Here is a 57,671-nt window from a genome sequence, read left to right as displayed (position 1 = left end):
GGCCGTCCACATGGGCGCGGACGGCCCCGATGATCTGCCAGCTCTCGTCCTGGGCGGCCAGGCTGAGCAGTGCGCCCGACACGGCCTGGGCGAGCGACGGGTCCCCGCCGCGGAGCGCGGTGCGCACGATCTCGGGCCAGTGGGACGGGGACAGTGTCAGCAGGCGCGCCGGTTCCTGGCTCGCAAAGCTTTCCGCGAGTACCGCCGCCGCTGCGCCGGCTTCGCCCTCGGCGTCCGCCAGGCAGGCGCGGGCGAGAGACACCCAGGGGCCGTACCGCTGGGTGTGCGTGCCGGAGCCGGCGTCGGCGGTGCTGAGGTGGTCCTGGGCCTTGGCCAGGTCACCGCGTCTGATCTCCACCAGTGCCAGGACGGCACGGGCCTGCGGATTCGGCAGGGTGATCTCGAGTTCGTCCGCCACCACCAGGCTGGCCTCGGCCTCCACGGCCGCGTCGTCCAGCGCTCCCTGTTCGAGAAGCGCGCAGGCGCGGGCGGCGTGCCAGTGGGGCAGTGACCAGCCCAGGCCCAGCGCCTCCGCCTCGCGCTGTCCCTCCCGCAGGGTCCGCTCGGTGTCCGCGAGCCGGTCGGTGACGGTCAGCACGGTGGCCAGCCACAGTGCCGGAATCCGCGGGGGCCGCAGATAGAGCGCGGCGGGCTCGGTGCCGTCGCGCCGGGTGGCCTCCTCGGCGAGTTCGAGGGCGTGGGCCAGGTGGCCACGGTAGAAGAACGCCTGTGACTGGAACACCAGGGCGCTGACGACGACGGCCGGATCGTCGCTGCCGTAGGAGGCCTCGACCAACCCGGTCCCGGTCTGTTCGGCGGCGGCGATGTCCCCCAGGTAGAGGTGGCCCGTCGCCTTGGTCTTCAGCAGCCGGACCCGCAGGTCGGACGGCAGCCCGGGCAGGTCAAGGGCCTTCTGGAGGTGTGTCATCGCGGCGGCGTCGTCGCCCGCGGCCTGGTAAATCTCGGCGGCCACCAGGCGCAGCCTCGCCTCCTGCAGCGACTCGAGGCCTTCCGGCAGCGTGGCATCGACCAGGTCGAGCGCCTCGTGGACCCGGCGGGTACGGCCGAGGTACTCGGCAGCGTCGGTCAGCAGGGCGGTACGGCGCCGGTCGTGCGGGGGTAGCAGGCCGGCGACCCGCTGGGCCAGATCCGCAGCCGCGTCGGGGGCCGAGGACGACATGTCCCGTACGGCGGTGGTCATGGTGGTCACGGAATGGTCGTCGACCGGGCCGCCCGACATCACGACGTGCCAGGCCACCTCCGCCGGGCGTGCTCCGGTGCCGCGGAGGCTGTCGGCCGCCTCCCGGTGCAGGGCGGTCCGCACGGCCAGGGGCAGATTGTCGTGGACCGCCTGCCGGGTGAGGTCGTGGCGGAAGGCCAGTCGTGGGCCGCCGGCCGAGAGCAGGTCGGCGTTCAGGGCCGCCTCGACGCCCGACAGCAGGCTGCCCACCTGCCTGCCCATCATCCGGGCGGCCGTACCGAGGTCGAATTCGCGGCCGAGGACGGAGCCGATCTGGAGCAGGTGCACGGCGTCTTCGGGGAGCCGGTCCACCCGCGCGGCGACACTGCGGCGGAAGCTGACGGGAATGCCGTCGCGCAGCAGGCCCGTCTCGCCCGCCTCCATCTTGGCGACGTCGGTGTCGGCGAAGCCGCGTACCAGTTCGATGGCCAGAAAGGGGTTGCCCGCGACGCCGCGCAGGAGCCTGGCCAGTCCGGGTGACGGCGTCGTCCCGAGGACATCGGACGCAATGTGCTGCAGTTCCCGCTGTGGCAGGGGGCCCAGGGTGAGCCATCGGGCGCCGAGGCGTTCGAGGTCCTCCCGGACCCTGGCCACGATCGGCCGCTCGGTGTCCGACCGTACCGCCAGCACCCACAGGATCCGCGAGGCGGCCAGTCGTCCGGGCAGAGTGCGCAGTACGAAGAGCGTGGCGGGATCGGCCCACTGGGAGTCGTCCACGAGCACGGCCACCGGCGCGCGCTGAGCCCGCTCCTCCAGAGCGTCCGCGATGCTGTCCAGCAGCCAGAGCCGCTGGTCGTCGGCGGCCGCGAGGGCTCGGTGGGAGCCGTCGGAGGGCTGCAGAGTGGACTGCAGTGCGGCTCCTGCCGCGTACTGGTCGAGCTCGTCGGCCCGCACCGAGACCACGTCGAACCCGGACCGCCGTGCCATCTCGTCCAGCTCCGCGAGGAACCGGCTCTTCCCGACGCCGGCCGCGCCCTCCACGACGACGCAGGCGCCCCGTCCGCCGCGCACCACGTCCAGTGCCTCACGGGCGGCCACGACCTCGCGGTCCCGTCCCCTCAGGCGCAGCCCCGTCATGGCCCGGTTCCCACGCCCGCCGGCTTCGTCGCCGGCGGGGTCTGTGCTGTGCATGGGGCAAGCATGCCGCAGGGGCACATCCGTCCTCAACGCCGGTTCCCCGGTGACCACGGCTTTCACCCGGGTGAATGTCCCTTCCGGGCCGTCGGCTCACCCTGTCGCGACGCATGCTCCATGACATCCAGATCTCTTGTCCCCTGGAGAGGAGTACGACGTGCGTACAGGCAAGGAATACCTGGCAGCGCTGAACGACGGCCGTACGGTGTGGGTGGGTGACGAACTCGTCGACAACGTGGCCACGCACCCCAAGACCCGGGCGTATGCCCGGAGCATCGCGGCCTTCTACGACCTTCACCACCGCCCGGACCTGCAGGACGTCATGACGTTCGTGGACGAGGAGGGTGTGCGACGGTCCATGACGTGGTTGCAGCACCGCTCCAAGGAGGAGCTGCTGCGCAAGCGGCGCTACCTGGAGACGGTGCAGCGGGAACTGGGCGGCGGGGCGATCCCGCGCACCCCGGATGTCAACAACTACGTCCTGCTGACCTACGTCGATGACCCGGAGCCCTGGAGCAGCCAGTCCGTCGGAACCGACGGGAGGGACCTCACCCAGGGGATCCGCGACTTCTGGAACGAGGCGCGCGACGGTGACCTCAACGCGACGCCGGCCTTCGTCGACCCGCAGGCGGACCGTTCGCGCGATTCCGCACAGGCCGAGTCCCCCGCCCTGCGGGTAGTCGGCACCTCGGACGAGGGCATCACCGTGCGGGGTGTGAAGGCGATCAGCACCGGCGCAGCCTTCGGTGACGTGATCCACATCGGCGTCTTCTACCGCCCCGGCATCGTCGCGGAGCAGATCATCTACGGCGCGGTGAAGCCCAACACCCCCGGGATCACCATCATCTGCCGCGAGAGCAACGTCCGGGACGGCGAGGAGGTGGAGCACCCGCTCGCCTCGCAGGGTGACGAGCTGGACAGCATCATCGTGTTCGAGGATGTGCTCATCCCCTGGAACCGGGTCTTCCACATCGGTAACCCCGAGCACGCGTCGCTGTACCCGCAGCGCGTCTTCGACTGGCTGCACTACCACTCGCTGGTGCGGGCGATGGTGAAGGCCGAGCTCATGCTCGGTCTGGCCCTGCTGGTCACCGAGCACATCGGCACCTACCAGTTGCCGCCTGTCCAGGCCCGCATAGCCAGGTTCGCCGGCTTCCACCAGACGCTCAAGGCACATGTGGTCGGTTCGGAGGCCCAAGGGTTCTTCACGCCCGGCGGCATCTTCAAGCCGAACGTCCTGATGTTCGACTTCGGGCGGGCGTACTACATCGAGCACATCACCGACATGGTGCACGAGCTCATCGATCTGGCCGGCCGTGCCGCGCTCATCTATCCCACCGAGGGGCAGTGGCAACAGCCCGAACTCAGGCCGTGGCTGGAGGCGCTGCAGACCGGACCGGTCGGCAGGCCGCACGACCGGCTGAAGATCAGCCGCGTGATCCGCGACATGTTCCTATCCGACTGGGGCGACCGCATCGGCGTCTTCGAGAACTTCAACGGCACGCCCCTGCTGGCCATCCGCACGCTCACCATGAAGCGCGCCGAGATGTCCCCCAACGGCGCCATGGCGGACCTCGCGCGCAAGGTCTGCGGCATCGAGAGCGTGAGCGACGAGGAGGAGACCGCGTACCAGGCCCAGGCGAACTACGCCCGGCGCCAGGACGCCTCACGCCTGGACGCCTAGGAGCGGCGGTCAGGGCCCGGATCACAGCACACCGCACTCCCGGGCCCTGGCGACCGCTTCGCTCCTGTCGTGTGCGTCGAGCTTGCGGAAGATCGCGCGTACCTGTGTCTTGACGGTGTTGTGGGACACGTACAGCTCGGAGGCGATCTCACGTAGTGTCAGCGAGCCGCACAGCGCACGCAGCACCCGGCGCTCCCCCAGCGACAGGTCCTGGGGGCGGGGGGCGGCGGGTGTGACCGCCGTGGCCCCATCTGCTCGGCCGAGCAGGTCCGTGAGGATTCCGGGCGACTCGCATCTGGCCGCCGCCCGCTCGGCGGCCTCCCGGGCCTTGCGCGCCGCGTTAGTGTCGCGCCGCGCGCTCTCCAGCCGCGACCGCGTGAAGTGCCACAACGCACGCACATGGGGTTCGCTTTCCGTCCGGGGCGAGCCCGCCAGCGCCGCTTCCGCGTCGGCCAGCGCCTGTTCGGCCTCGTCGAGGCGTACCTCCTGGAGAAGGAGGCCGGCCCGGCCGACATAGGCGGGCACCGAGACGAAGTGCCGGTCCAGGCCCACCGTCGCGATCTCCTGGAGCGCCTCTTCGCTCAGGATGTGTGCCAGTTCGCGACGCCCGGCCAGGTGTGCGCACAGGGTCCGCAGGCCCAGCGCGCGGACGAGTGCCAGGCCGTGCCCGGCAGCGTGCGCGTCGCGGGTCGCCTCGCCGAGCAGCACCTCCGCCTCCTCGTACCGGCCCGTCCACAGCAGAGCGGCACCGCGGGCCGTACCTGCCAGGGCACGCCAGGAGGTCAGCGGCAGGGTTCCGGTGACGGCGGATTCGCCGAGCCGGTCGGCGGTCAGGACCTCCCCCTTCAGACAGCAGGCGATGGCCTGGGCGACGGCTGCCGCGTAGCAGACCGTGCCGCCCTCGCCGACGGTCTGGGCTCCCGTCTGCCTGAGCAGTGCCACGTCCAGCCATCGGCAGGCCGTCTCGGGGGCGCCGTTCGCGAGAGCCGTCATCGCCGCCACGACACACAGCCGCGCGTCGGCGGCCACCGTGCGATGCGGCAGCATGTCCAGCCACTGCGAGACCTGCACACCGCGGCCCGCCGAGACCGCCGTCTCCCATCCGTCGAGGACCGACGCGACGGCCGCGGACTCCTCTCCGCCCTGCGTCCAGTGCCGTACGGCCTCGGTCGTCCTCCCCTGCCGTGAGTACCACTGAGCCACCGACCGGTGCAGGGCCGCGACGGTGTCCGATCCTTCGGACTCGAGGACGTCGGACAGCAGTGCGGCCAGTGCCCGATGATGCCGGTACGCCGACGCCTCTGCGGCGACGGGGACCAGTAGTTGCACGGTTCGTGCAAGCTCTCGCAGCAGGACGCCCGCCCGGTCGCCGGCGAGGGCCTGGCACGGGCCAGCACTCAGTTCGTCGAGCACACTGGTAAGGAGCAGGAACCGGCGCTGTTCGGTGGTGAGCCGGTCGAGGACCTCGGTGGCCAGATACTCGGTGATCGCTTGCCTGCCCCGGGCCAAGTGCCCCTCGGTGTCGGCCGCGTTCCCGGAGCGGGCCAGGGCGCGCCCCATGATGCACAGCCCGGCAGCCCATCCCTCGGTGGCCTCGTGCAGTGCGCGCGAGCTCTCCGCGGTGGGAGCGGATCCGAGCAACCCGGTGAGCACTGCCCGTGATTCCTCTCGGGTGAAGGCCAGGTCGTGCTGGTCGAGTTCGGCGATCAGGCCCCGGGCGCGCAGGGCCGGAAGGGGGCTTCCGGGAATGTGCCGCGTCGACAGGACGATCCGGATGCCGTGCGGAAGCCTGGTCAGGAAGTCCGCCAGGGTGCGCTGTGCGTCGGCGTCCGTGACGGACTCCAGCCCGTCGAGGATCAGCGTGAGCGGTCCCGCCGCACCCAGCCCGGTCAGCAGAGTGGGCAGGGTCTCGTCGAGCCAGGTGTCGGCCGTCCACTCGCCGCCGCCAAGGCGGGCGGGCAGGTCCGGTCGTGCCTGCTGCAACGCCCGCAGGATGCCCGCCCAGAGCCGGTCCGGGGCGTTGTCGTAGGCGTCCAGGCTGAGCCAGGCGCACTCGCCGCGAGCCGCCAGGTCCCGCGACCACTCGGTCAGCAGCACCGTCTTTCCGGCACCGGCCGGTGCGGAGACCACCACCACGGGCTCGGTCGCCGCGTCGAGCCGGTGCAGCAGTCGCGGGCGGGTCAGAAGATGCGGGGGCTGGGCCGGAGGATGCAGCTTGAAGGCTGGCACGGAACTGGTCATGGCACCTTCCGTGAAGTAGTCGGGACGAGCGGGAGCCCCCGACGGCCCTGGCTCGCCTGCGAGAGCCAGACGTCGGGGGCGTCGGTGGGCCGGTCACGGGGACCGCGGTGGCCGCCGGGGCCTAGGTGTCCGGCGGATCAGGTCGGCCAAGAAACGGTGCTTCTTGGCCAACCCGAGCGGGGGCGAGGGGGTCCCCCCGCTCAAGCTTGTTCGAGCGGGGGGTGCAGCTGCCAGGCGGAGGAGCCAGTCGACGCGGTGGGGGCGCCCCCGGCCGAAGGCTGGGGGACGTCGGCGACCGACGACAACGCCGCTGGGGGTGCCCCCTCCGGGGAGCGCGTGCCAGGGCCCGCGACGCCGGCATGATCCGCCGGACACCCCCTAGTGCGAGGCCCTGAGCGCGCCGAAGCCGCCGGCGAAGTGGACCAGCGGCCGGCTGTCCACCCGGTGCGTGCAGTAGCGGACGTCACCGACGAAGATGGTGTGATCGCCGCCGGGGAGCGCCTCGGCGACATCGCAGACGACGGCCGCGATGGCGTCCTTCAGCACCGGCACGCCGTGGTCGTCGATGGTCTCGACGCCCGCGAACTTGTCCCGTTTGGAGGCTGCGAAGTTCCGCGCCAGGGACTCGCTGTCCTCGCCGAGCACGTTGACCGCGAAGCGGCCGTGCTCCGCGATCGCGGTCCGCGTGTACAGGTGGTTGCCGATGCACACGAGCAGCTGGAGCGGGGCCAGGGACAGGGCGGACACGGCGCTCGCGGTCATCCCGATGGGCGTGCTTCCGGAGCGTGTGGTGATCACGCTGACACCCGTGACGAGCCGGCCCATCGTGGCTCGGAAATCGACTGTCGTTTCGAGGGTTTCAGTCATCGGGGGGCCTCCGTGAAAGTCGGGGGAACGTCGGTGTGTGGCGCGGGCCCCGGGGTGGCTCCCGGTCCCGGTGGGTGTGTTGGGCGCACATGTCGCTCGGGCGCGGCGTGACGTGTGCGGCGCCGGCGGCAGCGAGGTCAGCCCGCGGGGCTGGGTTCGAGGACGAACGTCCGGCGCAGCAGGGTGTACGGAACGTCGGTCAGGCCACGGCAGGGACCCGAGTCGGCCTCGTACGTGTCGTAGGACTCCAGCAGTGACTGCTTGACTCCGAACACCGGATCCGTGTCGAGGTACGGGTCGTCGGAGGGGAAGAGCATGGTGGTCACGCGCTGGAATCCCGCGGCCGTGATCAGCACATGCACATGGGCGGGACGCATCAGCGACCTGCTGGTGGCACTCATGAGTTCGCCGACCGGGCCGTCACCGGGGATCGGGTAGCTGGCCGGGCGGATGGAGCGGAAACTGAAGTGCCCCGTCTCGTCGGTTCGGAACAGCGCGCGCATGGCCGTGTCGACCTGGCCGGGCACCTCCATGTCGTAGTGGCCGTCCGCGTCGCTGTGCCAGACGTCCACCCCTGCGCCGGGCACCGGCGCTCCCTCGCGGTCCACAACCCATCCCTCGAAGAACAGCGGGGTGCCGGGCAGGCCTCCGGAGATGTCGGCGGCGTCGGATTGCTCCGGCCGGTCCTCCCTGAAGTAGGGGCCCAGGACGCTGTTCTGGGTCGCTTTGACGGGGCGTTGGTTGCTCAGGGCGTCGACGAGCATGGTGACGCCCAGTACGTCGGAGAGCAGGATGAACTCCTGACGCGTCGGCGTGCACGTGTGCCCGGTACGCGTCAGGAAGTCGACTCCCGCGGCCCACTCGTCCTCCGTCAGTTCGACATCGCGAACGAAGGCGTGGAGATGGCGGACCAGTGAGTGCAGGATCTCCGCGAGGCGGGGGTCCTTGGTGTCCCGCATGGTCGAGATCACGGCCCCGGTGATGGTGTCGCTGGTCAGATCACGCATGACGTGCTCCTGTGGTGATTGAGTGATCGCTGGCGGAGTCGGTCTGTGGATGCGGATGCCCCGGCGACGTTCATGGCGTCTCGCCGGCCCAGGCGCGGGTCAGGAAGGCGCGGACCGCGCTCCGGTCCACGGGACGGGGATTCCAGTAGCCGTCCCGCACGACGAGTTCGGCCGCCTGCTCGATCCCCGATTCGGGCATGCCGAGGTCCCGCAGGGCTCTGGGTGCGCCGAGCCGCCCCGCGAGGTCGAACAGGGCGTTCGCGGGGTCGTCCCCCGGCAGTGCCCGCGCGATGCGGGCCATGGCTTCACCGACGGCCGGGGCGTTGTAGGCGATGACGTGCGGCAGGACGACCGTGTGGGTCTCGGCGTGCGGCAGCCCGAAGGTGCCGCCCAGCACATGGCACACCTTGTGGTGCAGGGCCATGCCCACCGTGCCGAGGCATGTGCCGGCCAGCCACGCGCCGTACAGCGCGTCGGCACGTGCCTCCGCGTCGTCCGGACGTCGCGCAATCAGGGGAAGGGAGCGGGCGAGGGCGTCGAGCGACTCACCGGCCATCAGGAAGGCGACCGGGTCCTGGTCCTGTGCGTAGAGGGCCTCCACGGCGTGCGCCATCGCGTTGATGCCGCTGACCACCGATACCGGCGCCGGAAGTGTGTGCGTCAGCTCGACGTCGTACACGACCGTCCTGGGCAGTACCTCCGCCAGCCGCCGGGTCGTCTTCCTGCGGCCCTCGGTCTCTCCGAGGATCGGTGTCATCTCCGAGCCGGCGTAGGTGGTGGGCAGCGCCAGCTGCGGAAGACCGGTCCGCGCGGTGATCGCCTTGCCCAGACCTATGGTCGATCCGCCGCCGACGGCGAGCACCGAGTCGGCTCCTACGGACCGGGCGTACGCGACCGCCTTCCCGGTGACCTCGACAGGGGTGTGCGGGGCGGCCTCGGCGAAGATTCCCGCGGCTGCCGCTCCCAGCAGATCACGTATCTGCGCTGCCTGGTCCACTTGGCCGGGCGTGCACAGTACGAGCACCCGCCGGCATCCGAGAGCATCGGCCTCCTCGGGAATACGGCTGCGCGTTCCGCTGCCGAAGACCACCTTGGTGATCTGTCCCCGGTGCACGAATTCCTTCATGATGATTCCCTCGGTCCTGCCGCGCCTTTTCATGGGTGGAAGGAAGCCTCGCCACGGAAATGATGTGCGTCAACGGAATCCGTGAAAGATGACGAGCAGCCCCCCGGGAATACCTTGTTCGCGCGACCCTCAGGACCCCAACGCCGAAGGGCGCGCGTGCGATATCACCTATCTGCGGGATGGTGGGCCGGGGCGAGGCGTCGGACCGTGGGTGCAGGTGCGGGCCCGCGATTCCCATCATGCTCGGAGGCTGTCGCCGAGCCCGACCCAAATCTTATGCATTGCCTTACGGAAAAACACCCGGTGGGTCCGCATTGGCGAGAGGCAGCGTGAAAAGCGATGGAAAAAGTGGTCGCCACGGCCGGGGAGGCGGTGGCCGATGTTCCGGACGGCGCGTCGCTGGCGGTGGGTGGTTTCGGGTTGAGCGGTGTGCCGGACATATTGATCCGGGCGTTGTTGGATCGAGGCATAACGGGGCTTTCGGTCGTCTCGAACAATTGCGGGGCGACGGAGTCGGGTCTTGCGGTGCTGCTCGCGGCCGGGCGGATCGCGCGGGTGACGGGTTCGTACATCGGGGCGAACAAGGAGTTCGCGCGGCAGTATCTGGCGGGTGAGCTGGAGGTGGAGCTGATTCCGCAGGGGACGCTGGCGGAGCGGCTGCGTGCGGGGGGTGCCGGGATCCCGGCGTTCTACACGCCGGCGGGGGTGGGCACGCAGGTGGCGGAGGGCGGGCTGCCGTGGCGGTATGACGGGCGGGGTGGGGTGGCGGTGGCGTCGCCGGTGAAGGAGGTGCGGGACTTCGAGGGGACCGAGTATGTGCTGGAGCGGGGTATCCGTACGGATTTCGCGCTGGTGCGGGCGGCGAAGGGGGACCGGCACGGGAATTTGGTGTTCAACAAGTCCGCCCGGAACTTCAACCCCCTCGCGGCGATGGCGGGCCGGGTGACGGTCGCGGAGGTGGAGGAGTTGGTGGAGCCGGGCGAGATCGATCCGGATGCGGTGCATGTGCCGGGGATCTTCGTGCAGCGGGTGGTGGCGTTGACTCCTGGGCAGGCCGGGGACAAGAAGATCGAGCAGCGGACGGTGAGCAGCTGATGGCCTGGACGCGCCAGGAGATGGCCGCGCGGGCGGCCGGTGAGCTTCAAGACGGGCAGTACGTCAATCTGGGGATCGGGCTGCCGACGCTGATCCCGAACTGTCTGCCGGAGGGTGTGGAGGTGGTCCTGGAGTCGGAGAACGGCATCCTGGGCACCGGCCCCTACCCCGCCGAGGACGCCGTCGACCCGGATCTGATCAACGCCGGGAAGGAGACCGTCACGGTCCTTGCGGGGGCGTCGTTCTTCGACTCGGCGCTGTCGTTCTCGATGATCCGGGGCGGGCACATCGATGTGGCGGTGCTCGGTGCGATGCAGGTCTCGGCGCAGGGTGATCTGGCGAACTGGGCGATTCCGGGGAAGCTGGTGACGGGGATCGGCGGGGCGATGGACCTGGTGCACGGGGCCCGCACGGTCATCGTGGTGATGACGCACACCGCGAAGGACGGTACGCCGAAGATCCTGGCCGAGTGCACGCTGCCGCTGACCGGCAAGGCATGCGTCGACCGCATCATCACCGACCTCGGTGTCCTGGACGTCACGGACGACGGACTCGTCCTGGTCGAGACCGCGCCCGGGGTGAGCGTCGAGGAGATCGTCGCCAAGACCGACGCGAAGCTCACTGTCCGGGAGGGTCTGCTGTGAACACGGTGTACATCGTCGACGCGGTGCGCACGCCGATCGGCCGTTACAGCGGCGCGCTGGCGGGGGTGCGCCCGGACGACCTGGCCACCCATGCCATCCGTGAACTCCTTCCCGACGCCCTCGAACGTGTCCTTCGGGTCCGACAGGTACAGCGCGACAGCGTCCGCCTTGAACTCAGCCGAATACACCGTCATCACCATGCGTGACATCTCTTCCTCTGGACCCTCAAGGTCCAGTGTCCAAGGTGTCCACGCTCAGGGGGAAAGGCCAAGGCCGGGTAGTTAGCGTTTTCGCAGGTCACGCAAGCTCGCTGAAGGATTTCCGACGCAGAACAACGGAGCTCGTTGGTACAGGCAGTCGACCAAGACAGCTTGTTCCCGAGGAGCTCCGTTGCCGTCTCATCATGTCCTGTCCGTCCCGGTGGTGACCATCACCCGTACGGTCACCATGGCCGCGGGGAGGTTCGCGCCCGGCCATCTGGGTGAGCTGACGGCCGTCGTGCCGTTCAAGCTCATCGACGCGGTCCTTCAGCAGACCCGTAGCGTGCAGAGGCGGCTGCGTGATCTTCCTTCGCGCGTCGGGGTCTACTTCCTGCTCGCGATGTGTCTCTTCCCCGAGGTCGGCTACCGGCTGGTCTGGGACAAGCTGACCGCCGGGCTGGCCGGGATGCCAGTGGTCTCTCCGACGCCGAAGGCGCTGCGTGATCTGCGCCGAAGGCTGGGCTGTGCGCCGGTGCGGGCGTTGTTCGACGTGCTCGCCGGGCCGCTGGCCCGGCCGACGACCCCAGGAGTGCGGTTCGGCCCGTACCGGACGGTGTCGTTCGACGGCTGCAGTTCGCAGAAGGTCCTCGACACGGAACGTAACCGGGCCTGGCTGGGCCGGACCTCCCACCACGGCTATCCCACGCTGGAGTTGATGACGCTGGTCGAGACCGGGACGAGGGCCCTGATCGGCGCGGTCTTCGGCCCCACCACCGAGGGCGAGACGAGTTACGCCGCCCGTCTCCTGCACCTGCTCCGGCCGGACATGCTCGTGCTGTGGGACAAGGGCTTCGACGGCAACAGCTTCCTCGCGGCCGTGACCGCGACCCGCGCCCAGTTCCTGGGCCGGCTTCGCAGCAACCGGCGCACCCCGGTTCTCGCGCGTCTGGCTGACGGCTCGTACCTGTCGGTGATCGGCACCGTGAAGGTGCGAGTCATCGATGCGCAGATCACCGTGACGTGCACCGACGGCACTGTCTTCACCGGCTCCTACCGACTGGCCACGACCCTGACCGACCCGCGTCGTTACCCCGCCGCTGTGCTGGCGAACCTCTACCACCAGCGGTGGGAACACGAATCGGCGTACTACGCGCTCCGCCACACGATCCTGGCCGGGCGTGTTCTGCGCTCCGGCGACCCGGTTGGCGTCGAGCAGGAGATGTGGTCGCTGCTGACGCTCTACCAGGCACTGCGGATCGTCATGGTCGATGCTGCCGAGTCCCTTCCGGGCACCGACCCGGACCGCTGCGGGTTCACCATCGCCTTCCAGACTGCCCGTGACCAGGTCATCCAGGCCGCCGGTATCGTCACGCACTTCGCCGCGGTGGGTCTCATCGGGCAGCGGGTCCTGGCCGACTTGCTCCCGCCCCGACGACAGCGAGTGAGCACCCGCAAGGTCAAATCACCGATCTCCCGCTACAGCGAGCGACAGGACGACGGACGGCCCGACGCCGGCCGCACCGTCACCGTCCTCGACATCACCGTCCTCGAACCCCCGGATCCGCAGCCCGTCTTGCCTACCCGTTCCCGGGACGACAGGCACACCGTCCCCACCCAGCGACGCAGGCATCGGATCCTGGCCCTACTCCAGGAAGACCCCACCCGCCTCTGGCGCCCCCGCGACATCGCCGCACACTTCGGAGACGTCACCCTGCACACGATGTATAGACAGCTCTCCCGATGGGCCGAAACCGGACTCATCCACAAGATCGGTCCCGGCCTCTACGCCGCCACCACATGGACGTCAACTCCCCTTGCGTGACCTGCGAAAACGCTAACTACCCGGCCTTGGGGGAAGCCCCGATCGAGGTACAGGCCCACCACGTCGCGGACCTTCTCGACGAACTGTGGGTCCTTGCTCAGCTTGAAGGTGTCGACCTGGTGCGGCTTGAGGCCGAAGGTGCGCCAGATCCGTGAGACCGTCGACTGGCTCAGCCCACTCTGCTTCGCCATCTCGCGCGTGGACCAGTGCGTGGCACCCTTCGGCGTCGCCTCCAGGGTCCGCACGATCACGTCCTCGACCTGCTCGTCGGTCACCGTGCGCGCCGGGCCCGGCCGCTTCTCGTCGGCCAGGCCCTCCAGCCGGTTGGCCGCGAACCGCTTCCGCCACGTGGCCACCGTGGTCGGGTGGATCCCGAGGTCCGCGCCCACCGCAGTGTTCGACAACCCGTCAGCGCACGCGAGGACGATCCGGCAGCGCAAGGCCAGAGCCTGCGCGGACGTCGCCCGCCGTGACCAGCGCAGCAACGTCTCACGCTCGTCATCCGTCAGGACCACTTCGACCGTCGGCCGACCCATGCGCGCCATGAGCCAAGCATACTTCTACAGCTTTCCTAAGACTCGGGACACTAGGCGAAGAGCCACTGGGAGAACGGCGGCTGGCCTCATGGGAACTGAGGCCAGCCCCCGCCGCGTGTATCCCCACTCTGCTTCTCCTACACGCGGATTTGGGCACGCAGTACTCGACGGCCGCCCGCCGACGCGGCAACCGCGCGCGGAACTCCCCGAGTACCGCTTCGATGCAACCGACTACGATGCCGAGATCGAGCGCGCAGAGAACGACCACTCCTGGGCCTGGCCGGCTCGAAATACCGCCCGATTGATAGCTGCCGGGCTGCGCGAGCAACCCGACCTCCTCACCCGATGGGACGGCCAGGTCGGCTGGATCGGCACCGACTTCCAGGATCAGGACTCGACCGTGGTCTCCTTCATGTACTGGCCGGGCCTTGCCACCGGGCAGCGGGACAAGGACGGCCCCTGGCTGCAGTTCATCTGGAGTCTTCCCGACGACGGCACACCTCCCGAGAATCAGGCTGCCGTGGCACTGCAGCAACTCGCCGAGCAGGACCCGAAGACCTACGCGCAGGTCAGGGGCGGCAGCCGTGAGTTCGCCAAGACACTCGGCTTCCCATGGCCCGAACCAGCAGACCCGGGAGAGAGCGCCTGACCGAAATCATCCGGCCTGCGACGCGCTCCCCGGCAGGAGAAGCGGCGCGTCTCCGGGCGCGTCGCAGGCGGTCAGATGCGGTAAGACCCTGATGGCACTACCCGGTGCACGCCTGCCCCTATACCCCGGCCCATCACTTCCCCCGCGGCAAGAACGACCCGGGCTTTCGCACGAAACTGCAGATCGCGGCCGGCCTGGCGACCCGGGCCAAGGCGGCCGGGCTGGTCTTCCGCGCGGTGGCCGCCGACTGCGCCTACGGCGACCAGGACAGCTTCCGCGCCGCCCTGCACGCCGCCGGCCTGCCGTTCGTGACGGCCCTCAAGCCCCGGCACGGAACCTGGGCCTACGGCCCCCACGCCCACACTCCCGTCGACGCCGCCCGCCTCCTGGCCTGGCAGGATCCCGAACACCCCGGGGACTGGTCACGCATCGAGCGCACGTTCCGCGACGGGCACACCGCCACCTGGTGGGCCGCCGAGGCCTCCTTGGGCTGGTGGGGCCCGGACGGGAACGTCCGCCTGGTGGTGGCCACCGCCGACCCGGCCACCCTGCCGGCCAAGGCCACCCGGTACCTGGCCACCGACCTGCCACGTCCGGGCTCCCCACGTGTCGCCGAATCGCCCCACCCGCCCGCCGCCCTCGCCGAGACCGTGCGGATCTACGGGCTGCGGCACTGGGTCGAGCAGAGCTACAAACAGGTCGAGGACGACCTCGGCCGGGCTGACTTCCAGGTCCGCTCCGACACTGCGATCCAGCGCCACCAGGCCCTCGTGAACTGCGCGTTCAGCTTCTGCTGGAACACCTGGTTCGCCCCGCCCCGCCCGCTCCGGCCACCCCGCCATCCGGACTTGACGCACTGCCAGGCCCGTTAGAGAGGGGGAGAACCGGAGTCCCAGCAGCCCCAACCGGCCTGCTGGCCCCAAGCACTCCGGGCCGTCCGTGGCTGGCTGACGCCCTGGTCCACGCTGCAACGCTACTGGCGGGCGGTATCACTGCCCGCATGATCACTGTCTGCTGCGCCACAGCCGTGACCCCCCTCGCCGTGCATGCCCCGGAAGCCGGTGGCACCCCCCAACCGTGATCGGTGCACAGGAAGGAACACCATCCCGCCGTAGCCGCCGATACGGCATGACGACCGGAACTTCAGGCAAGCTGCATGCGTACGGCATGGTGTCCGGTCTGACCGCCACATTGGATAGCGGTGCACCCACGCGAGATCCACGCAAAATTCTGCAGAGACCCATGTAATCTGCGCAAGAGGCTGGAGGCCTGGACTGGATCCCGACAGAGACTGTCGGCCAGGCAGGCTGCAGCAGGAGAAACTATGGCAACACACTCAAATGTGCTGCGCGGCCGGGACAGCGAACTCCTATCCATCAGAAACATGCTGGCGTCGGCCACCCGTGGCACTGGAAGCCATGTCATCGCCTGGGGCGGCGCCGGATCAGGGAAGTCCGCTCTGCTCAGCGCCGCAGGCTCGCTGGGACGTAACCAAGACTTCGTGGTCATGCAGGCACGTGGGACATACGCGGAACACCGGCGCCCGTTCACCATCGCTCGTCGCCTGTTCGAGTCGTGTCGGGCGCAGATCGATCCCGATCCGGTGATGCGACTGCTGGACTCACTCCCCAAGGAAGCACGCGACGCCCTCACGGCCACTGATCAGCTCCAGGATTACTCCGAGCGCTTGCACCGGGATCTCGACGTCCTGGACACTGCTCTGGCTCAGACGGCCAACCAGGGGCGGCCCCTGCTCATCGTGGTGGACAACGTCCACTGGGCGGATCACCAGTCCATGTGCTGGCTGGCGACGCTCGCCGAACGTGTGGAGTACCTGCCCGTCGCCCTGCTGACGAGCATTTGCGGTGGAATTCCGGGCACGGACCCGCATTTGCTTGACGAGTTGCGAGTTACCAGCCAACAGCAACTCCGCCTCGGCCGACTCGGTTTCAGCGACACGGCGGCCGTCCTGGAGGAGCGGCTGGAGGCCCCAGCCGTGGACGAGACGTTCGTCGCGGCCTGCCTACGGGAGACGGATGGCAACCCTCTGCTCCTCACCGAACTGGCCCGCCAAATCCGAGATTCCGCCTCAGCGCTCACTCCCGAGGCGGTCGGCCGACAGGCCGAGAGCCCCTCAGAGACGCTAGCGATGGCAATCAAAGTGCGCCTGCGCAGAATCTCCCCGAACGCGCTCAGCATGCTGCGGGCCGTCGCTGTGCTCGACGGGCAGGCCACCCACGAGCGCGTGGCGGCCCTGAGCGCCGTCACGCTCGCAGAGGCGATCACAGGCTGCCAGGCCATGACGCAACTGGGCCTGCTGGCCGCCGCACCGCCGCAGGTCAGGGTCGCCCAACCGCTGCTGCGGACGGCCATCATGCGCGAGCACGCCTACACTGCCCTGCAAGCAGTCCATGAGCAGGCCGCAAAGCTCCTGCAGGCGGACGGGGAGTCGGACGCGACTGTCGCCGAACAGCTGTTGGCGAGCGGGCCATTGAATGAGCCGTGGGTGCCGGGGATGCTGCGTTCGGCGGCCCAGTCCGCACTGGCCGAAGGCGATCCGCACACCGCTGGCCTTTACCTTCGGCGCGTCCTGACCGAGTCGCTCCCAGCCGACGAGCGCATGGCCGTACTCATCGACCTCGCAGCGGTAAGCAGCAGAACTGACCTGGCCGAGACTTCACGCAACCTGAGCCGGGCCGCAGCGCTGGCGCCGCCCGGCACCGTGCACCGGCTGATCAGACCGGACGACTTCGTCCTGCTGATCCTGTCGGGACGTACGGATCAGGCCGCGGCGATATTCGGCGAGATCTCAGCGGACCCGTCCGGCCGCTCACGCAGCCCTCTGGAGACCAGGTGGCGGCTGTTGACCGAGGCCCACTCACCCGACGCGGTACGCGGACTCCTCTCGGAACTACGCGAGGAAAGCGGCGGCGGGGCGCTGGCGTTCGGTATCGCAGCCCTGGTCGAGTCCCTCGCAGCGTGCTCGGCCGACTCCCACGGCCCCAACGAATGCCCCGATGCGCCACAGGCCGACGGCTCACATCAACGTCTCGGTGCCCGCGCCATCACCCTGCACCTGGCCCGGAAAGCCTCCGGAATTTACCCCTCCACCGCGGAGAGCGTGGCTGGGCACCTATTCGCTGCCGCCGCCCTGGCGTTGGCTGGTGAATTGGGCGGCGCCCGTGCCCTCTGCCAGTCCGCCCTGTCGGCAGCTCAACGCTGGCAGCACTTGCCGCTCCAGGCCCTCGGCCTGATCGTCCGGGCCGCCATCACACTGGGCCTGGGTCGGCGGTCCGACGCATTGCAGGACGCACGAGCTGCCAATGATCTTCTCAGCCGGTCCGGTGTGAAGCGCGGTTCGCTGCTTTCCGACCTCTGCCTGACATTCCTCTTGCTGGCCTCGGTCGACGCCGAGGGCCACGCGGAAACGCTCGCCGTACTGGAGCAGGCGGACCTGTCCGGCTCGCCGGCATCAGGTGTGCGGCTGGGCTACCTGCTGCTGGCGAGGGGGCGGTTGCGGCTGGCCGCGGGGTACCCAGAGGAGGCTGTTGAGGATCTGCTCGCGAGCGGTGAGCTTCTTACGCAGCACTGCGTCAACAACCCCGCGGCCGCGCCCTGGCGCTCCGCTGCGGCGGAGGCATTGCTCCTCTGCGGGCGGGACGCAGAGGCGCGGTCCTACGCTGTCCAGGAGGTGGCGCTGGCCCGGGAGTGGGGCTCGGCGGTGCACCTCGGCGCCGCGCTGCGGGTACAGGCGGCTGTTTCTCCTGGTCTGGATCAGCTGGCTCTGCTAGAGGAGTCGGTCGGCCTGTTGGGCGCGACGGACGCAAAACCCGAACAGGCCCGGACCCTGCTGAGCCTTGGACGACTGCTCGCGCAGCGCGAAGAACTCACCCGCGCTCGCCAAGTTCTGCGGGAGGCATTGGAGTTGGCCGAATCGGTTGGTCAACACCAAGAGGTGGCCATCGCCAAGCGGGAATTGCTCGCCGCGGGCGGACGGACACGCCGGGCGCCCCGGGACGGGCTGGCCAGCCTGACCGGATCCGAGTTGAAAGTTGCAAAGCTGGCACTCGCGGGCAAGACCAACCGCGAGATCGCGACCATTCTCTTTGTGCAGCAGCGGACGGTCGAGATCCATCTGACCAACACATACCGCAAGCTCAATGTCGAAGGTCGCGATCAGCTGACCACTGTCTTCAAAGCCGAATCCGGCACCACCATCCCAGACTGACCGCGCGGCCACCGGCGTCGGTAGCCCTGACGGGCCAACCAACCCGCAGCGCACTGGACCGGCACCTACCCGAATGCCCGCTCCCCGCCGGGAGCGGGCATTCGTCGGTTCGGGCAGCAGCCGACGTACGGTTCAGAGGTACGGCGGGTAGGTGGTCTGCCCTCCGTCGCCCGCATCGACTTCGTCGAGGTCGGTGTCGTCGACCTCGATCGACTCCTCGTACCCGGTCGGCTCCCCGGTCTGGGCCTGGGTGTCGTTCCCACTCATGCACTGTCTCCGCTCTGTGTGTGACGGGTGTGTGGTTTTCCCGCGACTTATTTCTTGATGGAAACGGCCGTTTCGCTATAGCCGAGCACCGTCACTCCGGTGCCGGAGGATTTCTTCGGAATGTACGTCATGAAAGTCTCGATCCGGCTGATGAGAAACTTCTTCGCCGATGCTCCGCCAGGCTTTGCCAAGAGTGCCGCATCATTACTTCCGGCTCTCAGGGAGACTATACCGTCCGACTTTTTCGGCACAAGGGAATCCTTGACAATATTTGCCGAGAAAACCAGGGCGCCACCGTCCGAAGTGCGCAGCGAATATCCTTTGAAGGAGTCTTTCGCCAGGGCTCGAGAAAGGACCTCGTCGCGTTGCCGGAGCACCTTCACGCCCAGCGTGTAGCCGGCCCCGAGCTGCTCGTCCAGCGCGGCGCTGTGTTGGAAAGTGTCTTTGCCCTGCAGGCCGCGCTGGTAGTGCGCGAGGATCGCCGATGCAAGCTTGGCGGGCTCCATCAACAGGTCGCTGACGTTGCCGGGTGCCGAGGCCGTGCCGTTGGTGCTTACGGCAAGGTCTGGCACGTCCCCCGTGGGAGTCAGGGAGTAGGCCACCTTCCAAGGCGAGGTGGAAGTGGATCGTACGTACACCGAGTAGGTCGACTGAGGGCCCGGTACGCCACCACGGACCCTGGTTGACACGGTCAGGAACCAGTTGGGATCCGCCCCACCGGGAATGTAGACGACCGGGCTCTTGCTCTCCATGCGCGGGACGGTCTGGTGCAGAGCGTCGGTAATCTGCATCCACGCACGGTCCGCGGTGAGCAGCGGCGGCACTTCGATCCTGGTCAGCCCCGGTCCATCCAGGTGGGCGTTGACCGTATTGTTGCCCTGGTCGTAGGCGCGTACCGCGGCCAGCGCCTGCTCCTTGGTCAGCCCCTGCGCCGTCCGCTGTGCCGCGGGGTTGACCTGTGTCGTGGCCCCACACCCGGTGAGGCCGAGGCCCACGAGGGGGCCGAGGACCAGCAGGGCGCACCGTACGGTTCTGCTCTTCATGGGATATCCACTTCGGCTATTGGATCTGGCGTTGGATGAGCTGGTGAAAGATGCCGCCGGTGTCGGCGAGGAGCTCAGCCGGCGTACCGGACTGGGCGATCCGCCCCTCCGACAACACGACGATCTGGTCGGCCTCCAACACTGTGGACAGGCGGTGCGCGATGACCACCCGGGTGGCGTGCAGACTCCTGGTGCTCTCGGTGACGATGCGCTGGGTCTCGTTGTCGAGTGCGCTGGTGGCCTCGTCGAAGAAGAGGATGCGCGGGCGCCGGATCAAGGCCTGCGCGATCACCAGGCGCTGACGCTGACCGCCGGACAGCGTGCTGCCATCTCCGATCAAGGTGTGCATGCCCATCGGCATGGCCTCGATGTCCTTGCGCAGCCCTGCCATGTCCGCGGCTTCCCATGCCTCGTCCATGCTGTAGTTCTGAGCGCCGGTGATGGCCTGCAGGATGCTGCCCGTGAACGGCTTGGCTTGCTGGAGAACAACGCCGCACTGCCGGCGGACCGCCGCAAGGTCGAGCGAGGACAAGTCTTGGCCGTCGTAGAGGATGCTCCCGGCGAGCGGCTGCTCGAAGCCGAGCAGCATCCGCAACAGCGTGGACTTGCCGCAGCCGCTCGGGCCGACGATGGCCACCATGTCGCCGGCCCGGATGCGGAAGGAGATGTCCTGCAGCACCGGAGGAGCACCTTTGGCGTAGGCGAAAGACAGGTGGTTGATCTCGATGGCACCTGAGAGTTCACCGGGCGGGATGCTTCCCGCGACCGTCTCCAACGGTTCCTCGAGAATGGGGCGGATCCGGTTCATGATGGGCACGATGTTGATGACGCCGGTGACCGAGCTGGTGACTTGGACCACCGCAGCGATCATGATGCCGAATCCGGCATTGAAGGCGAGGAAATCTCCTATAGAAATACTGCCACGCAAGGGACCGCAGATGGCGAAGAATACGATAAGGGTACATAGCGGCAGATAAGCGGCGTTGAAGACCGCGATCGCGTTCTGGTAGTGGCCGATGCGCTTCTGGACTTCCTTCTGCCCGGAGAACCGCTTCGCCCAGTTCGCATAGGCCCGGTCCGTGGCGTTCGCGACGCGGAGTTTGGGGAGGCCACGCAGGGTCTGAAAAACCTGATCGGTGAGGGTGAAGCCCATCTGGAGGGACCTGGTCTGCCAGACCATCTGACGCGAGCCGAGAATGACGAACACCGCCACCCCGATCACCAGGAAGAAGGTGGCGAGCAACGCCAGCGGTACGCTGAACCAGAACAGAACGGCAAAGTTGATCACGGCGACGACGCTGGAGTACAGCAGGGTTGCGCTGACGTCCATGAGGACGGCCCGGATGTTCTCGATGCCGAGTGCCGCGCTTGCCAACTCACCGGTGCTGTACCGCTTGAAGAAGCCCGTCGGCAGTCGGAGCAGCCGGTCCCACAGCGCCGCCTGCAGGATGGATTCGAACCGGCCCTCGACTCGCAGGAGCGCCAGGTTCTGCAGGATGCCGAAGCCGGCCGATGCGAGTGCGGCAACCAGGAGTCCGGCACACAGCTGGACGATTAGCGTGCTCTGGGCGGCGGGGATGAATGAGCCCAGTACCTTGCCGGTGCCGTACGGCACCAGGACGCTCAACCCGACCGCGATGGTCGCGCTGAGAGCCATCATTCCCAGATCACCGCCGCTGCCGCGCACGCCATGCCGCAGAAACCGCCAGCCGGAGACGGAATCTGTCAATGGCTGGTAGAACATCACCGCCCGGTCCTCGTACGCGGGCGCGGCATCCGCGCAGACGGCGGCCCACTCCCCCGTGATCCCATCGACGGCGTAGTACCGCCCGCGCCGCCACATCAGCGCAACCGGGGTGTGATCCTTGTGCAGGTGCCCCACGAGCGGGCCGATATTGGTACGCCACCACTGGTCCTTGAGGACGACCGTCCGGGTACGGAAGCGGGAGCGGACCGCAATGCGCTCGACGGGACCGATGTGGCGGTTAGGGGGTTCCCCGGCGCTGTCGACGAGGGTGATTCCCATGGCTTCGGCGATCAGGCGGCAAGCCGCCGTAGTCGGGTCCTCATCAGCGGTCTCCCCGGACCGTGACGGGTGCGCGGTCGGGGTCAGTACGGCGCGAAGCGAGCGTTCGGCATGTTCGCTCGACAGGCGGGTGGCCTCACCACCATCGAGGATCTTGCGTTCCTCGACGTGGCCCCGGTGTTCGACCGCCCGGTCGACCAGGTACATGGTGGAGTTCGCCGTTTGCAGCAGGTACTTCCAGAAGGCGCCTTCGGCCATGAGCTGCCTGCTGGAGCGAACCCGGATCCGGGCGGAAGAGTCCGTCGACACCCAGGAGCGCTCACCGATCGCCACGAAGTCGCCGGCCCGGCGCTCGCTGAAGCCGCTCTGGCCGTGAGCCGCCACCCGTCCGTGCAGGACGTCAACCCATATGAGGCCGTCGATCGACCGCGCCCGCTGCCCGGCGGCCAGTACGGTCTCCGTACCGCCTGCGAGGGGGACGAAGTCGCGGGGCGGAAGTTCCCCGCCTCGCAAGAACTCGTGAAACACGGCCAGCCCGCGGTCCACACCGTCGGCCACGGCGTCCGCCTCGGCCACAAGCGCGTCGCCAGCCGGTCCCTGGGAAGTGTCGCCCTGATGCCGCCGGACGAGATCACTCACCATCAACATGCTGAGGCCGGCGTCTTCGAGCGGCCGCAGCACGAGGCTGTGGCGCGGGCCCTCGGGGGGAGGCAGCAGCATCGTGCCGGTCTCCAGCCTGCCTACGAAGTGCCACTGTCCGCCGTGCTCAGGCGCGTCCACCGCAAACAGGTCCAGCGCCCCGGCGTCGACCAGCCACAGGGTATTGCGGCCCGAAACCGTGATGACACGTTGAGTGCAGTCAATCGGCTGGCCCAGGTCGGCCAGGCCACGCAAGTCGACGGTCCGGCCGTCCGTGACGGTTCCGGTCCCCGAGGTAATGACGGTCTCTTTCATCGTCAGTGCTCCCGGACCATGTGACTGTAGGAGCCGCCTGCGGCGGCGAGGTCGGTATGGCGTCCGCGTTCCACGACGGCCCCCTGGTCCAGCACGAGAATCTCGTCGCTGTCGCGAATGGTGCTGAGCCGGTGCGCGATAACGATGCACGCGCACCCACGCCGGCGGACGCTGTCGGTGATGAGGCGCTCGGTCTCGGCATCCAGCGCGCTGGTCGCCTCGTCGAGGACCAGGATGCTGGGGTTGCGCACGAGGGCCCTGGCGATTTCCAGTCTCTGACGCTGGCCCCCGGAGAAGTTCCGGCCGTCCTCCTCCACGACGCTGTAGATGCCGCCGGGTCGGGCCGAAACAACGTCGTAGATGGCGGCGTCCTTCAGTGCGGCGACCACGTCGTCGTCGGGCACTGACGGGTCCCACAGCGTGACGTTGTCCCGGATCGTCCCCTCGAAGAGGAAGATGTCCTGGTCGACGAAGGCCACGGAGGCGGCCATCACCAGCGCCGAGATCTTCTCGCGTGGCACTCCGTCGAATCGCACGGAGCCGCTCCAGGGCTTGGCCAGGCCCGAGATGAGCTTGGTGGCCGTCGACTTACCACTGCCCGACCCGCCGACAAGTGCCAGTTGCCTGCCCGGCCCGACGCTGAAGGAGAGTTCGTCCAGTAGAGCAGGGCCTAGAGCGTTGTAACCGAACGTCACCTGGTCGAAGGTCAGATGTCCGTTGAGCCGACGAGGGTGTTCGGGACTCGTGTTCGCAAGTTGCTCTTCCTCGGGGTAGTTCTCCACGTCCCGGAGTCGGGCCGCCATTACGCCAAAGTCCTGAATACGTCCTGCCACCACGCTGAGCTGCGTGATCGGACTGCTGAAGGCGGTAATCAGCGCTTGGAAGGCAACCAGAGCGCCGATGGTGATGTGCCCGTGGACCGCCTGCAGACCACCGATGAGCAGGATGAGCAAGCTGTTCACCGCGGCCAAGGTGGGGGCCACTACTGCAGCGAGCGCGCTGGGTGTGCCGATCTTCTGCCGTCCGGAGACGACCTTGGCCTGCTCGCTCGCCCAGCGCCGGAAGTACTCGTTCTCGCCGCCGGTGGCCTTCATTGTCTCGATGAGCTGGAGACCGTTGTACGACGTGGTCAGCAGTTGCGCCTCGTCCACCGCAACCTTGCTCGCGCCAGCCGCCCGAGCCCGGACCACCAGGCGCAGGGCGACGATGTTGAGCAGGGCGATGCCGACACTGAGCAGCGTGAGCCACACGCTGTATGTGCACAGCAGGCACCCGTAGAGCAGTACGACCAAGACGTCCACCGCGACGCCCGACAGGTCTCGCGAAAGAATCATCGCCGCGGTGTCATTCGACCGCATCCGTCCGGTGATATCGGCCGGACTTCGCTGTGTGAAGAAGACCGCAGGCAGCCGTAGGAGATGTCGCAGAAACCGCGCGCTGGTCAGCGTGCCGCTGACGATCCGCAGCCGGAGGAGGAACGACTGCCGTACGGCGGTGAGCGTGGCGACCGCTGCGATCGTCACGGCCATCATCGAGAAGAAGGGGACCAGCACCGACTGGTCGCCGCCCACGAGTACGGTGTCGATGAAGGCCCGGGTGAAGGCGGGCAGTCCGACAGAGGCCACGGCAAGCAGCAGCCCGGCGGTCATCGCCAGCAGCAGCAGGTTCCGACTGCCGGCCAGGCGCGCCGGGATCCCCGCGAGCACGCCGGGGCGGCGTCCGCCGGGGTTGAATCCCTCGTCGGCACCCATCGCCAGGGCGATGCCGGTGAAGTTCTCGTCGAACTCCTCTGGGCTGATCGTCCGCCGACCGGTCCCAGGGTCGTTGAGGTAAACGACGGGCCGGCCCCAGCGTCGGCCAAAGCCTTCCAGGACCACGAAGTGGTTGAAGGCCCAGAAGATGATGGTCGGCCCCTTGCGCAGGGCCAACGCTTCGGGGGTGGTGCGCAGGCCCTTCGCGGTGAGTCCGTAACTACGCGCGGCCTTCACGATGTTGGACGCCTTCGAACCGTCGCGGGACACGCCGCAAGCCATCCGGAGCTCTTCCAAGGGCACATACCTCTTGAAGTAGCCGAGCACCATGGCCAAGCACGCGGCACCGCACTCCACCGCCTCCATCTGCAGCACGGTGGGCGTCTTCACCCGCGGCGCCGGCAGGCTGCGCCGCCAGGGCCGGAATTCCCGTTTCGGCCGCCGCGCAGGCGCCGGCGCCCGCTCCGTAGCCGACGCTTCGGGGTCGTCCAGATGAACGCTCAACATCAGGACACCACCCAGTGAATGGGCTTGAGGGGCGCCAGGTGGAAAGCCGCCGTCACCAGCGTGCGGGAGTCGATCTGGTAGGGCGGCCCCTGGCCGGTGGACCAGGCGAATCCGCTGGTGGTGTGGTCGGCTGTCAACTGCACCACCACTTTTAGCGGCTCTCCCTGTGTGGAGAAGCGCTGGCCGAGCTGGGCGTCGCCCAGGAATTCGGATATCTGCTGCGTGCTCGCCGGGAACTCCGCAACAGACAGCACCCTGCCGCGCAGTACACCGAATTGCTCTGCGGGCGCCGACTGCACCGACAGGTCCACCTTGTCGTCCCGGTGGATGAGACCGGCCTTGTCCTGCGGTACGTAGACCACGGCGACCAGCGGGTCGTGCGGCCCCTCGTTGCGCTCGATGACGGCGAGTTGCGCACCCCTGGTAATGACCTGGCCGACTTTGCCGAGGACCGCGGTGGCCCGGCCGGCGGCGACGGACCGGATAGTCTCCTGGTGCGATCCGACCTGTACGGCGAACATCGGCGTGTCGACGGGGAAGCTGGCGCCCTGCGCCACAAAGACACCGGTGATCTGTCCCGACAACGAACTCTGCAACGTGAAACTGCCATCCGAGTGCGTCAGGATGCCTTCGGCCAGCGCGCTGCGCGGTACAGAGCCGAGGCAGGCCCACGTCGCACCGACGACGAGCAGCAGCGCCACGACGGCGAGGGCGATCGCACTTCGCGGCTGAGCCAGCCGAACCGGGGTGTCGAGTTCGCCAGGGGCTTGCAGACGGGCAAGGGCCTTCTGCCTGAACGTGATCATCGCGCCTCCGCCGCTCGAGTCTCGTTGCCGTGCCTCGGCAACGAGCCGAGCAGGAACCGGCCGACCCCCGCCTCAGTACGAGGATCCAGACCCGTCGCCCGAGCAAGCGTCACGGGGTCGCCGGTACCCAGCGCGCAGGGAGCAAGGCCCATCGCGGTGGCGACCAGGTACATCGTTGCGTAGACCACTCCGGTGTCGCGCAGTGCGAGAGCGTAAGCCATCGAGGGGTATTTCCAGCTGAGCCGGCCCAGTCGGGCGCCCATGATCAACAGCGCCTGAGGGCGCGTGGTCATGACGGCGGCACGGGCCGCGCGGTCCGCCAGCCGGCCGACTGCCGGACCGTTCGCTGCGGCTGGCTGCAGCGCGTGGTCCCGGCCGTCGTATCGATACAGGCCGGGGGGCAGCCCGGCGACGTTGGTGATCACGAGATAGTGCTCCAGTTCATGGAGGGCGCCGCTTGAGGGATAAGGGCGGTCGGCGAGCTCCACGCCGTTCTGGGTCCACGTACGACGGGTCCGCACGGTACGGAACAGGAACTCGCCGAGTTGGGCGGCCGTCAGAGGAGCCGTGTCGTCATGGACGCGCACCGAGCGGCGGCGCTCCAGAACGTCGGTAAGTGTGGGGTCTTGAGCGCGGCGACGGGCCAGGTCGGGCACGGCCAGAGGGATGGCTGGGCCGATGTCCGCAGGCTCGCCGTCCCGGACCGCCCGGGTCTTGAGGCCCAGCCCTGCGCGGTTCGGCATGGTGGGCTCGCCGCTGCTACGACTGTGGAACCACAGCTCGTGTGCGGTCCAGCCTGCTGCGGCGGTCTCGGCTTCCGCTTCCGCACCCTCCGGTTCCAGCAAGCCATGCTCCAGCAGGGTTGCAAGCGCGGATTCCGCCCAGGCCACCGCAGCGGTGATCTCGCCTACGCGCAGCGGCGAGAGAGGCGCTGCGAGCAGTGTCAGCAGCCAGTCGTCGTACAACTCGACAACTGTTCCGGTGATCGTCGATTCCAGGACGAGTACTGCGCCGTCCCGGCGCAGCAGCACGTAGCGGGAGAGGACCAGCGAGTCGGCGGCCGGGCTGAGCTCGGCCACGATCGGGACCGACGGCTTCGGAAGAGGCGCAAGGTGCGGACGTACGGTCATGATTCGTCGGTCGCCGTCCCAGAGCGTGGTCTGCACCCAGTGATGCCGCCGTAGGCCGTCAAGGAGCTGATGCGTGTGGCGCAGGCCCCCCGCCCACCCGTCCAGACCTGTACCCAGTGCGGTCAAGTCGTCCATCGTGCGGACGCCTGAGGCGAGGGCGTCGAGGACGGCGAGCTGCCCGGCGGTCAACTTGCCGAGCACGGAGCCCCGCAGTTGGTTGTGGACAGTGACCTGGCCGTCGGCGCCGATCTGGAGTTCGGCGTCTGGGAGCAGCGCGAATGTCTCAGTCATGTGGGTAGCCGCCTAGAAGAAGACGCTGACGGGGTTGCAGGCATCCTCGGGAGTGGGCGTCGCAGCCCATCCGAGGCGAACGGGCACGTCGTACAGACGGCCCGGGCCGAGCCGGCGCCAGAAATGGCGCAGGCCGGGCACCATGACCTTGACCACCGTCAGATCGATGTCGGGTCGGCTCTGGTTGAGGACGATGACCTCCAACCCGGCGTCGCGGGCGATGTCCACACAGTGGCGCACCGCGTCGGCCAGGTCGGGCTTGGTGAAGGTGGGGTAGGAGGCTGTGCTGGAAGCGGGGCGGCTTTCGTCGGGCAGCAACCACGCGTTGTCAGCGACCGTTGTCTCCCGCCACCAGGTGAGGGTCGCCTCGTCCTGTTCCGCGTAGTCGGTTGTGCCGTCCGGGTGCCGGCGGCTCACCCCTGGGAGGAACTGGTTGAGTTCGGTGAGAGCGCGCATGACCGCGACGGCGGCGTCCACATGAGCGCCGAAGCCGAGGAGGATGTCCTCGATGGGGTGGCCCGTACGCCGGGAGACCGCTGCGAAGGCGGGGACGCCCAGGTCCGTGGTGATGTCCAGAACCCAGAGTTCCCGCCCCTGGGCGGCGTAGAGGTCGCGCAGCCGATCGACGTAGGGATCACCCAGGCTGTCGAGGTCAAAGGCCGGGTGGCGAAGGCGGTTGTACCACCACAGGGCAACGCTGTCGCGCTCCACCAGTTCGCAGAATCCGTGGAGAATCGCCTCTTCCAGCGTGTTGCCGGAGGCATTGCCGTTGGAGTCCGGAAAGCAGTATTGGTGGGTGTGCAGGTCCGGGTGACCGAACCACGCATACGCGGCGGGCACAAGCTTTTCCTGGTCGTTGGTGAGTGACCAGGCCGGGGCCCAGGAGATCGGCTGCGCAGGGTCCAGCGGGGCGGGTACGTGATGCAGTCGGGCGCTCCGCGGCCCGTGGTGCGCGCGCCCCTCGTATTGCCGCTCGGAGAACAACAGCATCTCGTGTGGGGCAACAGCGGTGCCGGGTGCGAGGTCCTGGTAGCTGCTGACAACCTCCGGCACGGCCGGGTGCCATACGGCGCTGTACCGCTCAAGGGCCTCGCAGATGCCACTGGCCCTGGCCTGAACGTCGGTCCGGCCTTTGCCCCCGCTCTGCCCACGCAGCGTGCGACGCAAGCCGTCAAGTTGGTGGGCTCGGAGGGCGAAGTGGTGGGCTGCGACGTAGCTGTGGACGGGAGCGTCCGGGTCCTCAGCCAGGGAGCGGAGCGTGGTCACGGCACCGAGCAACCGCCCCACCTGTGGTGCGAGCCGCCGGCAGGTCACCTCGGGAGGGACCACACGCCAGCCGCCGTCCGAGCTGACGTCGGCTGGTCCTGAGGTCAACGTGATACGCGGTGGGGGCACCGCCAGCGACGGGTCGCCGCAGGTGAGGCATTGCGGCTGCCGCACGAGGTGGTGGTCCTCGGCGCGCATGGTCCGGGTGGAGAACGACACGAGCCTGTCTTGCAGGCCTGTCTCGGTACCGTTCACGAGGTATGTCATCGCGGCGTTTGCGATGAGAGCGCCCGCCAGGTTCAGGGAGGCAGCTGACGCGGCGACGGACACTCGGGGTGGTTCCGCGGCGCCAGTTGTGACCCGAACATACTGGTTCACCGGGCGATTGCCGTCGAGGCGCTCCCGCAAGCAGTTCCAGCAGCCCGTCTCGCCTGATTTGAGTAGGGGTCCTACCCAGATTTCCAGGCCGACCGGCTTAGCCAGCAGCCACGGGATTCCCGAGGCCCGGATCCGGGTGTCGATCTCGCCAAGGCGGGGGTCGAGGTACTCGTCGGTCAGCACCACGATCAGGTCGGCGGGCTCGTCGAAGAGCTCGGCCGTACGGGATGTCCTGACCCGTAGGCCAGTGGCCCGCAACGCAGCGACCACTGGTAGGTCTGCGAACTCCCCCACTGTGGTCACCACAACCGACGCGGCCTGCTGTCGGGCGTTTGCCTCTTCGGCGGTCAGTCCCTGACTCTCCCAGAGCGCCGCCAGCGGACGGTCGGGGCCCGACACCGTTTGGTCCCCGTCCGCGAGGTGCCCGGAACGGTGAAACTTAGAGACGGCGTACACGCAGTCGGAGAACGAGATCCGGTCAGCAGTCGCCGCAACGATGTCGGCAAGGCTGGACTGCCCGTCCAGGTAGGGCACCACCGCCACACAAGCAGCGCCTGCCACCAGGTAGCTGCACTCCTCGGACAGCAGGAGGACCTGCTCCGGTCCGACGACCTGCGCGCTGAGATGCGCTTTGAGCCTCGGGCGAGCCCAAGCCGAGCTATTCATTGACACTCACTCCGACTGGCAGCAGCAGGGGCTGCAGCAGCATCCGGCCGCGCCGCCTGCGAGGTCGCCCAGTTCCTCGTCGCTGAGATCCGAGACATCCATCTGCGGTAGATACGGAACATGCAGAATGTATTTTCCGGTGACAGCCCCCTGTTGCCACATTTCGATCTGCGCTTGTAGGTCAGGCTCGGCGTCGCTGGAGCGAACGATCCGGACCACCGTGTTCCTCGGGATTTCCAGGCCGTTATCCGCCAACACCTGACGCGGATGGGATGCGAGCCTTTCACAAAAATCCTCGCTGGACCACGCCTGCGTCAGTATCCGGGTGTAGCCGACGATAAAGTCCGGGGTTTCGATCCCATTCACACTCGTTCCCAATTCTCGCGCGAAGACGGCCAAAGAAAGTCATGCACATCCTGCCTCATCCGAGCAGTCAAATAAAGATGCATGCATGAAATTCAACGGTCCGAGAATTTGCACCGAGGCTTATTTCTCTCGGCTGAGCACGAAAACGTTTCGGTCCAGTTCGCTAATCCCCGCGTCGACTGGCACCAAAAACCAACTCGGCAAATCCTCGAGCGATCGCGTGGCTGGAAACCTCGGATTCCACATCGCTGCCGAGGGCCCGGTTGTGGTGCATGTGCAGCAAAGAGGAAAGCGTGTGGCTACGGCTCTCCGCCGCGGCCGCAGCGTCCACCTGGCCGGCGGGGTCAACGAGCAGCCGGTCGCGGAGGCGCACCAGGGTCCGGCCGCGGGCCTCCCACGCCTTGGCCAGCGTCTCGCCACCCAGTTCCCGGACCATGTCCGGGTACGGGTGGGCTGCCAGAGCACGCAGTTCGCCCCGATGAGCCCGGAATGTCATCCTGGCCGCCTCGCGGGGCACCCGGCCCAATAGCCAGGTCGGCCAGTCATCGGACGCCATTCCTCGGCAGATGTCGACCAGGCTCAACGAGGCCAGCACCATCGGGTCGACGCGATGCGTCCGCGACCGTTGCAGGTCCAGCTGGATGAGGGCCGCCTCGCTGTCAGCCTGGAAGAACCGTTCGGCGGCCGCCAGCGCGTGCGCGCCACCGTACCTGTCGGTCTCAGGCGCATACGCATCCAGCGACCAGTCCCGGGCCAGCCCACGCCCGCGCAGGTCCTCCGCCCAGGTATGCAGCGCTGGCAACGCACCGCCCAGCAGACGCTCGGGCGACCCATGGAAACGCAGGCGCAGGTGTGGATCGGGATCGGCGTAGCGGATGAAGAACCAGCGGTCGATGTGCGACTCGAGCGCGCCCAGCAGTTCGGGCAGCCGCCCGGCGAGAATCTCATTGTGCAGATGCGCGGCGGCGTACACCTTCGCGTACAGCCATTCGCCGCCAACGGGATGAACTGTCGTCTTGAGCGCGCGGACACCGCCGGCCGACCGATGCTGCACTGGAGGAGCAACGGCGGCCCGCAGCGGTATCACCACTTCACTGGCGTATCCGTTCAGCCAGCCCGCGCCCATGTCTCCACTGGTGAGCGTCTCCTCGACTCGTGCACTCGGCCGACGCCGCAACTCTTCGTGGAGCAGCCGCTGGTGGAGGGGTTTGCGCAGGTCCAGGTCCAGACGGCGGTCGTGCTCGCCCACCCGTACCTGGTCGGGCACTGCATTCCGCTCTTTCCACGCTTCCATGGCGGGGCGCCAGCGCTGCCAGTCGTCGACGGCGTCCTCCATCGCCCGGTCGGGCCGCCACCGGGCCGCGGCAAGCACGGACCGGCCGTAGCTCACCCGCGGCAGCCGGGGCAGGCAATCCAGGCTGCCCCAGTCCCACAGCGCCCAGGAACCTCGGGCGCCGGCTGAGATCTGCCGCAGGAAACGCGCCGCTGGGGTGCTCATTCCGTCAGACAGCACGTTCGCCACGACCAGGCTGAGCCTGTCGCCGGTAGCCGCGTGGACGGCATAAAACCCTGACTCATCGGCACCGATGAGGAGGTCGCGTGCGCGCATCGTACGCCCGGCATCGCGGTCCGCGAACTCACCGATACGGACGACGTGTTCTGTCCACCGCGGACTCCGGGAGACGTTCGATGCCTTGCCGGTACTAGGTCGGTAGAACAGTTGGGCGGGCACCGTGGGGTACGGGAGGCCGTGCAGCAGTACGGCGCGGAGCGGGCCGTTGAGTTCGGGGAGCATCTGGGCAAACCGCCCGAACAGTGCCCCGGCCTGTCGGCTCCCGCCATTGACCAAAACCTGGAAGTCCCCGTTTGCCAAATCCGCGGTGGAGGACGCCAGCACGGAAACGTTCACTTCGGCGGTGCCGACGGGCGGGTGCGCCGAGGGGCGCGCCAGCTGCTCGACCAGTTCCGGGGTCAGCACGACCTCGGCCCCGCCGCAGCTCGTGCCAGGCCACGCCGACCAGGCGAGCTCCGCCAGAACCTGTGCCCGGCGGGCTGCGTACTCGGCGGCTTCGGCGTCGGGCGTCCGGCCGGGCGCCGTCTGGCCGGCCTTGGTGTCCCACGATGGATATCCGAGGCCACGCTCAGAGTCGAGTAGCTCCATCAGCGGAACGAGCGCCTCGCGTCCGTAGCGGTCCAGAAAACGCGTTTGGTAGTTCCGAAGCGCCGATGCGTTGGGGCCTGCGATGCTGGGCGCTATACGCCACAGCACGCCCGCTGCTGCTGCCGCCTCTTTGGCGACGTCCGGCGGGAGGACCACTTGGGCATCCACGCGCAGGTCTACCTGGAGCTCCGCGCTCGGGCCGGGACAGGCGGCGCGGACAGCTCGCACCGCTCGACGGAGGGCTTCGGTGCCGGCGCCCACCGATGTGCGCTGGTAGTCCGTCAGCAGTTCGGCGATCTCATTCAGCGCCAGCACCGTCTCCCGCACCGCGGGGGCGGCCGAAGCGTCGCTGAGCTGAGCTTGTATGTGTGCAAGGGGATCCACCGCATCGGTGGGTGGCCGAAGGCTCGTCAGGAGGATCCCGGTGCCGACCAGCTTGGCGATCACCGCCTCGGCTCGGTCCACGGCCATAGCAAAGCGCGTTTCGAGGAGCTCGCACAGTACGGGGACCGCGACCGGGGCGGCGGCTCGCTCCAGCACCGCGCAGACCGCGGGTGACCGGCGCACCAGGACACGCCGCAGCGGCGGGTTGGCGCCGCTGTTCAACCCCTTCGGCGCGTGCAGGGGAAAGGTGATGTGGTCTCCCTTGACCACGCACTGGTCGTGCACGACCACTCGGAGCAGGCGCAGCACGTCTGGGCGCTGCTCCAGTTCCCGAACGAGCCCAGCGGTCCAGCCACCGTCCACCCGTACGTTCTTGGTGTGCGCCGTCCCTACGCAGACCGACGGCTCCTGGTCGAAACGGACCGGCGCGACACCGGCAAGCAGTCCGAACGGGGTGCTGCGGGTGCCTGCGCGGATGAGGTAGCGGCTCAGCGACATCACCGCTTTCCGCACCTGCGTCCGTCGTACCGGGGTCCCGTCAAGGACACGGTCGAGTAGGTCTGCCAGCGAGGGCGCCGAGACGGCAACTGCCTCCCTGACGGCCTCGTGGGCGAGCGCGTCCCGTATGAAGGCGAGGAGTTCGTCGTCCGTCGAGTCGGCGATGTCCGCGATTTCGGGTAGCGCAGGGTACTTGCGGCGCCGCGGCAGCAGCGGCATTCGCAACATCCCGAAATCGGCTGCCTCGTACGGAGCCGCTCCCATCGCGACTGGGATCACCATGGAATGTCGGCCTCGGCGGTGGGCATCACTACAGAGGCGATCGAGCAGGGCGTCCAGAACTCCTTGCGCATGTCGTCAGCGAGGTGGCGAGTCAACTCCGCCCGGTCCAGGGTGGGAAGAACCTCTGCGAGGTCCGCAACCACCTCGCTGATGGCGTTCGCGAGCTGCTCAGGCTCCCGGTCGATACCGAAGGGCAGCATGAACCTAAACCGGTCGGTCGCCGGTCCGCGCCGGTCCAGTGCCTGTACCAGCTTCATGGCGAGCCAATACCTGCTGAACGGGAGGAAGCCCAACGACACATGCAGAGATGCCGCGGTCTCGGTGGAGCCGCTGTGTACCCAGCCGCTGGGAATCCACAGGACCTCGCCGGCGGTCAGGGTGAATTGATGATCGGGCTTGCGACCGTCGTAGTAGTCACGGTCGGCCTGGCTGAAGCCGGGACCCTCATGCGCCAGCGGGGCCGGGCTGGGCGGCTCCCAGAGGTTCCAAGTCTTACTGCCGAAGGTCTGGACGAGCATGACGGACTCGGTGTCCCAGTGCGGCCGTAGTCCCCGCTGGTCGGACGGAGTCAGGAAGCCGACTGCGTCCACCGCCGTGCCCATTTCGGCGGACAGCTGACCGCAGAGTCGACCCAGCGGGGGCCATGCCTGGTGCAGGCTGTTGATGATGACGGTGGCGCCACGCTCCAGCCGCTGTGCCACGGCCTGCGGCTGCACGCTGTTGGTCGACCGCCGGTTGAACGGCAGCCGCGTCGCGGCGCCCTTCCATGTGTAAGCCGCCCTGGGTACGATCTTGCCTTCGCTGATGATGCTGACCTTGTCGGCGGTGACATCACTGTTGAGCACACGCTCGAAGTCGTGCAGGTCCAACAGTTCGGTGAGGCCGGGCATACTCCAGGACCGCGGCTCTGTCGGCGGGTCGGCCTTGAACGCATCCGGATCGGGTACAAGCAGCGAAAGGGCAGACAGTGACACGTCGAGTCCTATTCTGCGGGGAAGGGCGTGCCGGCCGTGTCGGGCCGGAACGCAGCGGTACGCGACGCGGCTTCAATTCCCAGCCGGGGAATCGGTTCCGTCTGCCGTCGCAGGGACGCGTCCCGCGCCGCGCGCAGGAGGTCCTTCGGCTCCAGGCCATCCAGCCGCGTCCGTAGGTGGTCAAGCGTCCTGGCGGCGGAGTCGAGCAGCCGCTCCTCGCTCAGCGGGCGCGCGGCCTGCGGTAGTCCTGCCATCGCGTGCCGCAGTGCGGTCCGGACGAGATCCGACTCCGCTACCTCACGGATGGTCAGCGACAGATGCGCAGAGATCTCGTCCTCGGCCACTGCTGAGTGCGCGAACGCTCGCGGGATGTAGAGGACCTCGCCGGTGTGGACCCTGTTCGACAGGAGCGGGGGGCCGGGATCACCGGTCACCTTCTGCGGCTGCCACTGCTCGTTGTCCGGGCCGCCGTGCACGCTCCAGCGCTTGCTGCCGGCCACCTGGATCAGGAGCACGTCAGCGTCGTCGCGGTGGACCGCCAGGCCCTGGCCGCCGGGCGGGGTGACGAAGAAGAACGCCTCGACCCTCTGGCCGAGTTCGGCAGCGAGATCAGCACAGAGGTCGGCGGTGGAGCGGTGCCACTGCTCGACGTTGCGCAACAGCAACGTGGCTCCGGAACCGATTGCCGCAATGATCTTGGCGGGATCGGCGAAACCTGGATTTTCCCGGGCAAGGACCGTGTGGACGCGGGTGTAATCCCCTTCGGGGATCTGCGTGCCCGCCTGTGTCAGCTCGACGTGCGGGGTTCGCAGCAACCCGCTGCAGAGGACATCCTCAACATCGCTCAGCCCGATCGGGCTGAGGGCTTCACCTTCCGGTTGGAACACCGCCGGAGCCCTGCGCCAATAATGGGTCTGGAAATTCTCGACATCGCCGACCCATTGGCGCAATGTCATTTCGGGCACGACTTATGCTCCTTCAGGACCCGAGGTGTTGTTGCCGCCCATGAGCCCACACCAAGTGCGGAGCGGCAGCGTTCGGAACCCCGGGCACCGCGTCCGGTGTCCCCTCGGCCGCATGACCTAGGGGACACCGTTGCGTATCCTGGGAGGACGAACGGATCAGATCACGTCCGTGGTGATGGGCGGGTCGGTGAGGCCGCCGACCGGACGGCCACCCGCGACCTCATCGAGAAGCTCCTCGACCTCGACCTCTTCGACGTTCTGGTTCTCGTTGTCAGCCATGAGGTTTTCCTCTTTCTGTTTTGCTTTCCTTGTCCGTGTGGACTCCTTAATTAAGTCACGCACAGCAAGGGCGGTCAATATCGTTCCGCAGTCTTGACGGTGAGTGTTTCGGTGGGCGCTGATATTCGGTAATCGAATTCCCCAACACCTCTCGGTGCTCGCGGCAATTCGGGCAATCCGACGTCACCGATAGGTTTCGGCTGCCGGTCCTGACGGGGGTTCGGTTTCCGGGCGGCCGGCGAAGCGTTTCAGCCGCAGCTTTCGCTCATGAAAGTCGAAGCGCATCCCGTCCTCGCTCTCGCCGTGCATGTAGTGGCGCGCGAAGAGCTGGGTGCTGGCAGGGGTGCCCGGTACGAGTTTCTCCTCGGCCCAGCGGCTGCGGCCGTCCCGGAACGCCTCGTACGGGGCCTTCTCGACGTCGCCCATGGCGGTGACCTGCGGCTCCCAGGCAGCGAGTTCACCACGGCGCTGGGGTGTCACCGCGCACATGGGCTCTCCCCGGTCGAAGATGACCTCGGTGTGAGGGCGAGTGAACTGCCAGTTCATGGTGAAGGTGGCGCTGACCCAGTCGGTCTCCACCAAGCCGGACAGCGGCGCGATCGCATCCTTGGGGCGATTGGCCGGCCCACGCACGCCAAGGTTCCACCCCGGCGGGGTCCGGAAGAGTACTGGTATCACGAAGGTGAGGATGCCGTGGCCGAAGTGACTGGCCGCCAGCGTCGCTCCGTCCTCATCCGGATCGTACGTGATCGTCAGGCTTCGGCTGGAGCGGCCGCCTCCCCAGCACGCAGCGAAGCGACGGGTGTTGAGCAGCCACCACTCGGCCTGGTTCGCCATGATCATCGGCAGGCATCTCCGGGCAAAGCCCTCCGTCGTGGCGGCCATCCACTCACGGTGCGCTGGTGCCGGCACGATTTCCACAGGCATTTCCACCGGCCCGGCATCCGGCAGAACGTACGCGATCAGGCGTGTCGTGTCCTGCGTGTCGGGGCGCGCGCCCTCGGTTGCTGTCATGGCATGCCGCTTTCCACAGGTTTTCTCCCTTTGATGCGGATATGTTGAGGTTCGGGGGCGGGGTCCCCGACGTCGGATCAACTACCAGTCGGCGTCGTTCACCGGCTGCCAGCGAGAAGACGTCGTCGCAGCAGGACGGGGGTCGTCCGGCGGGCTGCCCAGAGCGAAGGCACCGACGACCACCTCCTCCAGCGCGGGCAGAGCCAGCGCCTCAGTCACTGCTCCCGGGTCCTCAGTCCCCTTCAACGCGCACGGAGCGAGCCGCATCGCGGTTGCCACCAGGTACATCGTCTGGTGCAGGGCGCCGACGTGCTGAAAAGTGAGGGTGACGGCACTCGACGCGTAGTTCCAGGTCAAACGGTGAATTCTTGAGGTGATCGTGAGCACGACGTCTGGGGTCCCCGGCAGCGACACAGACGCGAGGAGCCGGGCGTTGTCCTGCTCGCTGTCGTTGACCAGACGCAGGCAATGCCGCAGCGGGTCGTAGTGGTACGAGCCTGGCGCAATGCCGGCGCATCGCAGCACGGTGACGTAGAGCTCCAGCTCATAGCTGGCGCCCGCGCTGGGATACGGCCGGCGGGTCCGCTCATAGGGTGGGCGGGAATCCCAGTCGTAGTAGAGACCTTCGCGTGCGCCGTACCGGCTCTTGACCCGCGCAGTCCGGTACAGGAACTCACCAAGCTGCCCAGCCGTGAGCGGTTCCGCTCCATAGCTCGTCACCGATCGCCGGGACTCGATGACCGAGGTGATCCGGGGGTCCAGGGCGTGGATGTCCGCGCGCCGAGGCCGGTGAAGTTCGACCACCGCACCGGCCGTTTCGGGCTTGATCGCGGGCTGGGGCGGGAGCTCGTCCAGAAAGCGCAGTTCCTGCGGCGACGAGGTCCGGCCGTGGACGTGGAAGAGCAGGTCGTGGAATTGCCACTGGCGCAAGGAAGCGTCGTCGTCCTCGGTGAAGCGCGGTTCGCTCGCTGCCGTCGGCCGCTGCTCATCCAGCAGATCGAGCCGTAGAAGAACTCCCAACAGACCGGCGACAACCTCGGGATCCAGGCCCCGACACTGCGGCACCCCCCCATCGGCGCCCTGTGTCCGATCCAGCGCGAAGAGCAGGGACCACACGTCCGCGTCGGTGACGATGACCCGTGCACCGCTACGCGGGGACTCCACCAACAGCCCGGAGTCAACCGCCCGCATCAGGGCGAATCTGGACAGCCGGAGGTCACCGCCCGACAACGGTCGGGGCGACACGTCGATCCCCGTTCTGCCGGCAGGTTCCACTCGCATCAACTCCCGGCCGCCGCAGGAAAAGCGGTGGACCAGGTTGGGGCCCAAACGCTTGACCAGACCCTGGTGCACCGTCCCGAGCCGGTCTGCACCAAGTTCCCCAGCCGGAACTCCCGCGCTGAGCGCGCCGATCAACTCGCGGGTCGCAGCGGTGGCACGACGCAACACAAGAGAGCGGGGGCTTCTGAACACCACCACTCGGTCGTCGTAGGAGTACACGCGAACGTCCGGGTGGAAGGACGTTTCGCACTCTGGGCCAGGGCGCATAGCAGAATGTCTCTCAGTGAGTGGTACGGCTGCGGCGGCCCGCATCAGGCGAGGCTCAGAGCATCGGAGCGCAGCAGTCGGCGGACGAGGTCTACCGCCTGCTGCTCGCCGAGGGCGGGCGCCAGGTCGCGCGCGCACCATGGCTCGGCCATGCCTTCGGCCCAGCGGGATGCGATGAACGCCGCCGCCGGGGCGCCGACGGCCACACGGGAATCTCGCATCTCAATGATCAGACCGCCGTCGTCCCGCAGGTCCACGCCGTGGATCGAAGACGCCGCGAGCGCCACCGCAGTGTCCACGCCGACCGTGGATGCTCGCAGGGACCCGGCCGGGGTGCGCACCGCCTCATTCGCCCGGGCTCGCAGCCGCTCCCTGACCTGGCCGACGACGGCCGCACTGTCGAGCCGGGTGAGATAATCGGCGACCTCCTCGACAATCTCAGCGACAATGGCCGCCAACGTCTCCCTGTTCTTTGCGCCAGTCCACGGCAGTTCGCCCCGCAGCGCGTCGTCGCCGGTCAAGCACTGCTCCAGATACGAGACGACCTCGGTGGCGATCCAGTACCGCGTCACGGTCCTGAAGACGAACGACACATGCAGGGACGGCTCGTCGGTGGCCACGCCGCTATGCATCCACCCAGTGGGTATCCACAGCACATCTCCTGGGTACAGGGTGGCCTGAAACACTGGCGGGGTCTTCTTGATTCGCTCCAGGTCCTCGTCCGCGACGGCGATCTCGTGCGGCAGGGGGTCGGCGACGACCGGCGGCTGCAACCGCCAGGTCTTGCTGCCGACGGTCTGCGCAATCATCACGGGCATACCGTCGTGGTGGTAGTCGAAGCCGGCCTTACCTGCCGGAGTGAGAAACGCGGCCGCGTCCACGGTGATGCCCAGTTCGTGCGCGAGGGATCCGCACAGCTCCCGAAGCGGCGTCCACGCCTTCTGCAGGTCATTGAGCGCCAGAGTCGCGCCAGCGCGCAGCAGGCGGCCGACGGCGGACGGCCGGACCTCGTCCGGTGCCCGGTGGGCGCCCTCTCCCCAGGTGAACTCCGCCGGATCCACGGCCGCCCCGTCCCGCAGCATCCGGACCCGGCCCTTGCGCCTGATCCCACTGTTGAGTAGTTCGTCGACGCCGTCGAGGTCGAGCAGATCCACCAGGGGCCCCAGGGGCATGTGCCAAATAACGGGAGCCGAAGGCGGTGCGTTGGTGAAACTCTGGGGGTCAGGAACGAGTCGCGTGAGCGCGCGAAAACGCATGGGAGCTCCGTGTGGGTCCATTCTGCCGGGCAGCTGCGTCAGGGGACGCCACAGAACGACCGAGATTGGGCGGGAGCGGACTGTCCTGCGGCGGACTGCCCGCCCGCCCTAGCCGCAACATTGCACGATCCCATCAAGCTGGCCCGCCCGTCGCCACGTCAATGGCGCCCCCTCGGCTCCTCGGTACACCTCTCGGTCGATGGCTCGGAGTCTCACGGGAGCATAACCGTCAAACGTTGACAAACGGCGGTTCCCTCTCGGTCCACGGGCCGCCGAGAGAGACACCGTGAAGGTCAACGACGTCCGTTGACAACCCCCCGACGACATACCGATCTTGGAAGGGCCAGCATCGGAAAGCGCGGACGCGCACGGCAGAATCTCAGTGCTGCGGTAGTGCGGCTGAGTATGGAGCGATGACATGCCCGAGACCAGCGACGCCCGCAGGCGATCCCAATTGTGGTCGGCCATGCTGCCGCACACGACTCCCAAGGGATGGGTTGCGCCGCAGGGAACCCCTCAGCGCCTGATCGCCGAGACAGCGGCCCGTGAGGCGGCGCCCGAGATGCTGTTTGATCCGGTGCTGGTGCCGGAGGGTGTGCTGTCCGAGGAACTCCTCAAGCTGCTCCTCGACGACGCGGTCACCGCTGAAGCCCGATCCGGCAACACGGACGGCCATCGAGTGGCAATGAGCACGGACGAGACACTGGACCGGTTCCGTGACTTCGGCGTGATCGACTGGTGCGAGAAGCAGTCGGGAATCCCCATGGACGCTGCGCTCCAACTCGTCTTCCTCTATTACGAAGCTGGCGACACGTGTCCAGCCCACTTCGACACGCACGAAAACTTTCAGTTCAATTTCCTGCTCTGCCTGGGCAGGACCAGAGTCGACGGTGGAAAATCCACGGCCACCTACTTCTTCGACGCCGATGGCGGGTTGTGGTCCCGCGACCTGAGCTTTGGCGAGGCGGTCTGGTTCCATGCGCGAAAGACCGTACACGGCCGGACCCCGCTCGCCCCCGGAGAGAGAGTCGTCCTCGCCTCACTCGGCATGCATGCCGCCTGAGTGTGTGGCAGCAACTTCCGTGGGGAGCGCGGCCCGCATCGAACCGGGACAGCCCCGGCATCCCGACTGTAGGCTGCGCGATGTGCGAGCATCGGAAGGACTCGGCTACTACCCGGCTTCGCCTGCCCACTTGGACTACGGAGCCGCTTTGATCACCAGGCTCCGATCGACGACCGGATTATTTCGCGTGTTCGCCTCTTCCCCACTCCGGATGTCCCCCAGTACGGCCGGCATCCACGCGTGAGCGGGGGGACTGACGATGCTCAGGGCTCCCGCATCCTGGTTACTTCCGAGGATCCTCGATGGACAAGCAATCCGCCGTGAGCTCCGCTTCCTTCGCCGAGCTGTTGCGTGAGACACGGCAACAGGCGGGCTTGACCTTGGAGGGCCTGGGTCAAATATCGGGTGTCAGCGCGCGCGCGATCAGTGAGTTGGAACGCGGCCGCAGCACGCCACGGCCGAAGACGCTCGACCGGCTGGTGACCGCCCTCGATCTCGGCCTTCCCCAGCGGGCCCTGCTGCTTCAGGCCGCGCGCACGACTCAGCAACATGCTCCCGCCGGTCTCCCCCTTCAACTTCCCGCAGACCTCCGCGTCTTCTCCGGACATGGTGAGGAACTGGCCATGGCGCTAGCGGCGTTGGCCGAACAGGACGCAGCCCCGCGGTATGGGTGTGTCGGCGCCATCTGGGGCATGCCTGGGGTGGGCAAAACAACCCTGGCCGTTCATCTGGCCCATCAGCTCGCAGACCGCTACCCGGACGGGCAACTGTACGTAAACCTGCGGGGATTCGACCCCGACCAGGACGCCATGGATACGAGTGTGGCGCTCGGCGGGTTCCTTCAAGCGCTCGGTCTGAGCGAGGAAGCGATGCCCACCACGGCCGAGGAACGCGCGGCGTTGTATCAACGACGATTGGTTGGCCGAAAGGTCCTGGTACTGCTGGACAACGCACGCGACAGCGAGCAGGTCCGGCTGCTGCTGCCTGCCCCGTCAAGCAGCAGCCTGGCCATCGTCACCTCCCGGAATCGGCTGGAGAGCCTCCTGGTGCGGGACGGCGCGGTGCCCGTCAACCTGGACATCTGGTCGCAGGAGGAGGCGCTACAGGCACTGGCCGCCCGAATCGGCGCCACAAGGGTGGCGAAGGAGCCCAAGGCGTCGGCCGAGCTGGTCGAACTGTGCGGACGGCTACCGCTGGCCATCGCGCTGCTCGGAGCGCGGGTCCAGAGCAGTCCTCGCTCGCTGACAAACGTAGTACGGGAACTACGTGAGGACGCAGGTACTCTGGCCGCCTTCGCTACCAGGGACCGTACGACCGACGTCCGCACGGTGTTTTCCTGGTCCTATTCTCACCTCCCCCCAAACATCGCGCACCTCTTCCGATTGCTGTCGCTTCACCCTGGCCTGGCAATTTCGGTAGCCGCGGCGGCTTCGCTCTGCGGGATATCGGCGGCCGAGGCGCGAAGTGGGCTGCGCGAACTGGCTTGCGCACATCTGGTCGCCGAAACACCTTGCGGACGGTACGAGTTGCACGACCTGGTTCGGGCTTATGCAGAAGAACTCGCGCGGTTCCACGACAGCGAGGCTGACCGCGCCCATGCCTTCTCCCGGCTTGCCGACCACTACCGCCACACCATGGATGATGCCGATCGCCAACTCGGCGGCTTCTCTGCGCTCTACCGCCCGACGGTGCCGCCCGTTGAGGGCACAGTAGCCCGCGTATTCACATGGGACACGGAGGCCCGCGACTGGATCACGTCCGAGCTCCCCGCCCTGTACGGCGTCCATCGCATGCTCGTGCACGCCGCCAGGTTGCGGGAGGCCACACTGCTGAACTGGACCCTCGCGGGGCACGCGCCTCAGGGCGGATACGCCCCACGAGCCGAAGAGGCCGTGCGAGCAACCCGCGCCGCCTCCCTGGCAGAGCTGCCGCAGGAGGCAACCACTCCGCTGTACCAAATGCTGTCCCCCCAGCAACTGGATGAGACGCGAGCCGTTTTGGAACGCGGACTGGCGAAGGTTTCGTCCGCACGCGACCCACACCTGGGCGACCTCGCTCGGCGGCACCAGACTCTCGGCCTGCTGTACTACCTGCAAAAGCGGCCGGAGGCAGTCGATCACTGCCAGATCGCAATGGCCCTCTTCCGGCAAACGGGGAACAAGGTGGGCCTGTGCGATTCAAGCAGGACACTGGTGGGGAGCCTGCTGAACAATGCCGCCTACGAGGACGCCATGCGGGAGGCCACCCTCGCGTTGGAGAGCGCGGATGCAGACCACCATGTCGAGCGGGCAGGTCTGCTGGACATGCTCGGGCGAGCGAACCATCACCTGGGGCACTACGACCGCGCCCGGCAGGCCTTTCTGGCGGCGCTGCATCTGTTCCACAACGAGCTCAAACACGTCGGCAGCCTCCACGAGTACGAAGTATGGGTCAACCTTGGCCACACCTACGCGGCTCTGGGGGACGTCCCTCAGGCCCGCCACTGCTGGGAGTCGGCACTGCGTCAGTCCGGGCGCCGTCCTGAGGCCCACGCCGGAACGGACACCCGCACGGTGCACGAACTCCTGAAAGCTCTCGACCAGGACGGCTGAGCGCTCGGTGGGGGCGGGCGGGCCCTGACCCCAAGGCCGGGTAGTTAGCGTTTTCGCAGGTCACGCAAGGGGTGTTGACGGGTTTCCGGTGTAGAGCAACGGAGCTCGTTGGTACAGGCAGTCGTCCAAGACAGCTTGTCCCGCAAGGAGCTCCGTTGCCCTTTCATTGTGTCCTGCCGTCCGCGCTGACGACCATCACCCGTACGGTCACTGTGGCCGCGGGGAGGTTCGCGCCCGGCCATCTGGGTGAGCTGACGGCGATCGTGCCGTTCGAGCTCGTCGATGCGGTCTTGTCGGAGACAAGGACCGTGCAGCGGCGGCTGCGCGATCTGCCATCGCGGGTCGGGGTCTACTTCCTGCTCGCGATGTGCCTGTTCCCCGAGGTCGGCTACCAGCTGGTCTGGGACAAGCTGACCGCCGGCCTGTCCGGGATGCCGGTCGTCTGTCCGACCGCGAAGGCGTTGCGTGACCTGCGCCGGAGACTCGGTAGCGCGCCGGTGCGAGCGTTGTTCGAAGTGCTGGCCGGGCCGCTGGCCCAACCGACAACGCCGGGGGTGCGGTTCGGGCCATACCGGACGGTGTCGTTCGACGGCTGCAGTTCGCAGAGGGTCTCCGACTCCGAGCGGAACCGTTCCTGGCTGGGCAGGACCGCCCATCATGGTTATCCGACGCTGGAGTTGATGACGCTGGTCGAGACCGGCACCCGGGCCGTGATCGGCGCGGTGTTCGGCCCTACCGCCGAGGGCGAGACGAGCTATGCCGGCCGTCTGCTGCACCTGCTGAGGCCGGACATGCTCGTACTGTGGGACAAGGGGTTCGACGGCAACGACTTCCTCGCCGCGGTGACCGCCACCCGTGCCCAGGTCCTGGGCCGGCTCCGCAGCAACCGGCGCACACCGGTCCTGTCCCGTCTCCTGGACGGCTCGTACCTGTCGGTGATCGGCACGGTGAGGGTACGGGTCATCGACGCGCAGATCACGGTGACCTGCGCGGACGGCACCGTCTTCACCGGGTCCTACCGGCTGGTCACGACCTTGACCGATGCCCGCCGCTACCCGGCGACCGCTCTGGTCGACCTCTATCATGAGCGGTGGGAACACGAATCGGCGTACTACGCACTCCGCCACACAATCATGAACGGACGCCTGCTGCGCTCGGGCGACCCGGTCGGCATCGAGCAGGAGATGTGGGCGCTGCTGGCGCTCTACCAAGCACTACGGACGGTCATGGTCGATGCTGCCGAATCCGCCCCGGGCACCGATCCCGACCGCTGCGGGTTCACCATCGCCCTCCAGACCGCCCGTGACCAGGTCGTCCAGGCCGCCGACGTCATCCCCACGGCCACCGAGCCGGTCGGTCTCATCAAACGCCGGGTCCTGGCCGCCCTGCTCCCGCCCCGGCGGACCCGGGTCAGCACCCGCAAGGTCAGATCACCGGTCACCCGCTACAGCGAGCGCCTCGAGGACGGCAGGCCCGACACCAGCCGCACCGTCACCGACCTCGACATCACCGTCCTCGCACCCGCAGTCGAAGAACGCCCCCTGCCCGACGTCTCACGAGACGACCGGCACACTCACCGGTCACCACACAGCCGCCGGGAACGGGTCCTGGAACTCCTCCGGGCCGACCCCGAACGCCGCTGGCCCGCCCGCGAACTCGCCCAGCGCCTCGGCGACATCACCCTCGGCACCATGTACAGACAACTCTCCCGCTGGACCAAGGACGGCCACCTCCGAAAGCACGGCCCTGGCATCTACACAGCCGCTACGCAAGAGCCGATCAACTCCCTTGCGTGACCTGCGGGAACGCTAACTACCCGGCCTTGGGGGAAAGGCCAGGGGGAACTTCAATCCCGCCCTCCCGCCATGCACGCCGCCAGCGTTCCACCGGCCGATCGCTCACCCACAGATCCTTCGCGATCACCGTGGTCTTCTCGCCACGAGCGAACCGCTCACCGGCCTCGTACCGCCTCCGCTCACGCAACCTCGGCCGTTCGGTGGTCAGTCCGCCACCCTGCGCGTACCGCATACCACCGGCCTACCGCAGGGATCAGCACACTTCACCACCCGACAACACTCCGAAGAGATCAGTAGGGACACGGCCCGGTGCTCAACGCAAGCCCGGGGCCTGCGTCCAGCACATCGCGAAGTTCCACGACCAGCACCACTGACCCGCCTCCGCGAGGCCATGGACTTTGGACGAGGCCGGCGAAGGCCGGTCGACAGTGCATGTCCAGCACCTCCGTCGCACTGCGGACCATGGCTAGGTTCATGCGCCGGCACGCGGGCACCGCTGTGGAACGTGCGCCTTGCGCGTCGCGGACCGGCCGGTCATTGCCACCGAACACGGGAACGGGGGCCGTCGCCGGTGGGATACGGCTGCGGCATGACGATCCGAGCACCTACGTCACGCACGCCGATCCGGTGCAGTCACATGACTCAAGTCAGGGTAATTGCTTCGAACTTAGCGTGGCAGCCCAGGCCGCACCAGCTGCGGCAGGAGCTGACGCTGAGTGGAGCCAGAGATGACATCCATGCCCGTCGCAGGTCTCGTCGCCGGGACGCCCGCGCGGCCGGCCGACCTCGTCGTACGGAACGCGAAGATCTTCACGGGCGATGACCGGCGCCCCTTCGCCACCGCGCTGGCGGCCACTGCCGGCGTCATAGACGCCGTCGGCCAAGACGCCGACGTCGCGGGTCTCATCGGATCGGAGACCGTGGTCGTGGATGCCATGGGTCGCCGCGTGGTGCCAGGGCTGAACGACTCGCACAACCATGTGGTCCGCGGAGGCCTGCACTACACCCTCGAGCTGCGCTGGGACGGCGTACGCTCGTTGCGGCAGGCGCTCGCGATGCTGCGCGAGCAGGCCGCCCGGACTCCCCAGGGCCAATGGGTACGCGTGGCCGGCGGGTGGAGCGTGGAGTCGTTCGTCGAGCGCCGGATGCCCACCCCGGCCGAGCTGAACGAGGCCGCCCCGGACACGCCGGTAATCGTGACGCACCTCTACCAGGCGGCCATCCTCAACCGTGCCGCGCTGAAGGCGGCCGGGATCACCCGGGAGACCGCGGCGCCGCCCGGTGGCCAGATCGTCCGCGGCCACGACGGCGAACCCACCGGCATGCTGATCGCCTCTCCCAGCGCGCTGCTGCTCTACTCCACGATCGCCAAGGCCCCGGTCCTGGACCCCGAGGGCCAGCGGGAGTCCACCCGGCAGTTCCTCCACGAGCTGAACCGCTTCGGCCTGACCTCGCTCATCGACGCCGCAGGCGGCTTCCAGGACTTCCCGAGCGGCTACGCGGCCGTGACCAGCCTGCACGATGCAGGTGAGCTGACGGTGCGCATCGCCTACCACCTCTTCCCGCAGACACGCGGCGGCGAGGTGGACGATTTGCGCCGCTGGATCGGTATGGTCCGCCCCGAGGACGGCGACGGCTGGCTGCGCTTCAACGGTGCCGGGGAGAACCTCACCTGGGCCGCCGCCGACTTCGAGAACTTCACCCAGCCGCGCCCCGAACTACCTTCCTACGAGGGTGAGTTCGAGAAGGCCGTACGACTGCTCATGGAGCACGGCTGGGGTTTCCGGCTGCACGCCACGTACGACGAGACCATCCGCCGCGACCTCGCCGTCTTCGAGAAACTCGCCGCCGAGGGGCTCTTCCCCAGCGGCAACCGCTGGCTCTTCGACCATGCGGAGACCATCTCCCCCGAGAGCCTGGACCGTGTCGCCGCGCTCGGCGGCGCCATCGGTGTGCAGCACCGGCTCGCCTACCAGGGCGAGACCTTCCGCGATCGCTACGGCGCCGAGGCCGCCGCCGCGGCCCCGCCGCTGGGCGCGATGCGGGAACGCGGACTGACCGTGGCGGCAGGGACGGACGCCACCCGCGTCTCCACCTACAACCCCTGGGTCGCCCTGTACTGGCTGGTCTCCGGGCGCAACGTGGCCGGTGTGCCGCTGCGCTCGCCCGCCAACCGGGTGGACCGGGAGACGGCTCTCGCGATGTACACGTCGGCCGGAGCGGCGCTCACCGGGGAAGAGGATGTCAAGGGCCGTCTGAGTCCCGGTCATTACGCCGACCTCGCGGTGCTGAGCGACGACTACTTCACCGTCCCGGAAGACGAGATCCCCGCCATCGAGTCACTGCTCACCGTGGCGGGCGGCCGGATCGTCTACGCGGCGGGCCAGTTCGAAGGCCTCGCCGCGCCGGCACCGGCCGTGGTGCCCGAGTGGAGCCCGATCGCCCACTTCGGCGGCTACCAGGCTTCGCCGTGGCCCGCCCGCCCGGAGCGCTCCGGGGCCCGGCAGGCCGAGCTGCTGGGTCAGGCCGCCGCCGAATCCGCCGGCTACCGCCGCTGGCGCGTCGAGCGCGGTCTCGCCGCCGACGTCCCCGCCCTCGACGACCCCTGCTTCGGCTGAGGAGCATCCGATGACTGTGGGTCTGCTCATCCTCCGGCTCGTCACCGGGCTGCTGCTGGCGGCGCACGGGCTGCAGAAGGTGAGCTTCCGACTGGGCGGGCAGGGTCTGGCGGGCGGCATCGCCGAGTTCCGGGAGGACGGCTTCCGCGGCGGGGCGCTCACCGCCCTGACCGCGGGCGGTGGTCAGATCACCGCCGGAATCCTCTTCATCGCAGGGGCGCTCACTCCGCTCGCGGTCGCCACCGCCGTGGGTGTGATGACCGTCGCCGTCACCGTCAAATGGCCGAACGGGCCCTGGGCCCCGCACGACGGCTACGAATACCCCGGCTTCCTGGTGGTGGCCGCGGTGGTGCTCGGCTTCACAGGCCCCGGGAGCTGGTCGCTCGACGACTTCTACGGGCCGACCCCCTGGCCCGGATGGGTGGCAGCGACCGCCGCCGCGGTCGGACTGGCCGCCGGCCTGCTCACCCGGCTCGCCCTGCACCGGGCCCCGCACACCCCCGCCGCCGAGGAGACGTCATGAAGGCCGTCCTGCTCCGTACATCCGACCGGCTGCTGCCGTGCAGCTCCGACACCTACGGACCGCTGCCGACACTGCTCGTCGTGCTCACGTTCGTGACCGGCGTCGTGGACGCCGTCAGCTATCTCGGCCTGGGCCATGTCTTCGTCGCCAACATGACGGGCAACGTGATCTTCTTCGCGTTCTCCCTGTCGGGGGCCAAGACCCTCTCCCTGTGGGCCTCGGCGCTGGCCATCGGCGCCTTCATGGCGGGGGCATGGGGCGAGGCCCGCATCGCGGGCAGCCCCGACGACACCGTGCGGCGCTTCCGGATGATCGTAGGCGTCCAGGCCCTGTTGGTGTCGGGCGCCGCCGTGACGGCCGCCACGCTCGGGCACCACTCGACGGGGGCGATCGCCCTGCTGATCATCCTCCTCGGTTGCGGGATGGGCCTGCAGAACGCGGTTGTCCGCCGGCTGGCCGTCCCCGACCTCACCACCACCGTGCTGACTCTGACCGTCACCGGGCTCGCCTCCGACCGCCCGGGCCGGCCCACCATACGCCGCCTCACGTCCATCGCCGCGATGCTCTGCGGCGCCCTGTGCGGAGGCGCACTCACCCTGCACGCCGGGATCGCCTGGGCCCTTCTGCTCGCCCTGATCCTTCTGCTCACCGTGGCCGCCACGGCGAGCACCCCGACCGAAAGGAACCTCGCGTGACAACCGCCGACGCCTCCGGATGGACTGCCCGACGCGCGCTGCTCAAGCGTGCCGCACTGGCCGCGTCCCTGCCTGCCGCCGCCACCGTGCTGGGCGGCGCCCTGCCCGGCACCGCCCATGCGGCCGCCGGCACCGCCCGCGCGGCCGACGACGGCCCCGAGCTGCCCGACTTCGCCCCCGTGCCCAGCCAGGCCTTCGGCCCGGCGCTGAACGAGAAGGGCTACTACGTGGGCCGCATCGGCGGCGCCCTGTACTGGGTCACCGACGGCAGCTACCAGGCGATGTTCCTCGCCACCCGTGAGGGCGTGGTACTGGTCGACGCGCCGCCCACGATCGGCCACAACCTGCAGCGCGCCATCGACGACGTCACCGGACCGCTCGGCCTGCCGAACCGGGTCACACACCTGGTCTACTCGCACTCCCACGCCGACCACATCGGCGCCGCCGGGCTGTGGGACAAGAACGTCGAGCGCATCGCCCATGTCGAGAACCGTCGCCTCCTGCGACGCGACGCCGACCCCGAGCGGCCGGTGCCCACCACCGTCTTCGAGGACCGCCTCACCGTCGAGGTCGGCGGCGAGCGCCTGGAACTGGCGTACCACGGACCCAACCACTCGCCGGACAACATTTACGTGTACGCGCCCGACTACCGCACCCTGATGCTGGTCGACGTCGTCTACCCGGGCTGGGTCCCCTTCAAGGAACTCGCGGTCTCGCAGGACATCCCCGGCTGGATCAAGGCCCATGACACGGCACTGAGCTACCCCTGGCGGACACTCGTCGGCGGCCACCTCGGGCGCCTGGGCCACCGCTCGGACGCGGAGACGCAGAAGCAGTACATGGACGACCTGACGGCCAGCACACACGCCGCCCTCACCGGGCTCGACCCGACCCCGTACTTCGCCAAGTACGGGCCGTCCGGCAACGCCTGGGCCATCTTCAAGACCTACCTGGCCGCCGTAGCCGAGCACGCCGCCGCCCCGGTGACCGACAAGTACCTGGGGGTCCTGGCCGCGGCCGACGTCTTCACCGTGGACAACGCCGCCGCGCTGCTCGAATCGCTCCGCATCGACTCCGACGTCCTCGGCCCGTTCGGGATCCACGCGTGAACACCAAGGCGCCGATCGGCTTCCTCACCCACGTGATCCCGGTGGGAGGCATCGACATCGAGTACGCGCGCGGTGGCGAGGGACCCACCGTGGTGCTGCTGCACGGCTATCCGCAGACCTGGTACGAGTGGCGGGGCGTCATGCTCGCCCTCGCCGAGCACTACACCGTCATCGCGCCCAGCCTGCGCGGCGCCGGCCGGTCCGGCGCACCCCTCGACGGCTACGACAAGAAGACCATGGCCGCGGATGTGCACGCTCTGTTGCGGCACCTCAACCTGGCCGACGACGTGCGCCTGGTCGGCCACGACATCGGCAGCATGGTCGCCTACGCCTACGCCGCGCAGTTCCCCGGCACGGTACGGCGGCTGGTGCTCAGCGAGGCGCCGATCCCCGACGAGAGCATCTACCGCGCCCCCGCGCTGACCGCCGCCGGGCCCGGAGCCTGGAACTGGGGGTTCTTCAACCTGGAAGAAGGCACACCCGAGAGCGTCATCTCGGGCCGGGAGCGGACCTGGGTCGAAGGGTTCATCGGCGCCAAGGCCGTCCAGAAGCACCGGGCGACCGACGCGACCGCGCTGGACGAGTACGCCCTGCGGCTCAGCGACCCCGCGCATCTGCGGGCGAGCCTCGCCTGGTTCCGCGCGTTCGACCAAGACGTGGCCGACAACGCGGAGTTCGGCAAGACGCCCCTTGAGATGCCCGTTCTGGCCGTCGGCGCGGCAGCGAGCCACGGCACACGCGTCGCGGACCAGGTGCGGCAGTACGCACGGCACGTCCAGGGCGTGGTCGTCGACGACTGCGGCCACTGGCTCTACGAGGAGCAGCCTCTCGAAACCGCCAGGCTGCTCCGGGGGTTCCTCGCCTGACACACCGGCGCAGGACTCATCATCGCCCGGACCAGGACCCTGCACTCTCCCGGTCCGGGCTGGGCGGTCTTCCCGAGCCCGGACTGCATTCCGCATGCGCGGTCATCCGACTCAAGCCGCTCCGAGTACTGCTCACGGACTTGATCTCCTTCATCAACTCCCGCCCCGCCCCGTTTGGCCTGTACGCCTTCAGCGACGACGCCGCTACCCGGGAGTGTCTGCTCAGCGAGACCACCTCCGGCGGCATCACCTTCGGCCTGCCGATGGCCCAGTTCCTCGTCAGCGAGCTGCCCTTCGGCGGCGTTGGGGAGAGCGGTATGGGCAGCTACCACGGCCAACACACCGTGAACGCCCTCGGCCACCGCCGCTCGGTGGTGGCCGAGCCCCTGCCGACAGGGCCGTGACCGGAAACTCCGAACAAGTCCGCAGCGGCTGGACCGGCCGAGCGCCGACGCCTCGGCCTTCGGTGCCGCCACTCGGTCATGACTCGGTGGTGCTGCTCCCCACTGTTCCAGAGAGCCACCACGCGCACCCACGTCGGCCATACGCCCCCGGCCGCCTCCCCCGGAGTGACCGTCTTGTCGAGGAGCAGCCTCAGGAGATGGCGCGAGTGCTCCTGCACCTCTTCGCTCACCTGCGGCACCCGCCGGGACGGTTGGGCGCAAGGAAAGGAGGGGACGCTGCCCCGTGGGGAGCTGGCTCGGTGGTGCAGCGTCCCCTTGCCGGCGGCAGTCCCCTGAGGCGAGCACGTGTCCGGATCTCAGGCGGACCCCGCACCGAATGCCAAGAGGAACACCTCATCCTCGACGTAGATCTCGAGAGCGCTGATCAGTCGGTCGCTGACCCGCCGGATGTGGACCTCGCGAGAGTCGAAGGGACTGCCGTTGGCGCGGATGGTGCCGCGGGTGCGTCCTACCTGGACCACTCTGTCCCCGGCCTGGTAGATGACCTCGGGCTCGACATTGCTGTTGAGGTGTGCGCTGACAGTCGTGAGGAATTCACCGAATCCGGACAGCCCACGGTAGGAGCCACCCCAGGGCAGCTTCTCGGACTGTCGGATAGTGATCTCTGGATGGACGAGCGCAGCGGCTGCCGCCGCGTTTCCTGTGTTGATCGCCTCATAGCCTGCGCGGACCACTGCCATGTCATCGTGCTTCATCGGTGTCTGTCTTTCTCTCCGTCATGCGCTGAACGCGCCGTGCCGCGTCCGATGACGTCCAGAGTCGTCGAGTCGGCTCTGCCCAGCTTGCGTCACTTGACTGAGTGATCCTCATGCACCGCAATCGGGAACCGCCGACCGGCCACGGCCAGTCGATCGCCGCAGCAAACTGCATAGGAATTTCATGGCGCCCGGTGGTCGGTTCGGGTGTGATGGTCAGGTGGCCGGCATGCGCTGAGCCAGGGCAGTTCGGTCCCGCGCACGGCGGGCGGGCGGCCCCGCAGGTGTGTGTCCGACGAATCCACCGGAGAGGACGTCCCCATGCTCGACGTGGCGCATCTTAATTCTTCCTTGCCACTCCTACGCGGGCGCGATGACATGCTGCACACGCTCGACAGGCTGTGCACCGACATCCCGGCAGGCGGTGCGGCGCTGCTGATCGTCGGAGAATCAGGGATGGGCAAGACGTCGCTCCTGCTGGAGACGGCGCGCGGGGCCCGGAGGAGCGGACTCCACGTGGTGGCCACCGGACCGGGGGTCGGCGAGCGGAACTGGGCGTTCTCAGGGCTGCAGCGTCTACTCTGGGCGCTGGCGGACCACATACCGCAACTGCCGGCCGATCGGCGCGCCATGCTGGAGCGGGTGTTCGCCGGTGATGCGCCCCAGGAGCAGGGCATGCTCGCGATCTCGACGGCGACCCTGGTACTGCTCACGACGGCGGGACGCGACCGCGGCCTGCTCCTGGTGGTGGACGACTGGGACGCCCTCGACCGTCAGAGCCGGGACGTCCTGGCTTTCGTCGCCCGTCGCATCGCGGGCCCCTGGGAGGACCCCGCGGAGGCCGGAGGACGGGTGGGTGTCGTCGGTGCCTGCCATCCGTCCCGCGGTGCCGAGCTGATCGCCTCCGGGCTGCCCGCCAGGCACCTGGAACCGCTGGCGGACGGTAGTGTGCGGCAGCTGCTGACCGATCGGTTCCCGGACCTTCCTGCCCAGGACCACCCCGACATCACTTCGGCAGCCGACGGCAACCCGCTCGCCGCCATCGAACTGGCGAGCGGCGTCACCGAACTCACCCGCAGGGGCCTTCGCGCCCCCGGTGCCGGACTGCTGGTGGAACTGTTGCCCAGGTCCTCGCGGCTGTGGGACGCCCTGGCGGAGGCTGCTCACTTCCTGCCGGACGCGACCAGAGACGCCGTGCTCGTCGCGGCACTCCACCGCGGTCAGGAGACTGCCGTGGTGGTGGCGGCGACCCAGGTCCTGAGGTCGGACCCGACCATCGGACCGGACGTCCTGGAACCTGCGGAACGGGCCGGGCTGCTGATCGCAGCCGGCCCGGCCGTGATTTTCCCTCACAGCATCGCCGCAGTCGCCGCCGTCCAACGGGAAGGCGCCCAACAGCGCCGTCGCGCGCACGCGGCACTGGCAGAGGTGCTGCCCCGTCACAGTGACCGGCACGCATGGCATCAGGCCCAGGCCCTGACCGCGCCGCAGCATGCCTGTGCCGCCGCGCAACTCGAAGCGACCTACAATCAGGCCGTGGACCGCGGGGACTCACTCCAGGCCGTACGCATGCTGCAGCGCGCCGCCGAACTCGCCGGAAGTCCCCAGGAACGAGGACGAATCCTGATCAAGGCGTCCCAGCTCGCCGCCGAACTGGGACGTCCCGGCCTGGTCGCGTACCTCCTCGCCGCCGCCTCCCCGGCTCCCCTTACGCCCACCCTGCGTCTGCGGGCCCGCCTGCTGCAGGAGGCCTCCATCCACGGGCTGCCTGGCGACATCACCGAAATATGCGCCACGATCGACCCCGACGCCCCGGAGACCTCGCTCTCCCTGCTCTTCGACGCGGCTCAGCGCTGCTGGCGCGAGAACAGCGGGCCCGAGGACAGGGAACGGGTCGTCACCGCGCTCACCGCGCTGTCCGACACCCGACACGATCCCCGGCATATCGCAGCCCTGGCCACCGCCGAGCCCGTCCTGCTGGCCGACGAGGTGACCGAACGACTCAACCACCCGCGCTGCGGTCTGACCGGCAACGCCGACAACCTGCGGCTGCTCGGTCAGGCCGCCCACGCTCTCGGAGACTTCGAGCGCGCCACCGACCTCCTCGTGCCGGCCATAGACCTGCTCCGCCGCCAGCAGCGCCTGGGACTGCTACCCCAGGTGCTGACCATGGAGGCCAACGGAGCCGTCTGGCTGGGCGACTGACACCGCGCCACCGCCTCCCTCGCCGAAGCGCACGAAGGTGCGCTGAACACCGATCAGCCTGCCTGGGCTGCGGCCTCCCGTGCGAAGCAGGCCCTTTTGGCCGGGCTGCGGGGCAAGGTCGAAGAGGCGTTCCTGCTGGCCGACCAAGCCACTTTCTACCGCAGAGACCTACGGTTGAACCACGTGTCCACGTGCACCGACATCGCTCGCGGGGTCGCCTGCGCCACCGTTGGCTCGTACGCCGACGCCTACGCGTATTTGCGCCCGCTGGTCGACCAGGATGCCCAGCTTTACCACCAGCGCGAGAGTTTGACGGTCGTCATGCACCTGGCGGAGGCCGCGGCGCACGCCTGTCTCCCCTATGAGGCGCGCGGCCTCCTGGCAACCTTCGAACGGTCTGCCGGGCTCACTCCGGCCCCGGTCCTGCATCACCAACTCGCCTACGCACGAGCCGTCCTGGCGCCCGACGAGCATGCTGACGAACTGTTCCAGGCTGCCTTGAAAAGAGACGTCACCCGGTATCCGCTCGTCCGCGCCATGACGCAGCTGGCCTACGGGACTTGGCTGCGGCGCCAACGCCGCAACACCGAATCCCGTGATCCGCTGCGCCGGGCCCACGCCACGTTCAGTGCCATGGGAGCCGTGACCCGCGTCCGGCAGGTCACGGCGGAACTGCGGGCCGCGGGCGACCGTCTTCCCATCGACACCGGTCAGAGGCAATCGGAGGGAGCGATGGACCTGGTCGAGCTCAGCCCACAGGAGAGACGCATCGCCGAACTGGCGGCCCAAGGACTGACCAACCGCGAGATCGGCGAGAAGCTGCGACTGTCACCGCGCACGATCAGCTCGCATCTGTACCGGATCTTCCCCAAGCTGGGCGTCACTTCACGGTTCCAGCTACGCGACCGCCTGGGGATGGATCACGCGTGACCTCTCAGTGCCCGCTCGGCCCGCTCCGCCCATGGCGCGGCGCCCAGCAGCCTGAGCCGCTGAGCGGCGTCCCGCAACAGGATGTCAGCCTCCACCGTCCGCTGCCGGCGCCGCAGCCAGGTGCCGAGCGCCAGGTCCAGCCGGGCCGAGTACCACTCGGAGGACATACCTGCGCACTCCCGAGCCTCAGAGATCGCCTGTTCCACGGCCTCGTCCTCGGCGAGCACGGCGCGCGCATACGCGTGGGAGCGGGTTACTCCAGGAGACGAAAAGAAGCCGTCGGCCGCCTCCAGGACGGCGAGCACCGCCCGCGCCTCCTCCACCCGGCCCGCCGCCACGGCGACGTCAGCGAACAGGTCCACCTGCCAGCAGCGCTGCGCCACGTGTCCGTCCAGGCTGTCGTCCATGATCTGGCGGAAGCACTCGTACGCCGCGTCCGTTCGCCCGCCGGCCAGTTCCGTCAGGCTTCGGGCAATGAGGGTGCCGTTACGCAAGGAACCGTTCCCCGAGGACATGCCCACGTCCTCGACCTCGATGAGCAACTGCTCGGCGCGGTCGGCCGCCCCGCGCAGCGCGGCCAGTATCGCCTGGCACAGCCGAACCCATCTGATCCACCCCGGCTGCTGCGTGTCGACGGCCAGCTCGCAGGACTCCGCTGCTGCGAGATCCGCCTCCTCCCATCGCCCCTGGTAGATCCCCGCCCATGCCCGCAAGGTGAGCACCTGTGCCAGGACCGTACGCTTGCCCTGCTGCCGATGGCCCATGGAGGCCTGCGCGCAGAACGACTCCGTCAGATCGAAGTCGGCCAGGACGAAGGCGGAGAACGCAAGCAGCGAGGCTATCTCGGGGTCACTGACCTCGCGCTGCGCCCAGCCGCGCAAGGTCTGGAGCACCTGGGTGGACAGGGTGAACGCCGAGGTCAGTGCCTGGATGTTGGTGAGGCGCGGATCCAGCGCGTTCAGGCCGAGTTCCTCGGAGGCGGAGAGCACTTCGGTGGCCAGGTCCCTGGAGTAGGCGCTGAAGAAGAAGCGGCGGGCGGCACTCATGGCCAGCATCGCCGCAAGATCGGTCGCCCCGTCGGCGTGCACCCGTCTGGCCGTGTCGACGAGCTGACGTATGCCGTCCGCGTCTGTGGGCTCACCGTCGTCGAACCCCGACTGCAGCCACAGCAGGCGCAGCCGCTCCGGCGCCTCGAGCGGGAAGGTGAGCAGTTCACCGATGCACCGCTGGACCTCCTGGTAGCGGTCCAGCGCATAGGCGAGTTCACCGGCGGTGAGGAGCCGCTCGGCGCGGACCCGGTTGTCCGTTGACAGGCGGGCGGCACGCTCGAACCACACCTCCGCGGTCGTAGCGGCCAGCAACTCGGCGCGCTCGGCGTCGGTCAGGCGCAGAGCCTGAGCCAGCGCGGCTACGGTGCCTTGGCGCGGGCGGCGGGTGTTGCCGAGTTCCATGTCACTGATTCCGCGCGCACTCACCCCTGACGCCTCGGCCAACCGCTCCATTGTCATGCTCCGGTCCAGCCTCAAAGCCCGCAAGACCCGCCCGAACTCGGTAACGCTCACGCCGTGCCACCCCTGGTTGCGCTTCAGTTCTCATCCGATCGGCTTTAAACCGATCGGGGCCAGAATGGCGAAAAAGCGCAACCCGAAACTTCAGTCGTTCGACTGCGATTTCCCGGGGCCGGCCGCGAGGACGTCACGGGCATGGGCGAGCTGCATGCGAAGCAGCGGTGCCGGGGTGATGAGGGACATATGCTCGGCGTTGCGCAGCATCAACCGTGCGTCGAGGGCATTGCCGCTGCGGACCGCGGTCTCGGCGAACAGGCCGAGGGCGTCGAACCACAGTCTCGGGTGATAGCCGGGAGCCCGCGAGTCCAGCAAGGTGCGACAGGTACGATAGGCCTCTTCGTAGCGGCCCTGGACGAAAGCGGACTCCGCCTTCACACGCTGCACGCAGAACAGAACGCTGTTGAGGTGGTTGGCCCGAGCCGAAGGCTCCGTCTCGGCAAACTGCCGTAAGGCAAGCTCCGTGTCACCGCGCCGGGCCCAGAGCCGGGCCTGATACATGCTGACCTCGGCAGAGACCGGCCGACCGCTGTCCCGCGCCAGCTGTACGGCCTCCTGCGCGGCAACCTCCGCCCTTTCCAGGTGGCCCAGTTCCGTGTGGACGACCACCTGCAGGGCGAGCACCTGGGCCAGCGGACCGACCCGGCCCTGAGCACGTAGCAACTGCGCCGCCCGGTCGAGCACCTCCGCGGCTCGGACATCGTGGCCGACGGCGTGCGCAGCCATCCCCAGCAGCCGGAGGGCATGCGGATCCTCCACCTCCGCGGGTCGCAGCGCATCCAGTGCGGCGCAGACCGTCCGACCGCTGGCGACCGGCTCGGCCACGCCGAGGACGGCCAGCCAGCGAGCGTTGTCCCGGAGAGGGGGACAAGCCTCACCCATCAATTCCGCGCCGTCCACCACCGCGGCACGCGCCAACGGGCCGGACTCGGCCCGCCAGCAGCGAAGTGCGGCGCTCAACAGCAGGTCCAGGGCGAGGTTCTCGTCACCGGCCCACGCGGCATCGGCCGCCACCTCGCACAGTTCCCACACCCGCGCAACGTCTGCGGGCGCGCCCTCGCTGAGCGTCTCCAGCAACCACTGCGCCTTCGCCCGGTCCAACACGGTCAGCTCTTGGCGTAGCGCGGTGGTGACCAGCAGGTCGACCAGGTCTTCCTGCCCAAGCTGAACGGCCAACTCGGCAGCTCGCAGCAAGCGGCTACCGCGCTCGGTGCCACGAGTGGTCAGTGCTGCGGCGCGCCGCAGCACCACGATGGCCGACGACAC

At 68.4% G+C, this 57,671-nt stretch carries 42 protein-coding genes and 2 pseudogenes (2 of these 44 only partly in view); 19 read left to right on the top strand and 25 right to left on the bottom strand.

Annotation, left to right across the window (positions count from 1 at the left end; translation table 11 throughout):
* On the bottom strand, positions 1-2,371 hold the 5' portion of the coding sequence (locus OG747_RS33985; RefSeq protein ID WP_405883183.1) for a helix-turn-helix transcriptional regulator. 482 nt of this gene lie to the left of the window's left edge; 2,371 of the gene's 2,853 nt are visible here — the first part of the coding sequence; the start codon lies at positions 2,369-2,371; the stop codon falls past the left edge of the window.
* A 160-nt stretch (positions 2,372-2,531) separates the two neighbouring features.
* Between OG747_RS33985 and OG747_RS33980 the strand changes: the two genes are divergently transcribed.
* Positions 2,532-4,058 (top strand): 4-hydroxyphenylacetate 3-hydroxylase family protein, encoded by a 1,527-nt coding sequence (locus tag OG747_RS33980; RefSeq protein WP_405883182.1) that lies wholly within the window; start codon positions 2,532-2,534, stop codon positions 4,056-4,058.
* Between the two features lie 21 nt (positions 4,059-4,079).
* Here OG747_RS33980 and OG747_RS33975 read toward each other — a convergent pair whose 3' ends face one another.
* From OG747_RS33975 to OG747_RS33960, 4 genes are all read right to left on the bottom strand, one after another.
* The gene (locus tag OG747_RS33975) at positions 4,080-6,299 is read right to left on the bottom strand and encodes a LuxR C-terminal-related transcriptional regulator (protein WP_405883181.1); all 2,220 of its coding nucleotides are present in this window, start codon (positions 6,297-6,299) and stop codon (positions 4,080-4,082) included.
* Positions 6,300-6,677: 378 nt separating this feature from the next.
* Positions 6,678-7,166 (bottom strand): flavin reductase family protein, encoded by a 489-nt coding sequence (locus OG747_RS33970; protein ID WP_405883180.1) that lies wholly within the window; start codon positions 7,164-7,166, stop codon positions 6,678-6,680.
* 137 nt (positions 7,167-7,303) lie between these two features.
* Positions 7,304-8,173 carry a dioxygenase gene (locus OG747_RS33965; RefSeq protein ID WP_405883179.1) on the bottom strand — a complete coding sequence of 290 codons (870 nt, stop codon included), beginning with the start codon at positions 8,171-8,173 and terminating at the stop codon, positions 7,304-7,306.
* Positions 8,174-8,243: 70 nt separating this feature from the next.
* Positions 8,244-9,299, bottom strand: coding sequence for a maleylacetate reductase (locus OG747_RS33960; protein ID WP_405883178.1), 1,056 nt, complete (start codon positions 9,297-9,299; stop codon positions 8,244-8,246).
* Positions 9,300-9,638: 339 nt separating this feature from the next.
* On the opposite strand from OG747_RS33960, the gene OG747_RS33955 reads away from it, so the two are divergent.
* The 4 genes and pseudogenes from OG747_RS33955 (at position 9,639) to OG747_RS33940 (ending at position 13,060) form a co-directional block, all read left to right on the top strand.
* Positions 9,639-10,394 (top strand): CoA transferase subunit A, encoded by a 756-nt coding sequence (locus tag OG747_RS33955; RefSeq protein WP_405883177.1) that lies wholly within the window; start codon positions 9,639-9,641, stop codon positions 10,392-10,394.
* Positions 10,394-11,038 carry a CoA transferase subunit B gene (locus tag OG747_RS33950; protein WP_405883176.1) on the top strand — a complete coding sequence of 215 codons (645 nt, stop codon included), beginning with the start codon at positions 10,394-10,396 and terminating at the stop codon, positions 11,036-11,038. Before OG747_RS33955 ends, OG747_RS33950 begins: the two co-directional genes overlap by 1 nt.
* A pseudogene (locus OG747_RS33945) lies at positions 11,035-11,148 on the top strand (acetyl-CoA acetyltransferase); the annotation flags it as partial. The gene OG747_RS33950 and the pseudogene OG747_RS33945, both read left to right, overlap by 4 nt.
* 337 nt (positions 11,149-11,485) lie before the next feature.
* Complete coding sequence (locus tag OG747_RS33940) at positions 11,486-13,060, top strand: IS4 family transposase (protein WP_405885827.1); 1,575 nt, start codon at positions 11,486-11,488, stop codon at positions 13,058-13,060.
* Positions 13,061-13,101: 41 nt separating this feature from the next.
* Here OG747_RS33940 and OG747_RS33935 read toward each other — a convergent pair.
* Positions 13,102-13,596 (bottom strand): annotated as a pseudogene (locus tag OG747_RS33935) (IS630 family transposase); the annotation flags it as partial.
* 301 nt (positions 13,597-13,897) lie between these two features.
* On the opposite strand from OG747_RS33935, the gene OG747_RS33930 reads away from it, so the two are divergent.
* The 3 genes from OG747_RS33930 to OG747_RS33920 all read left to right on the top strand — a co-directional run bounded on the left by OG747_RS33930 (position 13,898) and on the right by OG747_RS33920 (position 18,473).
* Complete coding sequence (locus OG747_RS33930) at positions 13,898-14,245, top strand: hypothetical protein (protein WP_405883175.1); 348 nt, start codon at positions 13,898-13,900, stop codon at positions 14,243-14,245.
* A gap of 104 nt (positions 14,246-14,349) precedes the next feature.
* On the top strand, positions 14,350-15,117 hold the full coding sequence (locus tag OG747_RS33925; protein ID WP_405883174.1) for a transposase: 768 nt from the start codon (positions 14,350-14,352) through the stop codon (positions 15,115-15,117).
* Positions 15,118-15,569: 452 nt separating this feature from the next.
* Positions 15,570-18,473, top strand: coding sequence for an AAA family ATPase (locus tag OG747_RS33920; protein WP_405883173.1), 2,904 nt, complete (start codon positions 15,570-15,572; stop codon positions 18,471-18,473).
* 132 nt (positions 18,474-18,605) lie between these two features.
* Here the strand turns inward: OG747_RS33920 and OG747_RS33915 are convergent, their stop codons facing one another.
* The 15 genes from OG747_RS33915 to OG747_RS33845 form a co-directional block, all read right to left on the bottom strand.
* Positions 18,606-18,740 carry a hypothetical protein gene (locus OG747_RS33915; protein WP_405883172.1) on the bottom strand — a complete coding sequence of 45 codons (135 nt, stop codon included), beginning with the start codon at positions 18,738-18,740 and terminating at the stop codon, positions 18,606-18,608.
* A 47-nt stretch (positions 18,741-18,787) separates the two neighbouring features.
* Positions 18,788-19,783, bottom strand: a complete 996-nt coding sequence (locus tag OG747_RS33910; RefSeq protein ID WP_405883171.1) for a hypothetical protein — start codon at positions 19,781-19,783, stop codon at positions 18,788-18,790.
* A 16-nt stretch (positions 19,784-19,799) separates the two neighbouring features.
* Entirely contained in the window at positions 19,800-22,763 is a 2,964-nt protein-coding gene (locus OG747_RS33905; protein ID WP_405883170.1) for an NHLP bacteriocin export ABC transporter permease/ATPase subunit, read from the bottom strand.
* Positions 22,764-22,765: 2 nt separating this feature from the next.
* Positions 22,766-25,021, bottom strand: a complete 2,256-nt coding sequence (locus OG747_RS33900; RefSeq protein WP_405883169.1) for an NHLP family bacteriocin export ABC transporter peptidase/permease/ATPase subunit — start codon at positions 25,019-25,021, stop codon at positions 22,766-22,768.
* Positions 25,021-25,722 carry an HlyD family efflux transporter periplasmic adaptor subunit gene (locus OG747_RS33895; protein WP_405883168.1) on the bottom strand — a complete coding sequence of 234 codons (702 nt, stop codon included), beginning with the start codon at positions 25,720-25,722 and terminating at the stop codon, positions 25,021-25,023. The genes OG747_RS33900 and OG747_RS33895 overlap by 1 nt, the downstream gene beginning before the upstream one ends.
* 101 nt (positions 25,723-25,823) lie before the next feature.
* A complete protein-coding gene (locus OG747_RS33890; protein WP_405883167.1) occupies positions 25,824-27,248 on the bottom strand; it encodes a SagB family peptide dehydrogenase in 1,425 nt (474 codons plus the stop codon).
* Between the two features lie 12 nt (positions 27,249-27,260).
* Positions 27,261-29,558 (bottom strand): TOMM precursor leader peptide-binding protein, encoded by a 2,298-nt coding sequence (locus tag OG747_RS33885; RefSeq protein ID WP_405883166.1) that lies wholly within the window; start codon positions 29,556-29,558, stop codon positions 27,261-27,263.
* A gap of 6 nt (positions 29,559-29,564) precedes the next feature.
* Positions 29,565-29,924, bottom strand: a complete 360-nt coding sequence (locus OG747_RS33880) for a hypothetical protein (RefSeq protein ID WP_405883165.1) — start codon at positions 29,922-29,924, stop codon at positions 29,565-29,567.
* Between the two features lie 163 nt (positions 29,925-30,087).
* Complete coding sequence (locus OG747_RS33875) at positions 30,088-33,186, bottom strand: lantibiotic dehydratase (RefSeq protein WP_405883164.1); 3,099 nt, start codon at positions 33,184-33,186, stop codon at positions 30,088-30,090.
* Between the two features lie 56 nt (positions 33,187-33,242).
* Positions 33,243-34,139 (bottom strand): JmjC domain-containing protein, encoded by an 897-nt coding sequence (locus OG747_RS33870; RefSeq protein WP_405883163.1) that lies wholly within the window; start codon positions 34,137-34,139, stop codon positions 33,243-33,245.
* A gap of 92 nt (positions 34,140-34,231) precedes the next feature.
* On the bottom strand, positions 34,232-35,179 hold the full coding sequence (locus OG747_RS33865) for a JmjC domain-containing protein (protein ID WP_405885826.1): 948 nt from the start codon (positions 35,177-35,179) through the stop codon (positions 34,232-34,234).
* A gap of 165 nt (positions 35,180-35,344) precedes the next feature.
* Entirely contained in the window at positions 35,345-35,467 is a 123-nt protein-coding gene (locus OG747_RS33860) for a hypothetical protein (protein ID WP_405883162.1), read from the bottom strand.
* A gap of 183 nt (positions 35,468-35,650) precedes the next feature.
* Entirely contained in the window at positions 35,651-36,562 is a 912-nt protein-coding gene (locus OG747_RS33855; protein ID WP_405883161.1) for a DUF6065 family protein, read from the bottom strand.
* The gene (locus OG747_RS33850) at positions 36,563-37,981 is read right to left on the bottom strand and encodes a SagB family peptide dehydrogenase (protein ID WP_405883160.1); all 1,419 of its coding nucleotides are present in this window, start codon (positions 37,979-37,981) and stop codon (positions 36,563-36,565) included. It abuts the gene before it with no gap.
* 92 nt (positions 37,982-38,073) lie between these two features.
* Entirely contained in the window at positions 38,074-39,201 is a 1,128-nt protein-coding gene (locus OG747_RS33845) for a JmjC domain-containing protein (RefSeq protein ID WP_405883159.1), read from the bottom strand.
* A gap of 502 nt (positions 39,202-39,703) precedes the next feature.
* Here OG747_RS33845 and OG747_RS33840 point away from each other — a divergent pair.
* From OG747_RS33840 to OG747_RS33830, 3 genes are all read left to right on the top strand, one after another.
* A complete protein-coding gene (locus OG747_RS33840; protein WP_405883158.1) occupies positions 39,704-40,348 on the top strand; it encodes a hypothetical protein in 645 nt (214 codons plus the stop codon).
* A 302-nt stretch (positions 40,349-40,650) separates the two neighbouring features.
* Positions 40,651-42,939: an ATP-binding protein gene (locus OG747_RS33835; RefSeq protein ID WP_405883157.1), complete on the top strand. Its 2,289-nt coding sequence runs from the start codon at positions 40,651-40,653 to the stop codon at positions 42,937-42,939.
* A 155-nt stretch (positions 42,940-43,094) separates the two neighbouring features.
* Positions 43,095-44,735 carry an IS4 family transposase gene (locus OG747_RS33830; protein WP_405883156.1) on the top strand — a complete coding sequence of 547 codons (1,641 nt, stop codon included), beginning with the start codon at positions 43,095-43,097 and terminating at the stop codon, positions 44,733-44,735.
* Positions 44,736-44,751: 16 nt separating this feature from the next.
* On the opposite strand, the gene OG747_RS33825 is transcribed toward OG747_RS33830, so the two are convergent.
* Complete coding sequence (locus OG747_RS33825) at positions 44,752-44,967, bottom strand: helix-turn-helix domain-containing protein (RefSeq protein WP_405883155.1); 216 nt, start codon at positions 44,965-44,967, stop codon at positions 44,752-44,754.
* A 496-nt stretch (positions 44,968-45,463) separates the two neighbouring features.
* On the opposite strand from OG747_RS33825, the gene OG747_RS33820 reads away from it, so the two are divergent.
* The 6 genes from OG747_RS33820 to OG747_RS33795 all read left to right on the top strand — a co-directional run bounded on the left by OG747_RS33820 (position 45,464) and on the right by OG747_RS33795 (position 50,950).
* Entirely contained in the window at positions 45,464-47,353 is a 1,890-nt protein-coding gene (locus tag OG747_RS33820; RefSeq protein WP_405883154.1) for an amidohydrolase, read from the top strand.
* Between the two features lie 10 nt (positions 47,354-47,363).
* Positions 47,364-47,876: a DoxX family protein gene (locus OG747_RS33815; protein ID WP_405883153.1), complete on the top strand. Its 513-nt coding sequence runs from the start codon at positions 47,364-47,366 to the stop codon at positions 47,874-47,876.
* Positions 47,873-48,571 carry a YoaK family protein gene (locus tag OG747_RS33810; protein ID WP_405883152.1) on the top strand — a complete coding sequence of 233 codons (699 nt, stop codon included), beginning with the start codon at positions 47,873-47,875 and terminating at the stop codon, positions 48,569-48,571. Before OG747_RS33815 ends, OG747_RS33810 begins: the two co-directional genes overlap by 4 nt.
* Positions 48,568-49,680 carry an MBL fold metallo-hydrolase gene (locus OG747_RS33805; protein WP_405883151.1) on the top strand — a complete coding sequence of 371 codons (1,113 nt, stop codon included), beginning with the start codon at positions 48,568-48,570 and terminating at the stop codon, positions 49,678-49,680. Before OG747_RS33810 ends, OG747_RS33805 begins: the two co-directional genes overlap by 4 nt.
* Positions 49,677-50,546, top strand: coding sequence for an alpha/beta fold hydrolase (locus OG747_RS33800; RefSeq protein WP_405883150.1), 870 nt, complete (start codon positions 49,677-49,679; stop codon positions 50,544-50,546). The genes OG747_RS33805 and OG747_RS33800 overlap by 4 nt, the downstream gene beginning before the upstream one ends.
* A gap of 140 nt (positions 50,547-50,686) precedes the next feature.
* Positions 50,687-50,950 (top strand): hypothetical protein, encoded by a 264-nt coding sequence (locus OG747_RS33795; protein ID WP_405883149.1) that lies wholly within the window; start codon positions 50,687-50,689, stop codon positions 50,948-50,950.
* 356 nt (positions 50,951-51,306) lie between these two features.
* Here the strand turns inward: OG747_RS33795 and OG747_RS33790 are convergent, their stop codons facing one another.
* On the bottom strand, positions 51,307-51,705 hold the full coding sequence (locus tag OG747_RS33790; protein WP_405883148.1) for a nuclear transport factor 2 family protein: 399 nt from the start codon (positions 51,703-51,705) through the stop codon (positions 51,307-51,309).
* A 321-nt stretch (positions 51,706-52,026) separates the two neighbouring features.
* Between OG747_RS33790 and OG747_RS33785 the strand changes: the two genes are divergently transcribed.
* Positions 52,027-53,910 (top strand): AAA family ATPase, encoded by a 1,884-nt coding sequence (locus tag OG747_RS33785; protein ID WP_405883147.1) that lies wholly within the window; start codon positions 52,027-52,029, stop codon positions 53,908-53,910.
* 183 nt (positions 53,911-54,093) lie between these two features.
* Positions 54,094-54,840: a LuxR C-terminal-related transcriptional regulator gene (locus OG747_RS33780; RefSeq protein WP_405883146.1), complete on the top strand. Its 747-nt coding sequence runs from the start codon at positions 54,094-54,096 to the stop codon at positions 54,838-54,840.
* Here the strand turns inward: OG747_RS33780 and OG747_RS33775 are convergent.
* Both OG747_RS33775 and OG747_RS33770 read right to left on the bottom strand, forming a co-directional pair.
* Positions 54,831-56,402, bottom strand: a complete 1,572-nt coding sequence (locus OG747_RS33775) for a helix-turn-helix domain-containing protein (protein WP_405883145.1) — start codon at positions 56,400-56,402, stop codon at positions 54,831-54,833. The genes OG747_RS33780 and OG747_RS33775 overlap by 10 nt on opposite strands.
* A 90-nt stretch (positions 56,403-56,492) precedes the next feature.
* Positions 56,493-57,671: the 3' portion of an AAA family ATPase gene (locus tag OG747_RS33770; RefSeq protein WP_405883144.1), read on the bottom strand. It continues 1,134 nt past the right edge of the window; the window shows 1,179 of its 2,313 coding nt (coding positions 1,135-2,313); its start codon lies beyond the right edge, outside the window; the stop codon is at positions 56,493-56,495.

It is taken from the genome of Streptomyces sp. NBC_01384 (genome assembly GCF_045040035.1).
GTDB lineage: Bacteria > Actinomycetota > Actinomycetes > Streptomycetales > Streptomycetaceae > Streptomyces.
The sequence above is the reverse complement of the archived record's forward strand: the minus strand, read 5'-3'. Positions and strand labels throughout refer to the sequence as shown.

What these genes read in the sequence shown, in the direction of transcription:
- OG747_RS33815 (WP_405883153.1), top strand. Translation starts at nt 47,364, where the DNA reads ATGACTGTGGGTCTGCTCATCCTCCGGCTCGTCACCGGGCTGCTGCTG.
- OG747_RS33920 (WP_405883173.1), top strand. Translation starts at nt 15,570, where the DNA reads ATGGCAACACACTCAAATGTGCTGCGCGGCCGGGACAGCGAACTCCTA.
- OG747_RS33885 (WP_405883166.1), bottom strand. Translation starts at nt 29,558, where the DNA reads ATGAATAGCTCGGCTTGGGCTCGCCCGAGGCTCAAAGCGCATCTCAGC.
- OG747_RS33970 (WP_405883180.1), bottom strand. Translation starts at nt 7,166, where the DNA reads ATGACTGAAACCCTCGAAACGACAGTCGATTTCCGAGCCACGATGGGC.
- OG747_RS33835 (WP_405883157.1), top strand. Translation starts at nt 40,651, where the DNA reads ATGGACAAGCAATCCGCCGTGAGCTCCGCTTCCTTCGCCGAGCTGTTG.
- OG747_RS33840 (WP_405883158.1), top strand. Translation starts at nt 39,704, where the DNA reads ATGCCCGAGACCAGCGACGCCCGCAGGCGATCCCAATTGTGGTCGGCC.
- OG747_RS33845 (WP_405883159.1), bottom strand. Translation starts at nt 39,201, where the DNA reads ATGCCCCTGGGGCCCCTGGTGGATCTGCTCGACCTCGACGGCGTCGAC.
- OG747_RS33915 (WP_405883172.1), bottom strand. Translation starts at nt 18,740, where the DNA reads ATGAGTGGGAACGACACCCAGGCCCAGACCGGGGAGCCGACCGGGTAC.
- OG747_RS33975 (WP_405883181.1), bottom strand. Translation starts at nt 6,299, where the DNA reads ATGACCAGTTCCGTGCCAGCCTTCAAGCTGCATCCTCCGGCCCAGCCC.
- OG747_RS33950 (WP_405883176.1), top strand. Translation starts at nt 10,394, where the DNA reads ATGGCCTGGACGCGCCAGGAGATGGCCGCGCGGGCGGCCGGTGAGCTT.
- OG747_RS33960 (WP_405883178.1), bottom strand. Translation starts at nt 9,299, where the DNA reads ATGAAGGAATTCGTGCACCGGGGACAGATCACCAAGGTGGTCTTCGGC.
- OG747_RS33790 (WP_405883148.1), bottom strand. Translation starts at nt 51,705, where the DNA reads ATGAAGCACGATGACATGGCAGTGGTCCGCGCAGGCTATGAGGCGATC.
- OG747_RS33825 (WP_405883155.1), bottom strand. Translation starts at nt 44,967, where the DNA reads ATGCGGTACGCGCAGGGTGGCGGACTGACCACCGAACGGCCGAGGTTG.
- OG747_RS33860 (WP_405883162.1), bottom strand. Translation starts at nt 35,467, where the DNA reads ATGGCTGACAACGAGAACCAGAACGTCGAAGAGGTCGAGGTCGAGGAG.
- OG747_RS33785 (WP_405883147.1), top strand. Translation starts at nt 52,027, where the DNA reads ATGCTCGACGTGGCGCATCTTAATTCTTCCTTGCCACTCCTACGCGGG.
- OG747_RS33910 (WP_405883171.1), bottom strand. Translation starts at nt 19,783, where the DNA reads ATGAAGAGCAGAACCGTACGGTGCGCCCTGCTGGTCCTCGGCCCCCTC.
- OG747_RS33940 (WP_405885827.1), top strand. Translation starts at nt 11,486, where the DNA reads ATGGCCGCGGGGAGGTTCGCGCCCGGCCATCTGGGTGAGCTGACGGCC.
- OG747_RS33810 (WP_405883152.1), top strand. Translation starts at nt 47,873, where the DNA reads ATGAAGGCCGTCCTGCTCCGTACATCCGACCGGCTGCTGCCGTGCAGC.
- OG747_RS33905 (WP_405883170.1), bottom strand. Translation starts at nt 22,763, where the DNA reads ATGAAAGAGACCGTCATTACCTCGGGGACCGGAACCGTCACGGACGGC.
- OG747_RS33865 (WP_405885826.1), bottom strand. Translation starts at nt 35,179, where the DNA reads ATGACATTGCGCCAATGGGTCGGCGATGTCGAGAATTTCCAGACCCAT.
- OG747_RS33820 (WP_405883154.1), top strand. Translation starts at nt 45,464, where the DNA reads ATGACATCCATGCCCGTCGCAGGTCTCGTCGCCGGGACGCCCGCGCGG.
- OG747_RS33875 (WP_405883164.1), bottom strand. Translation starts at nt 33,186, where the DNA reads ATGCCGCTGCTGCCGCGGCGCCGCAAGTACCCTGCGCTACCCGAAATC.
- OG747_RS33955 (WP_405883177.1), top strand. Translation starts at nt 9,639, where the DNA reads ATGGAAAAAGTGGTCGCCACGGCCGGGGAGGCGGTGGCCGATGTTCCG.
- OG747_RS33965 (WP_405883179.1), bottom strand. Translation starts at nt 8,173, where the DNA reads ATGCGTGATCTGACCAGCGACACCATCACCGGGGCCGTGATCTCGACC.
- OG747_RS33890 (WP_405883167.1), bottom strand. Translation starts at nt 27,248, where the DNA reads ATGACTGAGACATTCGCGCTGCTCCCAGACGCCGAACTCCAGATCGGC.
- OG747_RS33870 (WP_405883163.1), bottom strand. Translation starts at nt 34,139, where the DNA reads ATGCCCGGCCTCACCGAACTGTTGGACCTGCACGACTTCGAGCGTGTG.
- OG747_RS33900 (WP_405883169.1), bottom strand. Translation starts at nt 25,021, where the DNA reads ATGTTGAGCGTTCATCTGGACGACCCCGAAGCGTCGGCTACGGAGCGG.